The sequence below is a fragment of the Mycobacterium sp. genome (genome assembly GCF_036490025.1).
Lineage (GTDB): Bacteria > Actinomycetota > Actinomycetes > Mycobacteriales > Mycobacteriaceae > Mycobacterium.
This window is the reverse complement of sequence record NZ_DASXEP010000080.1, coordinates 57,672-110,838: the sequence shown is the minus strand read 5'-3', so window position 1 is coordinate 110,838 and position 53,167 is coordinate 57,672. Positions and strand designations below refer to the sequence as shown.

Below are 53,167 nucleotides of genomic sequence, written 5' to 3'. Positions count from 1 at the left end.
GCTCGACGGCGGGCAGCTGACGGCGCACCACCTCGCAGCTTTCCAATATCGACAGCCGCTCGGGGGTGGTCAGCGCGTCAAAGGACAAGTCAAGCGCGCGTTTCAGGTAAGCCCGAAGCCCGTCGAACACCTCGACGACCTGTCATCTCTCAGGACATCGGTGACAGTTGTGTATCAGGACATGGGTGACAGTTCGGGTGGTCTTGGTGGTGACACTTCTGCCCCAAGGTTCGATCGGTGGCTGTCAATGAACCCATCGATCCTCGTGTCCGCCTCGCCATCTCGCAGTGGCCCGATGACGCCCCGCGCGGGGCGGTCTCGACGTTTTGCGCCGAGCACGGCATCTCCCGTAAGTCGTTCTACGAGTTACGCAACCGTGTGACGAGCGAGGGCCCGGCAGCGGTGCTCGAACCCAGGACCCGACGGCCAAAGTCGAGCCCGTCGATGTACAACGATGAGATCAAAAAACAGGCCGTGGCAGTGCGTGCCGCTCTGGAGGCCTCTGGCCTGGACCACGGGCCGATCAGCGTGCACGACAAGATGCGCTCTATGGGCTTGGCGCTGGTCCCGTCCACGGCGTCGCTGGCACGCATTTTCCGTGAAGCCGGCGTGGCTCGTCTTGAGCCGAAGAAGAAACCCCGTTCGGCATGGCGGCGGTTCGTCTATCCGGCCCCGAATGCCTGCTGGCAACTCGACGCCACCGGCTATGTGCTCACCGGCGGACGCGAGTGTGTGATCTTCCAGCTGATCGACGATCACTCCCGCTACGCGGTCGCCTCCCATGTGGCCTTGAGCGAGACCGCCGAGGCAGCAATCGCCGTGTTCGACAAGGCTGTTCGCGTCCACGGCGTGCCCCAACGACTGTTGTCGGACAACGGGATTGCCCTGAACCCTTCGCGGCGTGGATATCAGGGCCGACTCGTCAACCATGTCTCACGCCTAGGGGTGCAGGCGATCACCGGCAAACCGTACAAGCCGACCACCCAGGGCAAGAACGAGCGCTTCCACCAGACCTTGTTCCGTTACCTGGACAAACAGCCGCTGGCCAGCACACTGGCCGAGCTGCAGGCCCAGATAGACGCCTTCGATGACATCTACAACAACGAACGCCCCCACCAGGGACTGCCTGGCCGCGTCACACCACAAACGGCATGGGAGGCCACCCCGAAAGCCCAGGCCCCTCACCCCAAACCCGACCCGCCGTTTTCCATCCACGCCGCTGCCAAGCGATTCCAGCCGAGACCGGCGCCCAAAGACCTCCCCGCCGGGACCCACATCAAGACACTGACCACCGCCGGCACGTTCATGCTCGCCGGAGTCCGCTACCAAGTCGACGGCCGACGCGGCTTCGAACAGGTCTTGGTCGTCATCGACGGCGACAAGATCACCGTGGCCGACCTCGACGGTGAAGTCCTCATCGAGCACACTCGCCCCGCGCCGGGAGTGAGATACGTCGGCAACGGAAGACCCCGCGGCCCGCGACAAGACCGATGAAGCGTCACCGATGTCCTGACACACCAACTGTCACCCATGTCCTGATGCAGAACTGTCACCGATGTCCTGAGACATCACACCGGGCGACCCGAACCCTTCGGAGAACCCCCAGCTGTGGATAAAAGCCGAACGGTCGATAAAGGGGGCAGAGTGCGAAGGCGCCTGCGCGTTCTCGCCCAGGTCGCGGCATTCTTGCTGAACGCGGGGGCGCCTAAAGCCAGGAGGCTGCGTGGCACCGCTCGCCAACCGGCCCGCAACGGAGCCGATTGCCCCATCGGCGGCGCTACGCTGCTGTGTCGTGCAGAAGACGCGCCTCGACACCGCCCGGATCCGGGCGGCTCGCCGGGTGATCGACCCAATCTTTCTCGATACCCCGCTATACCGTTGCGAGGCCCTGGAACCCGACCTCGGGTGCTCGGTGAGCATCAAGCTCGAAACGGCGAATCCGGTGCGCAGCTTCAAGGCCCGCGGCGCCGAGGTCGTCGCGAGCATGCTCGCCGACAATGGTTCACCCGCCGTGGTGTGCGCCAGCGGGGGCAACCTTGGCCAAGCCCTCGCTTGGTCCGGTCGCGCCAGGGGCCTCGACGTCACGGTCGTGGCATCCCGGTTTGGACCCGAGGTCAAGCTCGATCGCATGCGCGCACTGGGCGCCAGATTGGAGTTAGTGGACGGCGACCACGAGATGGCCCGTGCGCGAGCGGCAGCCATCGCGCGGCATGACCACATCCGGCTGCTCGAAGACAGCCTGGACCTCGAAACCTGTGAGGGCGCGGCGACCATCGGCCTGGAACTGGTGGACGCCGCACCGTCGTTCGACGCGGTCCTGATTGCTCTGGGCGGCGGGGCGCTGGCTACCGGTGTCGGTCATGTGCTGAAGGAGCGGGCGCCCGAAGTCGAGGTGATCTGCGTCCAGCCGGCGGGCGCACCGGCGATGACACACTCATGGCGCCAGCGGCGCGTCGTCACCACCGACTCGACCAACACCATCGCTGACGCGGTGGCCGGCCGGCGTCCTATTCCGGCCGTCCTCGACGACCTACTCCTGGTCGTTGACGATGCCGTCCTGGTCCAGGAAGCATCGATCATCGCCGGTATGCGAATGCTCCTCGACCACGCCGGTCTCGTCGTGGAGCCGTCGGCCGCGCTCGGCATCGCGGCGGTCCTCGAAGACCGCGACCGCTTCGCCGGCCGACGCGTGGTCACCATCGTATGCGGCAGCAACGTCGACATAGGCGTCTACCGTCGCTGGGTCGCTGCCACACTGCATCACGAATGATTTTGCGCCGCGGCATGTTTGGTCACACCGGCAGCCCGGAGAACATCACCCGGCTGGGATCGTATGTCTGCCGAACGGTACTCAACTTCGACAGGTTCGGACCGAAGTATCGCGCCGCCGGCTGGTTGGCCTCGAGGTAATTCACGTAGCCGCCAACCGAATACGGTTGCACGGCCCGGTGTGCCGCAGCGAGCCAGCCGAGCGCGCCCGACGGGTCGCCGGATGTCTCGACGTACCACTGCACCAACGACGACTGCCGGCGCCACGGAAACGCGGACGCCCCCGTCGGCACGTCGGCCAGGGCGCCGTCGAGCGCATGCATGATCGCCAGCATGCGACCCGCTCCGCGCGGGAACGCGTCGACCGCTGCGGCGATCCCCTGCGCCGCAGCCAGCGTGATCGTCGGGAAAACGTCTGACCCACCGACGTATCCGAGCGGTGACGGGTTGAGGTTTCCGACGGCCAGATAATTCGTCAGGTCCAAATAGTTGAAGGTGTGGTTTTCCGTCCCGGTCGGTTGGATGCCCACGGCTGACGTGATGGCCGACGCCACGCTGCCACCCGATCCGGCCGGACAGGTCGCCAGGATCCGACAGTGCGTGCCCATCGGGTCGACGGTGGCATCCGCCAGCGCCCAGCAGCTGCGGTCGGCAGTGCGCAGCCAGTTCTGCCAGCCCACCAGTACCTGCGCGAACGACTGCGGCGGGAAGTTGAGGTTCACCGCGTCGACCTCGCCGGCGGGAAAGGTGGCGAAGGTGAGCGAGGTTGTCACGCCGAAATTGCCACCACCGCCGCCGCGCAACGCCCAGAACAGGTCGGGCTGGCTGTTGGCCGACGCGGTGACGGCCTGGCCGCCCGGCAGTACCACCGTGGCCGACCTCAACGCGTCGCTCATCAGGCCGGCGTGCCGGGAGTGGGCGCCCAGTCCGCCGCCCAACGCGTGCCCGGCGGCACCCACCGACGGGCAGGTACCCGTCGGGATGCCCCGGCCCGCTGCCGCCAGCACCTGGTGCATCGCATACAGACTCGTCGCGGGCGTCACGGTGACCTGGCCGGTGGCGGCGTCGTAGTTGATGTCGCCGGGCAGCTGACGCAGGTCGAGCACCATCGTGCCGTTCGCGGTGGACGCCCCCACGTAGGAGTGCCCGCCACCGCGCGGAGCGACCTTGAGATTGTTGGCGGCAGCGAACGTCATCGCCTTCTGCACATCCGCCGGCGAGGTCACAGTGACCACCGCGGCCGGCGTCAAACCGTTGTAGTTGGTGTTGAAAACCTGCTTGGCCGAACCGAATTGCGGACCGTTCGGCTGAATGACTTGTCCACCAATGGCCTTGGACAACCCGTCCCAGCCGGAGATGACGGGTTCGGCACCGGCGCGGGCGGACCCGAGGACCGCGCCGGCGGCCAATGCTCCGGCGGCGCTGCGCAGAAACGTCTTACGCGAAATCTCGCGCGTCAACGTCGGGTTCCCGTCACGCCCTGCATTGTCAACCAGGTGAACCCAAGAACAGCCGTGACACAACACGTGTCGACCACATCGGCCGAAACGTGCGCGAACCTTTACCCGGTCGTGTTCTGGACGTGACAGCGGTAGACCAGTGTTCGATGCGGACCGCGGAACATTGAGGGGTGGGTATGGGTCGCAACTGGGTGTCGCAGCTGAACAATCAGCCATTGACGGTGCGTGCGCTGATCGGCCTCGGTTGCCTGATCACGGCCGCCACCGCGTTCTCGACGCCGGGCGAGGCAGATCCCAATGACGACAACTTCATCGACGCGCTGAGCCACGCCGGCATCGAGTACGGCGAACCGGGCAACGCGATGGCCGTCGGCCAGTCCATCTGCCCGACGATCGCCGCGCCGGGCGGCAGCTTCGCCGCCGCTGCGTCGGGCGTCTCGCACCGCGGCATGTCACCGCAAGTGGCCCGGATGTTCACCACCATAGCGATCCGCACGTACTGCCCCGAAGAGATGGCAAACCTGTTCGGCGGCAACCCTTCTGGTCAGCAGCCGATCCCTGGCATAACCGGGATTCCGGGGGTCTAGCGCGTCCCCAGCGGGTCGATCGTCCACGCGATATAGACCATCGCCGTCGCGACCGACGCCATCGTCGCGAAGTCAATTCCCTTGCTGCGCACCACCAGAAGACCGGCACGGTCCTCGGTGAGCGCCAACCGCAACACGGCGGCGATGCCAACGCCGATGCCGATCAACAGTGCGCCGCGGCGCCAGAAGTTCGCCGCCGCCAGGCTGAACGCCACAACGAAAATCAGGACCACCGTCAGCATCGGCCACTGCGGGCGGAACAGCCGGCCCACGCTCACTGCTTTTCGGCCAACTCAACGACGTTGGTCAGCAGGAAGGCGCGGGTCAGCGGACCCACGCCGCCGGGGTTCGGCGACACATGGCCGGCGACCTCCCAGACATCCGGATGCACGTCGCCGACCAGTCCTTCGTCGGTGCGGCTGACGCCGACGTCGACGACGGCCGCGCCGGGACGCACCATATCCGCGGTCAGCATGTGCGGAACCCCGACACCCGCCACGATGATGTCGGCCTGCCTGGTAAGCGCGGGAAGATCACGAGTTCCGGTGTGGCACAACGTTACCGTGGCATTTTCCGAGCGGCGGGTCAGTAACAGGCCAAGCGGGCGACCGACCGTCACACCGCGACCGATGACTACCACGTGTGCGCCGGCGATCTCGACGTCGAAGCGCCGCAGCAGATGCACGATGCCGCGCGCGGTGCAGGGCAGCGGTGCCGGCTCCATCAAGACCAGCCGGCCCAGGTTGGTCGGATGCAGCCCGTCGGCGTCCTTGCCCGGATCGACCCGCTCCAGCGCCGCGTTCTCGTCCAACTGGCCCCGTGGCAGCGGCAATTGGACGATGTAGCCCGTGCACTCGGGGTTGGCGTTGAGCTCGTCGATGGTCTCGTTGAGCTTGGCCTGGGTGATGTCGGCGGGCAGGTCGCGGCGCAGCGAGGTGATGCCGACCTTGGCGCAGTCGGCATGCTTCCCGCGGACGTAAGCCTGCGACCCCGGGTCGTCGCCGACCAGGATGGTGCCCAGACCGGGTGTGCGCCCCGATGCGGTCAGCGCCGCCACCCGTTGCTTCAGGTCGACGAAGATCTCGTCGCGCGTGACTTTGCCGTCCAACGTGATCGCACCCACGTCCCACAGTCTGACACCAATGCCGAGTGCGGGCTCGCGCGCGTGGGACCGAAGGCGACGGCGAGTGAATGGAGTCCACGACTAAGGAGCCGGGCAACTGGCTAAGCTGCCGCTATGTCTGCCCCACCGGACGTGCTGGCACCGGCCAAGCTCGGGCCCGTCACGCTGCGCAACCGCATCATCAAGTCCGCGACCTTCGAAGCCCGAACGCCGGGTGCACTGGTCAGTGACGACCTGATCGAATATCACCGGCTGCCGGCCGCCGGTGGGGTCGGTATGACCACGGTCGCCTACTGCGCGGTCTCCCAAGGCGGCCGCACCGAAGGGAACGGGATCTGGATGCGGCCGGAGGCCGTGCCGGGGTTCCGCCGGCTCACCGACGCGATCCATGCCGCGGGCGCGGCGGTCAGCGCGCAGATCGGCCACGCCGGCCCCGTCGCCAACGCCCGCTCCAACAAGGCGACGGCGCTGGCTCCGGTGCGGTTCTTCAATCCGATCGGCATGCGGTTCGCCAAGAAGGCCACCCGCCAGGACATCGATGACGTGATCGCCGCGCACGCCGACGCCGCCCGGCTGGCCGTCGAGGCCGGATTCGACGCCGTCGAAGTGCATTTGGGCCACAACTATTTGGCGAGTGCGTTTCTCAGCCCGCTGATCAACCGCCGCGACGACGAGTTCGGCGGCTCGCTGGAGAACCGCGCCAAGGTCGCTCGCGGGATGGTGCTCGCTGTCAAGCGCGCGGTCGGAAACCAGATCGCGGTGACCGCCAAGCTGAACATGTCCGACGGGGTGCGCGGTGGCATCTCGGTCGACGAGGCGATCACCACCGCCAAGTGGTTGCAGGACGACGGTGGCCTGGACGCGATCGAGCTCACCGCGGGCAGCTCGCTGGTCAACCCGATGTACCTGTTCCGCGGCGACGCCCCGCTCAAGGAATTCGCCGGCGCCTTCAAGCCGCCGCTGCGCTGGGGCATGCGGATGACGGGCAAGAAATTCCTCCGCGAGTACCCGTACCGCGAGGCCTACCTGCTGCGCGAAGCCAAGCAGTTCCGCGCCGAGCTGACCATGCCGCTGATCCTGCTCGGCGGCATCACCAATCGGGACACGATGGACTTGGCCATGGCGGAAGGCTTTCAGTTCGTCGCGATGGGTCGGGCACTGTTGGCCGAGCCCGATTTGATCAACCGAATCGCGCGCGACAGCACCGTGCATTCCGCGTGCACGCACTGCAACCGGTGCATGCCGACGGTCTACAGCCGGACCCGCTGCGTGGTGACCGGCGCCCCCGATGCGCTCGCTCGGTGACGATGCGGGCCGGCACGGCCCGCTGAGGAGGCGGGCAATCGGACGTGGGCTCGGTGACCGCCCCTCGTGTCGATCGGAGGCGATCGATCGGCAGCCGATACAGTCGGTGCAGTGAGCCAAGCAGCTAATGTTGGGGTGATGAGTCATTCAGCACCGCCCGTGCTGACAGTCCGGTACGACGGATCGCAACGTACCTTCGCAGCAGGTCACGACGTCGTGGTTGGGCGCGATTTGCGCGCCGACATGCGCATCACGCATCCGCTGATCTCGCGGGCACACCTACTGCTGCGGTTCGACCAGGGCCGCTGGCTGGCCATCGACAACGGCTCGTTGAACGGGACCTACGTCAACGGGCGGCGGGTACCGGTGATCGACATCCACGACGGTCAGGTCATCAACATCGGCAATCCCGATGGACCCCAACTGTCTTTCGAGATCGGACGCCACGCCGGGATCGCCGGCCGGCCGCCGCAGACGGCGTCGATGCCGCTCGCCAAGGCATCCGCGCCGGCCCGCCCGGCGCCACCGCCCCAGCAGCCACGCCCGGCCCCCGGGCCGCGGCCGCCAGCGCCTATCGGCCCGGGACCATCGCGCCCGTACCCCGGCGCCCCACCACCGCCGGGCTACCAAGGCAGCGGCGGACGCCGTCCGCCCAGCTACCCTGCCGGCCCGCCGCCTGCCGCGCCACCCCCGATGCGGCAGCCCGCGGCTCCGGTGGCCTCGGCGCCCCCGGTGAACTTCCAGCCGAAGACCGAAATGGCACCGCCGGCGATCAGCAAGCCGCCCGAGGTCGGCAACCTCGCCACCAAGATGATCCAGGCGATCCTGCCCGGGTCGCTGACACCGGACAAGCCGCCGGGGTCGGCCACGATCGGTCGCGCCAACGACAACGACATTGTGATCCAAGACGTGCTGGCGTCGCGCCATCACGCATTCTTGGTCGATTCGCCCCTGGGCACCGAGATCCGGGACGCCCACAGCGTCAACGGCACCTTCGTCAACGGCGTGCGGGTCGGCTCAGCGGTGCTGAGCGAGGGCGACGTGATCACGATCGGCAACATCGACCTCGTCTTCAACGACGGCAACCTGATCCGCCGCACCGAAGCCGCGACCCGCAGCGGTGGCCTGGAGGTCAACGGCGTCCACTTCAAGATCGACGGCAAGGAACTCCTGGACGGAATTTCGCTGACGGCCCGACCGGGCACGCTGACCGCGATCATCGGGGGCTCGGGCGCGGGCAAGACCACGCTGTCGCGGCTGATCGCCGGATACACCCGCCCCAGCTCCGGAACGGTCACGTTCGAGGGCCACAACATCCACTCCGAGTACGCGACGATGCGCAGCAGGATCGGCATGGTGCCGCAGGACGACGTGGTACACCGCCAGCTGACGGTGAACCAGGCGCTGGGTTACGCCGCCGAGCTGCGACTGCCGCCGGACACCAGCAAAGAGGAGCGCGCCCAAGTCGTCGCGCAGGTGCTCGAGGAACTCGACCTGACCAAGCACGCCGACACCCGCGTCGACAAGCTCTCCGGCGGCCAGCGCAAACGCGCCTCGGTCGCGCTGGAACTGCTCACCCAGCCTTCGCTGCTGCTGCTCGACGAGCCGACCTCCGGACTGGACCCCGCGCTGGACCGTCAGGTGATGTTGATGCTGCGCCAGCTCGCCGACGCCGGCCGAGTGGTGCTGGTGGTGACGCACTCGGTGTCCTACCTCGACGTGTGCGACCAGATCCTGCTGATCGCGCCCGGCGGCAAGACCGCCTTCAACGGGCCACCCAGCCAGGTGGGCGAAATGCTGGGCACCACCAACTGGGCGGACATCTTCGCCAATGTCGGCGCCGATCCCGACGAAGCGAATCGCCGCTTCCTGGAACGGAAGGGCGACAGACAGTCGCAAGCACTGGCTCGGGAAAGCCCGGCAGACTTGGGCGAGCCGGTGCATTCCGACGTCCTGCGTCAGCTCTCCACGATTGCGCGCCGCCAGATCCGTCTCGTCATCTCCGACCGCGGCTATACGGTGTTCCTCGCGGTGTTGCCGTTCCTCATGGGTGCGCTGTCGCTGACCGTCAAGGGCCCCACACCGGGGCTGGGTCCCGCCGCCCCCAATGGGCCGGCGCCAACCGAGCCCCAATACATCATGGTGCTGCTCAACATCGGAGCGGTGTTCATGGGCACCGCGCTGACCATCCGCGACCTGATCGGCGAACGCCCCATCTTCCGCCGAGAACAAGCGGTCGGCCTGTCCACCACGGCCTACCTGCTGGCCAAAGTCGCGGTGTTCTCCATTTTCGCGACGGTCCAGGCTGCCATTTCGGTCACCATCGTGCGGCTCGGCAAGGGCGCGCCGACAGCGCATCCGCCGTTCTTCGATAACTCGACGTTTTCCCTGTTCTTGACCGTCGCCGCAACCTGCGTCGCGTCGGCGATGTTCGGCATGCTGCTGTCGGCGGTGGCACAGACCAGTGAGCAGATCATGCCGCTGCTGGTGGTCTCGATCATGTCGCAACTGGTGCTCTGCGGCGGGATGGGGATCCCGGTGACCGGCCGGCTCGGTCTAAACCAGCTGTCCTTCCTGACGCCCGCCCGCTGGGGATTCGCAGCCGGAGCCTCGTCGATCGATTTCCCGAGCCTGGTGAAAGTTCCGCAGATCCCCACCTACGACAGATGGTGGCAGCACTCGAAGCACATCTATGTGTTCGACATGGCCATGCTCACGGCGTTGTCGATCGCCTACACCACCTACATCCGATGGCACATCCGGCTCCGGCGCTGACGCGTCACTGTTCGAGACCGCCGTCGAGCCGCAATCCGTGGGCCGCGGCGTAGGCGAGGGCTTGCTCGATATCGACACGCGTCCGGGTCAGCGATGCAGTCGTCCATAACGACGGGTCGACGACGGCGCCGCGCAGATCGGCCTCGTCCATCCGGGTGCCCGTGGTGCGTGCACCGTTGAGGTCGGCGCCGCGCAGCACAGTCTTACGCAGGTCCGCTTCCACCAGGCTGGTCTCGCGCAGTCGGCAGCCGCTCAGGTCGAGGCCGCGAAGGTCGTTGCCGGCCAGCACCGCCAGCGTGAAGTCCACCTCATCGAGGATCAGCGGCCGCAGCCGGCACCGCACGAACACCGAGCCCAGCATGCTGCACTGGCGAAAAGTACTGTGCCACAATGACGTCAAGTTGAACGTGCAGTTACGGAAGGCTGACCCCGAGTGCTCGGATTCAGCGAGATTGACTCCGCTGAAATCGCATTCGCTGAACACCACTCGCTCGGTGCACAACCGGCTCAGATCGTCGTCGCGGAAGTCGCGGCCGACGAATTCGCTGTCGGTCCAATGCACTATGCGGTGGACGTCAAGCTTGCCAGCGCGTATTCGCTGACCGCGATCAAGGCGTCGGTCGCCGATCTGCGGTCCCTGGCGTCGACGTTGATCACCGGGACATGCGCGGCCAGGGTCAGCGCTTTACGCACCTCGGCAGCGGGATACTTTGGCGTGCCATCGAATTCGTTCACCGCGATGAGAAATGGCAGGTTGCGATGCTCGAAGAAGTCGACCGCGGCGAAGCAGTCCTGCAACCGCCGGCAGTCCACCAGAATGACCGCACCGATCGCGCCGCGCACCAAATCGTCCCACATGAACCAGAACCGGCGCTGCCCCGGCGTTCCGAACAGGTAGAGCACCAAATCCTCGTCCAGCGTAATCCGGCCGAAATCCATAGCGACCGTAGTGGTCCGCTTGTCCGGGGTGGCGTCCACCATGTCGACGCCGGCGGACGCATCGGTGACCATCGCCTCGGTCCGCAGCGGGATGATCTCCGAGACTGCACCGACGAACGTGGTCTTGCCGGCACCGAATCCGCCGGCGATGACGATCTTCGTGGACGCGGTATCGCGCGACTTCGGCTGCGGCGGGGCCACCGCATCAAAGCGCTCGTAGGCCACGGAGCGTCCTTCCTATCAGTTCGCGGCGTTCATCCCGGGTCGAGCGTTCGGTCAACGTCCGGTTCACTCGAAGGTAGCCCGAAGTCACCAAATCGCCGACCAGCACACGCGTGACACCGAGCGGCAAATTCAGCCGAGCCGATATTTCGGCCACCGATGGGCTCTTGACACACAGCTGAACGATTCTGCCCCGCACGTCGTTGGGCGGCCAGCGGTGAAACATTGCTGACTGCAACGTCTGCACCGGCGCTTCCAACGGGATCTCGACGCTGGCTTTGGTCCGTCCGGCCGTCAGGGTGTACGGCCGGACGAGGCTCGCCTCAGACGCAGGCGGCTCAGACCCCGGTGGCTCGCGCTTGTCCATTGCGGCTCACGAGTGTGAGTAGTCGGATGGAGCACGCCGGGACGATTGCACGACGTTGCCCACCCGTTCGACGAGGACAGCCATCTCGTAACCGATCTGGCCGATGTCACACGACGTAGCGGCCAGCGTTGCCAGATGCGAGCCGTCACCGACTTGCATCAGCAGCAGGTAGCCGTTCTGCATCTCCACCACCGACTGCAGGACGTGGCCGCCGTCGAAGAGTTGGGCGGCGCCGTTGGCCAAACTGGCCAGGCCCGACGACACCGCAGCGAGTTGGTCGGCCCGCTCCTGTGGCAGGCGCTCACTGGCCGCGATCAGCAGCCCGTCGACGGACACCAGGATGGCGTGCGACACGCCGGGGACTTCGCGGGCGAAATTCGACACCAGCCAGTCCAGAGAGTTGTCGGAGCGCGCCGACGGGAAGCCAGAGGTCATTCGTGATCGGGTCCTGTATCTGTGTCGCGGGCATGCGATCGTCCTGCGCGAACGCCGCCGAAATGACTGCTGATCGAGGCGCGGATGGCGTCGGGGTCTCGCGCCGGTGCCTCGTGTGCGGGGGTGCGGCCGGACTGGAATCCGCCGTTCGATGCTAACCCGTCGTCGTCGGCGGCCCGGTGGTGCGCAGTCCCGTTCTGCTCGGCCCCGGCACCGCCCGGGACCAGCCGGGCACCGGGATCACGCACCGGCAGGCCGTGGTCGGTGTGAGCCTGCACGGGCACGCTCTCCACCTCGGCGGCGGCTGACCAGCCGCGATCCCACACCGACTGCCAATCCAGATCGGGGCTATGTGCCAGCTCGCGGGGGTCGACCAGCCACTCCGAGACCATCCGCTGGTAGATCGGATCATCCGCGGCCGACTGGTCGGCCGGCGCTGCGGCTTCGGCTGCCCATACGTCGTCGACCTCCGGCGCATCAAGGCGCGCGGGCGGCTGCGGGACGGGCGGCTCGGGGCTGGGGTGCTGGCGGTTCTCCCGGGTAAACCGCACCCGCGAACCGAAGAACGACGAAGTATTCGAAACCGGTTGCGCCGCAGGCTGTTCCGACGGCGGCTCGACGATGTCCTGTTGTGGGACGGGGGGCGGCTCGTGACGCGCCGGAGTCGGCGGGGCGCCGGTGATGCCGCTGCTCCCGGGCCTGCGGCGCGGCAACAGGCTGACCGACGACTCGGTCGAGTGGGCGCCGTTGCGCTCCGTGTCGCCGGCCGCAGCGAACTCTGGCGCGTCGTCGTAGTCCGGCGCGGCGGCCGGCTGGTCGGGCTGCGCTGCGACGGCGGCCGCTACCGCTGCCGGTTCGCGTGGCGCCCTGGGGCCCGCGTCGGCACCTGCCAGCACCGTCGACGGCAGGTAGACCTCGGCCGTCGTGCCCGACCGGGCGTCCTCGATCGACGAACCGCGCAGCCGAACCCGGACACCGTGCCGGTCGGCGAGCCGGCCGACCACGAAAAGGCCCATGTGGCGGGCGCTGTCGGGGGTGACTTCTCCCCCGGCTCGCAGGCGCATGTTGGCGATGCGCCGGTCGCCGTCGGTCATGCCGAGCCCGACATCGACGACCTGCAGCAGGACCGCCCCGTCGCTGCGGAAGCCGGCCGAGACCCGGACCGGCGACGCGGGCGGCGAGTAGCGCAACGCGTTGTCGATCAATTCCGCGAGCAGATGAACGATGTCGCCGGAGGCTGCCCCGTCAATCGCGCAGTCGGGCACCATCGATGTCTCGACGCGGCGATAGTCCTCGACCTCGGAGGCGGCGGCGTGGATGACCGACGACAGCGGCACCGTCGTGCGCTGGTCGCCCCGCGAGCTCTGCGCGCCGGCCAGCACCAGCAGGTTGGCGCCGTTGCGGCGCATCCGGGCGGCCAGGTGGTCGAGCCGGAACAAGCTGTCGAGTCGCTCGGGGTCCTCTTCGCTGCGCTCGAGCCGGTCGATGAGCGACAGCTGTTGGTCGACCAGTGAACGGTTGCGCCGCGACATGGTTTCGAACATGTCGTTGACCAGAAGCCGCAGCCGGGCCTCGTCGCCGGCCAAAAGCAATGCCTGGGTGTGCAATTCGTCGACCGCGTGCGCGACCTGGCCGATTTCCTCGGTGGTGTGCACGGGCAGCGGCTCCGGAGGGGATTCGTCACCGGCCCGGACGCGGACGATCTCGCGCTCGAGATCCTCGTGCGCGACCTTCAGCGCGCCGTCCCGCAGCACCCGCAGCGGCCGGATCAGCGAACGCGCGACCAGCAGCACGACGACGAGTGCCGCGGCGATGGCTGCCAGCACCAGAACGGTGTCCCGGATCGCGGCGTTGCGCCGGCTGTGGGCCTGGTCTTCGACCGCCTTGGTCACGTGCGCCGTGGTGTCCTTGATGATCTGCTCGGCGATGCCGTCAGTGGTCCGCACCGAGTGCAGCAGTGCCGGGCTGTTGACGAGCGCAGTGGCCGGATCCGACATCAGCCCCATCCGGGTCACCATCTGCTGCTGCAGCGTCTTGGCCTCCGGTGAGCCGACGCCGAGCACTTCCGCCATTCCGAACAACGTCGACGGCTCGGTACCGGCGAGGGTGGTCATCGACGTGCGCAGCTCGGGCTCGGGCAAGTCGGCACCGCGGATGATCAGCAGCTGTTGCATCATCATCTGGCCGCGGGCTCCGACGGCGCGGCTGAGTCCCTGCGCTGCGGCGCGGATCTGCTCGTTGTCGACGCGCACCGAACCGTCGATCGCATTCTCGGCGGTCAACAGGATGGGCGCGTAGGTGGTCACCCGCAGCCGCAAACCGAGGTTGTTCGATGCGACGCTGTCCAGCAACGTCTGGCCGCCGTCCAGCATGGCGTCCACCCCTGCGCTCACGTCGGGTGCGACGGCGGTCCCGGCCAGCCGGGCTTCGAGCTCGTGTCTGCGGGCGTCGTAGTTCTTTTTGGCGCCCTCGACATCACCGCCGGTCGAACTCGCCAGCAATGCGACGTCGAGCGCCGACATGTATTTGGTAATCGCCGGAACCATCTCGGCGCGATCGGCGGCCAACCGGAGGCGGTGCGCATCGGTAAGCGCACCCGCGATACGCAATCCCCCGAAAACCATTGCCAGTACCAATGGCAACGCGACAATTGCCACGACTTTCCACCGGACCGGCCAATTCCGCAGCGACCAGGACGCCGGCCGTCTCGCCAATCCGGACTCCGCGCTGTCGTTGTCTGCGACGCGACGTTTGGCCGATGAAATCGCCCGCGCGGTGCGAGCAAACATGGTCACCGGACCAGCGCGGTGTTAGCGTCCGCTCCGCTGAATCGCAGTGTTCGCGCGTAGTTCATCAAACTTCCTGCTAATTGCGCCCACCCCGAGCGACGGGCAGGCGAGATACGCCTGGCAATTCGACGAGTATGCCAGGCTGCGGCTGCAGAGACCACAATTCTTACTGAACAAACAGAGTTCACCGACCCCCTTCAGACACCCCAGACAATAGCCGAGCAAATTTTTCGCGCCGGGCCGGCCGGCCCCAGGTTACGGTGTGTTGTGTTCAGGTTGCTGTTTTACTCCCCGCGGATAGCACCCAATACCGGCAATGCAATCCGGACCGCGGCGGCCACTGGAGCAGAACTTCACCTCGTCGAACCGCTGGGGTTCGACCTGTCCGAGCCCAAGCTGCGGCGGGCCGGGCTGGACTACCACGACCTGGCCTCGGTCACCGTCCACCCGTCATTGGATGCCGCCTGGGCGGCGATCTCCCCGCAGCGGGTGTTCGCCTTCACCGCGCATGCCACGCGGGTGTTCACCGACGTCGGCTACCAGCCCGGCGACGTGCTGATGTTCGGCCCGGAGCCGACCGGGCTCGATGCGGCGACGCTGGCCGACCCGCACATCACCCAGCGGGTGCGCATCCCGATGCTGGGCGGGCGTCGTTCGCTCAATCTGGCCAACGCAGCCGCGGTCGCAGTGTACGAGGCGTGGCGGCAGCAGAGTTTCGCGGGCGCTGTCCGATCAGCGCCGCGGCCCACTGATCTACCAGCTGTTCCAGTGCGTGAGCTGTTCGGCCGGTAACCGTTTGGCCGGACGGAAGTCGGTGCCCTTGGTGTAGGCGATCGGGAACAGGCCGGCTTGGCTGTACTTCTCATACGGGATGCCCACTATCTCGGCCACTTTCTGCTCGCCGCCGCGAAGCAGGTGCAGGGTGGTCCAGCAGGAACCCAGCCCGCGCGAGCGCAACGCGAGGCAGTAGCTCCAGACGGCCGGGAACAGCGACGCCCAGAATGACGCCCCGCCCAGTGGCTGCTTTTCCTCGCGGCCCTCGATGCACGGGATCATCAGCACCGGCGCTTCGTGCATGTGCTCGGCGAGGTAGGTCGCGGAGTCCCGGACCGCGCCCATCCGCTCACCTCGGGTGTCTCCCTCGCCGTATTCGGCCGATGGCGAGCTCAGGTAGCCCCGGGCATTGGCCAGGTAGACCTCACCGATCGCCTTCTTCTTCTCGGCGTCCTCGACGAAAACCCATTGCCAGCCTTGCGAATTGGAGCCGGTGGGCGCCTGCAATGCCAGCTCGAGGCATTCCATCAGCACGTCGCGGGATACCGGCTTGTCGAAGTCGAGGCGCTTGCGGACCGAACGGGTGGTGGTGAGCAGTTCGTCGACAGAGAGGTTAAGGGCCATGGCTGGAGACTACCGTTGCCGCGAAAGTGCATTCCACGACACGTTTACCGAGTGAACCGTAGTTAGTTGCACTCTCGCGGCGATCACCGAAAGTCACGGGACTTGGATCCGATCTTCAGGGTGAGCTCGGCGAACCGCTCAGCAACGACCGTAATTGCGCCACTGGCATTTTGGACCTGGCCGCGGACCAGTAATGCAGGCGCTGTCTGTGCCAGCTTGCGGTGTCGCGCCCATAATCCCGGCGTGCAGAGCACATTGACCATCCCGGTCTCGTCCTCGAGGTTGATAAACGTCACCCCCTGGGCCGTCCCCGGTCGTTGTCGATGAGTGACCGCCCCGGCGATCAGCACGCGGTCGCCGTCGGGCACCGACATCAGATCGGCAGCGGGTACCACCCCCATCTCGTCGAGATCCGACCGCAGGAACTGGGTCGGATAGCTGTCCGGTGAGATACCGGTGGCCCACACGTCGGCGGCGGCCAGTTCCATCTCGCTCATCCCGGGTAACGCCGGGATATGCGACGACGAGCCCACCCCGGGTAAGCGGTCCGGCCGTTGGGTGGCGGCCGCGCCGGCCGCCCACAGCGCCTCGCGCCGGGACATTCCGAAGCAGTGCAGCGCTCCTGCGGTGGCCAGTGATTCGGTCTGCGGCACCGACAGCTGAACCCGCGTCGTCAGATCCAGCAGAGAGTCGAAGGGACCGTGTGCTTTTCGTTCCTCGACCAGCTTTTCGGCCAAGTCGTCACCGATATGACGAACGCTGCCCAGCCCCAGCCGGACTTCCGTTCCGGAGTTCTCCAGCGCGGCATCCGCCAGGCTGGCGGCCACACACGGGCCGTGCACCGTCACCCCATGCCGGCGGGTGTCGGCCACCAGCGACTGCGGCGAGTAGAAGCCCATCGGTTGCGCACGCAGCAGCGCCGCGCAGAACGCCGCCGGGTGATGCAGCTTGAACCACGACGAGTAGAAGACCAGTGACGCGAAGCTCAGCGAATGACTCTCCGGGAAGCCGAAATTGGCGAATGCCTCCAGCTTTTCGTAGACCCGGTCGATCACCTCGTCGTCGGCGCCATGCAATCGCCGCATACCGTCGAAGAACCGGCCGCGCAGCCGTTGCATGCGTTCGGTCGACCGCTTGGAGCCCATGGCACGCCGCAGCTGATCGGCCTCGGCGCCGGTGAAGCCGGCGCAATCCACCGCGAGCTGCATCAGCTGTTCCTGGAAAAGCGGAACTCCCAATGTCTTTCGAAGCGCCGACTCCATCGACGGGTGGTCGTAGACGACTGGGTCGAGGCCGTTGCGGCGTCGGATGTACGGGTGTACCGATCCGCCCTGGATGGGCCCGGGGCGGATCAAGGCGACCTCGACCACCAGGTCGTAGAACACCCTCGGCCGCAATCGCGGCAGGGTGGCCATCTGCGCGCGCGATTCCACCTGGAACACCCCGACCGAGTCGGCGCGGGACAGCATTTCGTACACCGCCGGTTCGGACAGGTCCAACGTGGCCAGGTCGACCTCGATGCCTTTGTGCTCGGCCAGCAGGTCGATGGCATAGTGCAGCGCCGAAAGCATGCCAAGGCCGAGCAGATCGAATTTCACCAAACCGATTGCCGCGCAGTCATCTTTGTCCCACTGCAGCACGCTGCGATTCTCCATGCGTGCCCATTCGACCGGACAGACGTCGGCGATCGGCCGATCGCAGATCACCATGCCGCCGGAATGGATGCCCATGTGCCGAGGCAGGTTCTGGATCTGGTCGGCCAGCTCGATCACCTGTTCGGGAATGCCCTCGATATCCGACGGGCGTCCACTCCAGTGGCTGATCTGCTTACTCCACGCATCCTGCTGCCCTTGCGAAAACCCCAGGGCACGAGCCATGTCGCGCACGGCGATTCGGGAACGGTAGGTGATCACGTTGGCGACCTGAGCGGCATAGTCGCGGCCGTACTTGTCGTAGACGTACTGGATGGCCTTTTCGCGCTGATCCGACTCGATGTCGATGTCGATGTCGGGTGGGCCGTCGCGGACCGGCGACAGGAAGCGCTCGAACAGCAGCTCGTTGGCCACCGGATCGACCGCGGTGACGCCGAGGGCGTAACAGACTGCCGAGTTGGCCGCCGATCCCCTGCCCTGACACAGGATGTTGCTCTCCCGACAGAACCGGGTGATATCGTAGACCACCAGAAAGTAGCCCGGAAACTGCAGTTGGGCAATGATTTCCAGCTCGCGCTCGATCTGGGCATACGCTTGGGGCGCCCGGGATCGCGGGCCGTAGCGGCGCAGGGCCCCCGCCATCGTCAGCTCGCGCAACCAGCTGTCTTCGGTGTGACCGGCCGGCACGTCGAACGGCGGCAATTGCGGGGCGATGAGCGCCAGACCGAATGCGCACTGCTCGCCGAGTTCGGCCGCGGCGGTCACCGCATCGGGATGCTGCGCGAACAGCCGCGCCATCTCCTCACCGGAGCGAAGATGCGAGCCGCCCAGCGGGGCCAGCCAACCGGCGGCCTCGTCCAGCGACTGCCTGGCGCGTATCGCGCCCATGGCCATCGCCAGCCGGCGCCGCGACGGCGCCGCGAAATGCGCGCCGGTGGTCGCAACGCTGCCAAGGCCGAATCGCTTTGCCAGTAAAGCCAATTCGACGTTGATTTCGTCGTCGGCCGGACAGCCGTGGTGGGTCAGCTCGACACTGACCCGCCTTCGCCCGAACCGGTCCACCAGATCGGCCAACGCCGCCGATGCCGCCTCCGGTCCACCGGTGGCCAGCGCGGAGCGGACGTGGCCTTTGCGGCAACCAGTCAAGATGTGCCAGTGCCCGCCCGCCGCCTCGGTGAGCGCGTCGAAGTCGAAGCGCAGCTTGCCTTTCTCGCCGCCGGCCAGATGCGCCGCGGCCAGCTGTCGCGACAGCCGCCGGTAGCCTTCCGGCCCGCGGGCCAACACCAACAGGTGCGGGCCCGCCGGATCGGGATCATCGGTCCGCGCGCCGGATCCTAACGACAACTCGGCGCCAAACACCGTGCGCATATCCAATTCCACGGCCGCTTCGGCGAACCGCACCGCCCCGTAGAGACCGTTGTGGTCGGTCAGCGCGATGGCCCGTAGGTCCAGCCGCGCCGCCTCCTCGACCAGCTCCTCCGGCGCGCTGGCCCCGTCGAGAAAGCTGTATGCCGAATGCGCGTGCAACTCGGCATACGCGACGGACGATCGAAACGGCCGGCCCCCGTCCGGCGGCTGGTATGCCACCCGCTTGCGCGACCACGGCGCCTCATCCGCCGGTCCCCACACCGTTGGCGTGCCGGAACGGCGCGGTTTACCGGAGAGCACCCGCTCCATCTCCGACCAGCCCGGCGGCCCGTTGCTCCAACCCACCGCCCCAGTCTATCGAATGGATGTTCGAATAGCCCGTCCGCCCGGTCAGGGCTGGATGTTCTCCAGATCCTCGAGAAGACTCGGGTGCCGCGGCTGCCAACCCAGTGCCTCTTGGGTATGAGCACTCGACGAGGGCTGATCTGCGGCGAAGATCGCGCCGAGCGGCCCGAACATCTCCTCCGGCACGGCTTGAGCCGCAAGGCCCAGCCTGCGACCGATCACAGCCGCGATGTCACGCACCGCGTCACCCTCGTCAGCCACGGCGTGCCACGCGCTCCCGGCCGGCGCTTTCTCCAAGACCAGCCGGAAGAGTACGGCCGCGTCGAGCGCGTGCACCGCCGGCCAGCGCTGCGCACCGCCGCCCGGGTAACCGGCAATCCCATTGCGGCGCGCGGCTTCGGTGAGCAGACCGGCAAATCCACCGTCGCCCTCGTTGTGCACCGTGCGCGGGAGGCGGATGGCCGCGGCCCGGACGCCGCGCGAGGCCAGTTCCAGTACCGACATGACCGAGTGGCTGCGACCCCCGACCGGCCCGTCGGTCGGCAGCGGATCGTGCTCGGTGGAGCTACGGCCCGGGACGGCCGGCGTGCCTGAGACCGTGATGAACGGACGGTCGCTGTCGCCAAGCTCCTCGCCCAGGACAGCGAGAGCAGCGCTCTCTTCGGCGACCCCCTCCGCAAGCGCGGCGGGGCTGCTGAAGTCGTTGCTGAAGGCCAGATGAATCACGCTGTCGGCCCGGGCGGCACCCGCGCGGAGCGCGGGCAGGTCGGCAAGGTTGCCACGAAGCGGCTCGGCGCCGGCGGTGGCGAGGGCCGCCGCGGACGAGTCGGAACGGGCCAGCGCGAGGACGGTGTGGCCATTGCCGAGCAGTTCAGCAACCACAGCCGAGCCGATCAGCCCGGTGCCACCAGTGATGAAGACGTGCATGTCGCTCCCTCGAAAGTGATGAAACTCTTGTCCCATCACCGTAGCAGAGTGATGAGACAAGGGTCCCGTCACCTAATATGGCCTCATGGCACGGTGGGAAGAGGGCGCGCGCGAGCGGCTCGTTCTGGCGGCTGTAGACCTGTTCACCGAGCAGGGATACGACGCCACGACGGTTGCGCAGATCGCCGGGCGCGCCGGAGTCACCAAGAGCACCTTCTTTCGGTACTTCCCCGACAAGCGCGAACTCTTGGTGGCCGGACAACAGACGCTGAGTCGGCTGCTGACCGAGGGGATCGCCGAGGCGCCCGAGGACGCCACCCCGCTCGGAGCGATCGCAGCCGGCCTCGAGCGTGCGTCGAGCGCGATGGGCCCGATGAATCGCGAGCTCGGCCCGCGACTGAAGGCTGCGGTCGCGGCCAACGTCGAGCTGCAGGAGCGCGACGCCCTCAAGACCGTGGGTCTCACGGCGGCCATGGTCGATGCCCTGCTCGCCCGTGGTGTGCCAGAACCCATCGCGCACCTCGCGGCCGAGCTGGGTGTCCTCGCGTTCAAACAGGGCTACGCCCAATGGCTGCAGGCCCACGACGACGCCACCCTGGCGCCATTCACCCTGGCAGCCCTCGAAGAGCTACGGACAGCGAGCCAGTCCCTCAGCTGATCGCCGGAAATGCGTTGCCACACAACCGACGCCAGTTGTTTACACGAATTAATCTCACCGCCACCTCCCGTCGAGGGTACCGGCGAATACTCGTACGAAGTCCTAGGGGTGAATGGCGGTGTCGATCCGTGGAGCAGCTCAATACGCTCGATGCAGGCTTCCTCATGGCGGAGGATTCGGATCGCAACGTCAGCCTGGCGATCGGCGGAATCGCCATCATCGACGGCGCGAAACCCGATTACGATCAATTCAAAGCTGTTCTGGCAGAGCGTGTTCAATCGATACCTCGATGCACGCAGATGCTGCGCACCCAGCCTTTCGATGTCGGCGCGCCGCAGTGGGTCGACGACTCGGCATTCGACATCAGCCGCCATGTGCGCCGGGCGGCAGTACCGCGGCCGGGTGATGACACCGAACTGTTTCGGGTTGTCGCCGACATGCTGGAGCGCCGGCTGGACCGCGATCGTCCGCTCTGGGAGTGCTGGATCATCGAAGGCCTGAAGGGCCATCGGTGGGCGATCCTGATGAAGGTTCATCACTGCATGGCCGACGGGACCTCGGCGATTCGCATCCTCGCCCGGCTGTGCGACGAGATCGACGGCGACGTGTTCGTACGGCCCGTCTCGAAGCGGGCAGGCCGGCATCCACACCTGGCACCGGTACCCGAGCGCACACCGCGCACCAACCCGCTGAACGACATTTGGCGAACCGCCACCGGAATCACCGACACGATGACCCGAACGATCGGCGGCGCGACCGAGATCGCGGCCGGTCTGATGCGCCCGACCGCGGGATCGTCGCTGGTCGGCCCCGTCACGTCGATGCGGCGCTATCGTGCGGTCCGCGTCCCACTCGCCGATGTCGAACAGGTCTGCCGAAAGTTCAACGTCACCATCAACGACGTTGCGCTGGCGGCGATCACCGAAGGCTACCGATCCGTTCTGCTGCACCGCGGCGAAGAACCCCGGCCGGATTCGCTGCGCACCCTGGTACCGGTGTCGGTACGCCTGCCCGACTCCGCAGACCAACCGGGCAACCGACTCTCGATCATGCTGCCCTATCTTCCGGTCGAGGAGAACGACCCGATCCAGCAGTTGCGCGCCGTGCACAGCAGGCTGACCCGAACCAAGCAAGGTGGACAGCGCCAGGCCGGCAACATGGCGGTGTCGATGACTGGCTTCGTCCCATTCATGTTGTCCTCGTGGCTGATTCGCCTGCTCACCCGTCTGCCGCAACGCGGGATCGTGACGCTGGCAACCAATGTCCCGGGCCCCCACCGACGGCTGGAGATGATGGGCCGCACAGTCAGTCGGCTGCTACCCATTGCGCCAATCGCCCTGCAGCTGCGCAGCGGCGTCGCGGTGATGAGCTACGCCGACGATCTGATGTTCGGTATCACCGCGGACTACGACGCAGGATCCGATATCGACAAACTTGCTGACGGTATCGAAACGGCCATAGCGCGTTTGGCGATGCTCAGCCAGGACTCGGTCTTGCTGTTCTCCGACAAGTCGGTGTAACGGTCTAACGCCGGTTCCGCTTTCCTGTGGTCGGTTTCCGGCGACGGCCGCCAGGACGTTGCGCGCTTGCGCTGTGCGAAGTCGACATCGACTGCGCTGCGGCTTCTGCAATAGTGCTGGTGTCGGGTGCTGGTGTGGGCGTGGGCGCGGTGCCGAACAGGACCCGTATGTCGGCGCCCAGGTAGGCGTTGCAATCGACCGTGAAGCCTGCGATGTCGGCGCTGTCGGTGAACTGCCACGCGGCCGGCGTGGCGCCCCCGTAGGGTGCCCATCCCGCGCCCGAATTGCCACCCGAGTTCGCGTAAATGGTTGAGGCGTAACCGGAGCCGTTCGGGTATGCAGAGGACACCAGGGCATTGGCCAGACCGGAAAGGTTCGCTCCGCCGTGCTGGCTCCAGTACCACTGTGGGTAGTAGCCCAGCTGTACGGTAATCCCGGCGGCGTTGAACGCGCCGACTACGGCGGTCAGGTTCGACATGTCGCCACCGTTTACCTCCCAGTCCAGCATCGCCGGCGTCCCGCCGTTGTTGCCCCGCCAGGTTTGAGCCTGCGAGGCAGGGTCGTCGGTGGTCACATAGTGGTAGCCGATGAGTGGAAGGTTGTTGTGCTGGCACCATTGCTGGACCGTCGGCCAGTAGGGGTCCTCGTAATAGTTGCCCTCGGATACCTTGTGGCACATGCCACTGAAGCCTTCTGGCACGAGTTGTTCCAGGAAGTTGATCGCGGCCTGCGTGGATGACCAGTTGTTGTTGCTGCAATCCGGGTAGAAGAGCGTCACGTTTTGCTCCAATGGCTCATGTCGGCAAGGCATTTCGTAACGCGGATCAACCCGTCGCGCTCGCGACGCACTTCCCAGTGCAGCCCGTCGTCGGTCGTTACCGCGGTCGCGACCGCTCCGGCCTGCCGAAAGACTTGCCCGGCGCGAGTCGGCCTGCCCTTTTTATCCATTGATGAAATCCCCTCTGTGTTTTCGGTCGCGTTGCGTCACCAGTCGAATCCTTTGATGGGAGAGCCTCATCAAGTTTAAGGTTCGAGGTATGACACAGGTGTAGCTGGGCGGTAGCTTGACGATTCGGAACGGACGCGGCCAAGGGCCGGAAAGGCGGGGCGGCGAATGTCGGTCATCATCGACCCGCGCCGTCTCGAGGCGGTGCTGTTCGACCTCGACGGCTCGACCGATCTTGTGGCACGGCTGCGCGACGCCGGCGTGCGCTACGCCCGGTCTGAAGCCGCAGAACTGCTCGAGGCGGCGAACCGGCTGGCGGTGCGGCCGGGCCGGTGCGCCGTGGTGACCCGCGCCGAAGACGGCGTGACGGCCGCGCGGGCCGGCGGCTTCGCGCTTGTGATCGGCATCGACCCGAGCGGTCACAATGACGCCTTGACCGGCTGCGGCGCCGACGCGGTGGTCAAAGATCCGAGCGACATCCTGGTCCGCACCGGGGACCGGCGGATGTCGGAGCTGCCCGATGGCCTGCAGGCCCTGAGCCTGGCCGGACGACACCCCGCGGTGTTCTTCGACTTCGACGGCACGCTTTCCGAGATCGTCGAGGACCCCCACTCGGCCCGACTGGCCGACGGCACGGCGGAGGCGTTGACGTCGCTGAGCACTGCATGCCCGGTGGCGGTTCTGAGCGGACGCGACCTGGCCGACGTGCGGGACAGGATCGGCCTGCCCGGCATCTGGTATGCGGGCAGCCACGGTTTCGAGCTGACCGGACCCGACGGCGCACACCACCAGAACGCGGAGGCGGCGGCAAGTATCCCGGTGCTGGCCGATGCCGCTGCCGGGCTGACCGACCAGCTCGGTCACATTCCGGGTGTGGTGGTGGAGCACAAGCGATTCGGTGTGGCCGTGCACTACCGCAACGCCGCGCGTGACCGGGTCGGCGAGGTGGCCGCGGCGGTGCGAAGCGCCGGGCAGCGAAGCGCCCTTCGCGTCACGACAGGCCGTGAAGTCATCGAGCTACGTCCGAATATCGACTGGGACAAGGGAAAAACCTTGCGTTGGGTGCTCGACTACATCCGCGACAACGAAGGATCCGGACCGCTGCTGCCGATCTATCTCGGTGACGACATCACCGACGAGGATGCCTTTGACGCGGTGGACGACGACGGCATCGCAATCCTGGTGCGTCACAACGAAGACGGGGATCGCGCCACCGCCGCCCGTTACGCGCTGGACGACCCCGACCGGGTGCGGGACTTCACCGAGCGGCTCGCGCGCCGACTCGCGCACTGATCACAGGACCGCCTGCGATTGAATCGTTTTGGCGGCCAGTTTGCCGTCCTCGCCACGGATTTCCGTTTCGACCACGATGACCCGCTTGCCGATGTGCAGCGGGTGGCTGTGCGCCTTGACGGTGCCCGAGCGCGTCGCTGCAAGAAAGTTGGTCTTGGATTCGATGGTTGTGGTTCCTGCCGCCCCCTCGGGGAGATTCAGGAACGCGCATCCCGCTCCCGCCGAATCCGCCAGTGCCATCACGATTCCGCCGTGCAGCACGTCGTTGCCCGTGCACAGATTCGGCGCCCAATCCAGGCTCAGCACCACCTCCTCGGGGCCGGCGGCGTCCGCGGTGATGCCCAGCGTCACGCACAGCGGCACCAGCGCGTGGATCATTTCCGTCGCTGCGGTGTCGGTCATCAGCTCAACCCTCCCATTGCGCGCAGCGCCTCGGCGGTGTCCGCGTCGGCGGGATAGAACGACTCGATAGCCACTTCGGCGACCGTGACATCCAGCGGCGCGCCGACGACCGCGGTCATGCTGAAGAACGCCAACTCTCTTCCGTTGTGCCGCAAGCGCAACGGGACCGCGACGTCGGTCAGCTCGGGGCGCTCGGCCTCGCCGCCCGGGTAGGCCGACAACTCGGCAAGCAACTCGACCAGCCGCGGGTCGCGCGTGGTCTGCACTTGCCGGTGCAATCGTTCGAGAATATGCGCGCGCCACTCCCCCAGATTCGCGATCCGGGATGCCATGCCGTCCGGGTGCAGTGAGACGCGCAATGCGTTCACCGGCGGCGTGAGCAATGCGGGGTCGCATCCGTCGATCAGCACCGCGACGGCGGCGTTGCCGTCCAGCATCTCCCACCATCGGTTGACCACCAGCGCCGGATACGGCTCGTGGCCGGTCAGGATCTGGCGCAACGCGGCCCGCAGCCTGGTCAACTCCGGCTCGTCAAGCGAGTGTTCGGGATAGGCGGGCGCATAACCGCCGGCCAGTAGCAGCGCGTTGCGCTCACGCAGCGGCACGTCGAGTTGTTCGCTGAGCCGCAGGATCATGCCCGGGGTCGGCTGCGAGCGTCCGGTCTCCACGAAGCTCAGGTGCCGAGCAGAGATCTCGGCCTGAATCGACAAGTCGAGCTGGCTTATTCGGCGTCGCTCCCGCCACTCACGCAGCAGCTGGCCGACTGCCGGCGCTGACCGAGCGCTGCGGGCCAGGGTTGTCATCGGCCCGATGCTAGCTGCGCCGAATCATCGCCACCATTACCTGTCGGGTAAGCATCGAATCATCACAGCCGGCGATCGAGGCTGGGCGGAGCCGCGCGGCATCCAACGGTGAAGCGGCTCCGGTTGGTCATTCACGTTGCCGAAACGACGTCAACTGTCCTTGTCGTCGTCGTCTGACTTCTCGTCGTCTTTTTTCTTCTTTTCGCCGTCCCCGTCGCCCTTGTCTTCGCCGGTCGCCAGTTCCAGCGTTGCCCAATGACTCGGCGAGACGTAAACGGTCCAGTTGCCGTCCGCGCGTCCCAACTTGACGACCCCGTCGTCGACTTCCCATTTGGTGCTGTCGTCGTAGTCGGTGGATTGCCCGTCGCTGTACGTGAGTTTGAATGCCATGCCGCAGGCTGCCACGTTCGCGGCCCCGTTAAACCTCGGTGTACTCCACCGCGCCGTCCTCCAGTACCAGCCGCGCATTGCTGCCATCCGGCCCGGCAGCCTCGGTGCGGAACACCGCTTTGCCGGGCGCGGTGCGCCAGATCAGCGTCGTCAGTGTCTCGCCGGGAAAGACCGGTTTGGTGAACCGCGCATCGATCGCCGTGATCGCATTGGCGTTGCCATTGCCGAGCTCTGCGATCAGCGCGCGACCGGAGAACCCGTAGGTACACAGGCCGTGCATGATCGGCTTGGGGAAACCGGCCAGTTCCTTGGCGAACCACGGGTCGCTGTGCAGCGGGTTGCGATCGCCGGAGAGCCGGTAGATCAGCGGCTGATCTTCGCGGGTGGGCAACGCGACCCGGGCGTCCGGCTCGCGGTCGGGGATTTCCGGCGCCACCGGCCGCTGGCCCGGCTCTCCGCCGAAGCCGCCCTCGCCACGAATCACCAGCGTGGTCAGCGTCTCGGCGACCAAAGTCCCGGTGTCAGGATCACTGCCGCGGCCGCGCAACATGATGATGGCGTTCTTGCCCTCGCCCTTGTCCTGAATGTCGGCCACCTCGGTGACAACCGACAGCGTGCCCGCGGCCGGCAGCGGCGCGTGCAGCCGGATCCCCTGAGATCCGTGCAAAAGCATGGCCCAGTTGAACGACCCGACCTTGCCGGCAGCACCGAACGCCGGACAGCAGATCACCGCGTAGGTGGGCAGTACCTGCTGATCGATGTCATGGCTGTTCTCCGTGGTGAACGACAAGTCTTCGAGCCCGGCGCCGACACCGAGCGCATAGAGCAGCGTGTCGCGGTCGGTCCACTCGAAGAACATTGGTTCGGTCGTCGCGCCGACGGCATTCGGGTCGATCGCCATTCGGGTCTCCTCTTCGGTCGGATTCATCGGCCAAGCTCGGCGGGCCCCTCTTGGTCCCCGCTATTTCATCACTCGACGATGTGGTCGGCGAAGCGCGACCACTCACCACGATTTCTTGGCCCAACCCTGGCAAACACTTCACGCCGTCGCCCCCGGCAGGGCAGGCTGTCTACATGCGCAACCGCACCCGCACTGTCCTCTGGAAGGCTGCTGCCGCACTCGCTGCCGTTATCACCGTCAGCGCCTGCTCGGGGTCACCACACATACGCAGCATCACCTTGACCTTCATCCGGCATGCCGAGTCGCAGAGCAACGCCCAGCACGTCATCAACACCGACATTCCCGGACCGGATCTCAGCGAGGCAGGCCAAGCCCACGCCGAACAACTTGCCCATCAGCTCAGCCACAACAACTTCGACGGCATCTACGCCTCCGACATGGTCCGCACCCAACAGACCGCGGAGCCGCTGGCCCACGCGCTGGGCAAGCGGGTCGAAATCCTGCCTGGTCTACGCGAAATCGACGCGGGCCACTACAACAACACGCCGACGAAACGAGCCGAGCTGACCTATCTGATCGCACCGGGAGATTGGTTGAACGGCGATCTCAAGGACGCGGTTCCCGGGTCGATCAGCGGCGAAGAGTTCAACGACCAGTTCACCGGCGCCGTCCAAAAGATCTACGACAGCGGCAACAGCAAGCCGGTCGCGTTCGCGCACGCCGAGTCGATCATGTACTGGACCCTGTTGAACGTCAAAAACCCCAAAAACAGCCTGACGAAGAGCCATCCGCTGCCCAACCTCGGCCGGGTGGTGATCACCGGCAGCCCGGCGGCAGGCTGGACATTGGTCGACTGGGACGGGATCCGGGACTTCAGCTACTGAGCTGAGCGTGCCGCTCCCAACGGTACGGTACTGGACAGTACTGCCCCCAGCGCCCTAAGGTATGCGCTGTGACCCAGACTGCCCGGCCCGGTGCGCAGTCTTCGCCCTGGTCGCCGCGGGAAACCGAGCTGCTCGACGTCACACTGCAGCTGCTGCAGGAGCATGGCTATGAGCGGTTGACCATCGATGCGGTAGCCGCCAAGGCACGCGCCAGTAAGGCGACCGTGTACCGGCGCTGGCCGTCGAAAGCCGAACTGGTGTTGGCCGCATTCATCGAGGGTTGCCGCCAGGTTGCGGTCGCTCCCTGCACCGGCACGTTGCGCGGCGATCTGCTGCGGCTGGGAGAGGTGATCCGCCAGCACGTAGGACAGCAGGCCGGCACCATCCGCGCAGTCATGGTCGAGGTGTCGCGCCATCCGGCGCTCCACGACGCGATGCAGAGCCAGTTCCTCGATCAACGCAAGGCCCTGATCCAGGAGGTCCTGCGCCAGGCGGCCGACCGCGGCGAGATCGACCACGCCGTGATCCGCGACGAGCTCTGGGACCTGCTGCCCGGCTATCTGATCTTTCGATCCATCATGCCCAACCGGCCGCCCACTGAACACACCGTGCAAGCCCTTGTCGACGACGTCATCATCCCGAGCCTTACCCGAAAGGTGAACGGATGAGCCGCATTTCCCGCTTGGTCAGGCGGCGCTGGATGATTCTGGTCGCCCTCGCGGTGGTCGCTCTTGCCGGATTCGCCGTCTACCGACTGCACGGCGTCTTCGGCTCGCACAAGGACTCGTCACACGCCAGCGGAGTCTCCGACGAGATCGTTCCGTTCAACCCCAAATCCGTTGTCTACGAAGTTTTCGGCGCCCCGGGCGCAACGGCAACCATCAACTACCAAGATGTCCATGCCGCCCCACAACGGGTCGACAACGCACCGCTGCCGTGGTCCTACACCATCACCACCACTGACCCGGCGGTCATCGCCAACCTGGTGGCGCAGGGCAACGGCAGCACCTTGGGCTGCCGCATCATCGTCAACGGCGTCGTCAAAGACGAAAGGACCGTCAACGAATTGAATGCCTACACCTTCTGCCTGGACAAGTCCGGATGAGTAATCACAGCGACCATCGGCCCAGAAGCGCCCACGCCATCCGCCGGCTGGCCGTGCCGATCCTGTTGTTCTGGATCGCCTTGGCCGCCATACCGAATATCCTTGTGCCGCAACTAGAAGAAGTCGGGCGACAACACAACGTCGGCCTCAGCTCCGCCGATGCGCCGTCGTATCAGGCGTTCAAACACATCGGCAAGGTCTTCCACGAGTTCGACAGTGACAGTTCAGCGATGATCGTCCTGGAAGGCGATCAGCCGCTCGGGGCCGATGCGCATAAATTTTATGACACGTTGATCCACAAACTGGAACAGGACAAACAGCACGTCCAGCACATTCAGGACTTCTGGGGCGACACGCTGACGGCGGCGGGATCGCAGAGCAGCGACGGCAAGGCGGCTTACGTTCAGCTTTTCTTGGCCGGAAATCAGGGCGAGGCGAAGGCCAACGAGTCCGTCGACGCCGTGCGCGCCACGATGGATCACATCCAGCCGCCGAAAGGCGTCAAGGCCTACCTGACCGGAGCGGCCCCACTTATCGCCGATCAGTTCACCGAGGGCAGCAAGGGCTCCAACAAAGTCACCGCGCTGACCGTCGCGGTGATCGCGGTGATGCTGTTTTTCGTCTACCGATCGTTCGTGACCACGCTCCTGGTTCTTGCGACCGTCCTCATCGAGATGGCAGCGGCGCGGGGATTCGTTGCGTTCCTGGGGAATGCGGGGATTCTGGGGCTCTCGACGTACGCGACCAATCTGCTCACGTTGTTGGTGATCGCCGCGGGTACGGACTATGCGATATTTTTTGTCGGCCGCTATCAGGAAGCGCGCACCGCCGGCGAAGAGCGGGAAACCGCCTTCTACACGATGTATCGCGGCACCGCTCACGTTGTCCTGGGCTCAGGCCTCACGGTCGCCAGCGCAGTGGCGTGCCTCAGTTTCACTCGGCTGCCGTACTTTCAGAGCTTGGGCATACCCGCGGCGATCGGCATCCTCATCGCGCTGCTGGCCTCGCTCACGTTGGGCCCGGCCGTGCTGACCATCGCCAGTCACTTCGGTCTGTTCGACCCCAAGCGGGTGATGCAGACGCGCGGCTGGCGTCGCATCGGCACCGCGATCGTCCGGTGGCCGGCGCCCATTCTGGTGGTGGCGACCGCCGTTGCCCTCATCGGTCTACTCGCCCTGCCCGGCTACAAGACCAGTTACGACACCCGCCCCTACCTGCCGGCCACTGCCGCGGCCAACGTCGGATATACCGCTGCGGAGCGGCACTTTTCCCGGGCCCGGCTGGAGCCCGAGTTGTTGATGATTGAGGCCGACCACGACTTGCGTAATCCGGCCGACATGCTCGTGTTGGACAAGGTGGCCAAAGGCGTTGTCCACATACCCGGTATCGCTCAGGTGCAGTCCATCACCCGGCCGCTGGGAGCCCCGCTGGACCACAGTTCGATCGCGTTTCAGATCAGCCAGCAAAGCGTAGGGCAGGTGCAGAACCTCAAGTACCAATCGGACCGCGCGCACGACTTGCTGCGACAGTCACAAGAACTCGACAAGACCATCGGCATCTTGCAACAGCAATATACCCTGCAACAGCAACTTGCCGGCGCTACTCATGAGGAGACCCAGAAGTTCCACGAAACCCTGGCGATCATTTCGGAGGTACGGGACAAGCTCGCGAATTTCGATGACTTCTTCCGGCCGCTGCACAGCTATTTCTACTGGGAGAAGCATTGCTTTGACATCCCGGCATGCTTCGCGCTGCGGAATACTTTTGAGGCGATTGACAGCATCGACCAACTCAGTGAGAAATTCGAAGACCTGGTCGTCAGCCTGGATAAGCTCGACACGATTCAGCCACAACTGGTCGGGCTGATTCCACCGCAGATTGCCAGCCAGGAAGTCAATCGCGAGCTGACGCTGAAGAACTTCGCCACCAATCTCGGGATCAACAAGCAGTCCGAGACCGCCAACGACAACCCGGCCGCACTCGGGCAGGCCTTCGACAAAGCCAAGAACGACGACCTGTTCTACCTACCGCCCGAAGTCTTCACCAACCCCGACTTCAAACGCGGCCTGAAGTTGTTTGTCTCGCCCGACGGCAAAGCGGCCCGCATGATCATCACGCACGAGGGCGACCCGGCCGAGCCGGCCGCCATCTCCCACGTCGAACCGATCAGGCTCGCCGCGCACGAAGCCGTGAAGAACACGCCACTGGCGGGTGCCAGCTTCTATCTCGGCGGCACGGCGTCGACCTACAAAGACATCGGGGACATGGCGAACTACGACATCATGATCGTCGCGATCGCCTCGCTGAGCCTGATCTTGTTGATCATGATGATCATCACCCGAAGCCTGGTCGCCGCCATCGTGATCGTCGGTACCGTGGCGCTGTCACTGGGCGCGTCGTTCGGTTTGTCCGTGTTGGTGTGGCAGTACATACTGGGCATCGAATTATATTGGGTTGTACTGGCTTTGGCGGTCATTCTGCTGCTGGCGGTCGGATCCGACTACAACCTGCTGCTGATCTCCCGATTCAAAGAGGAGATCCACGCGGGGCTCAAGACCGGCATCATCCGCGCGATGGCCGGCTCCGGTTCGGTGGTGACCGCCGCGGGTCTGGTCTTCGCCGTCACCATGTGCGGGTTCGTGTTCAGCGGTTTGCAGACCCTCGGCCAGATCGGCACCACCATCGGTCTCGGCCTGCTCTTCGACACGTTGATCGTCCGTTCTTTCATGACGCCATCGATCGCCACCCTGCTCGGCCGCTGGTTCTGGTGGCCGCTACGGGTGCGCCCGCGGCCCGCCAGCCAGATGCTTCAGCCCTACGGAGCACGGCCCGCAGTTCGTCAGCTGCTGCTATGGGACGACCCGGAAGAAAAAGAGTCCTCGGTGGCGTCGGGCTGATTCCCGCCACGATTACGTCACACGGCGTTGACGTGCCGCCCGGCCGGGCGCACGATGTGTCTCATGCGTTATGTCGTTACCGGCGGTACCGGGTTTATTGGGCGCCGCGTGGTGTCCCGTCTGCTGGACACCCGACCGGACGCCGAGGTGTGGGTCATGGTTCGCCGCTCATCGCTGAGTCGCTTCGAACAGCTGGCCGGCCACTGGGGTGAGCGGGCAAAACCGCTGGTGGGCGAGCTCACCGAGCCGAACCTCGGGTTGGCCGACGAGGCCGTCGCCGAGCTGGGCCCGGATGTCGATCATGTGGTGCACTGCGCGGCGATCTACGACATCACCGCCGCCGAATCCGAGCAACGTGCCGCCAACGTCGAAGGCACCCGTGCCGTCATCGAGCTGGCACGCCGACTCGATGCCACGCTGCACCACGTCTCGTCGATCGCGGTGGCCGGCGACTTCCACGGTGAATACACCGAAGCCGATTTCGACATCGGTCAACAGCTGCCGACGCCGTATCACCAGACGAAGTTCGAAGCCGAGATGCTGGTGCGCTCGACGCCGGGGCTGCGGTACCGGATCTATCGGCCGGCCGTCGTGGTCGGCGATTCGCGCACCGGCGAGATGGACAAGATCGACGGGCCGTATTACTTTTTCGGCGTGCTGGCCAAGCTGGCCGTGCTGCCCCGGCTGACGCCGATCATGTTGCCCGACACCGCTCGCACCAACATCGTTCCGGTCGACTACGTCGCCGACGCCATGGTCGCGCTGATACACGCCGACGGCTCGCCTTCTTGGGACGGCCGAACCTTCCATCTGACCTCGCCGAAAACCATTGGGCTGCGTGGCATTTATCGGGGGGTTGCGGCCGCTGCCGGTTTGCCGCCGCTGCGCGGGTCACTGCCCCGCTCGGTGGCGGCACCCTTGCTCAAAGTGCGTGGCCGGCCGAAGGTCTGGCGCAACATGGTCGCCACCCAACTGGGCATTCCCGGCGAAGTCCTCGACGTCGTCGACTTGGCTCCGACATTCAACTCCGAGCAGACGCAGAACGCATTGCGCGGCACGGGGATTGCGGTGCCGGAGTTCGGCAGCTACGGACCCGCGCTGTGGCGGTACTGGGCCGAGCATCTCGATCCCGACCGGGCCCGACGCGACGACCCGCAGGGCGCGCTGGTCGGCAGGCAGGTGATCATCACCGGAGCCTCCAGCGGCATCGGCCGGGCATCGGCCATCGCGGTCGCCGAACGAGGTGCGACGGTCTTCGCACTGGCCCGAAACGCTGACGCGCTCGACGATCTGGTCGCGGAGATTCGCGCCAACGGCGGCCAGGCCCACGCGTTCACCTGCGATGTCACCGACTCCGCGTCGGTGGAGCACACCGTCAAGGACATCCTGGGCCGCTTCGATCACGTCGACTACCTGGTGAACAACGCGGGCCGTTCGATCCGCCGGTCCGTGGTAAACCAGACCGACCGGCTGCATGACTACGAGCGGGTGATGGCGGTCAATTACTTCGGCGCGGTGCGGATGGTGTTGGCGTTGCTGCCACACTGGCGTGAGCGCCGATTCGGTCACGTCGTCAATGTCTCCAGCGCCGGCGTCCAGGCGCGCAGCCCCAAGTACAGTTCGTATCTGCCCACCAAGGCCGCGCTCGATGCTTTCTCCGAAGTGGTTGCCACCGAAACGCTTTCCGACCACATCACGTTCACCAATGTGCACATGCCATTGGTGGCTACCCCGATGATCAAACCGTCCCGCCGGCTCAACCCGGTTCCGCCGATCACCGCCGAACACGCGGCCGCGATGGTGGTACGCGGACTGATCGACAAGCCGTTGCGGATCGACACCCCGTTGGGCACGCTCTCCGAGGCCGGTCACTACTTCACCCCCAAGCTGTCACGTCGGATTCTGCATCAGGTGTACCTCGGCTATCCGGATTCGGCCGCGGCGCGCGGCGGTACACCGGCGGAAACCGGTGTGGAACAGCGATCTTCACGCCGTCCAAAACAACCTGCCCGTGCCGCGGTGGCCCGTCTCCGGGTGCCCGGCCCGGTCAAGCGAGCGGTTCGCCTGATACCCGGCGTGCACTGGTAGTCCCTGCCGGTATCGTTGCCGCGGTGTCCGCCGCACCAGTTTTCGCCGATGTCGACACCGGCGTCGACGACGCCATTGCACTGATCTACCTGCTGGCCAGTCCGGACGCCGAATTGGTCGGCATCGCCTCGACCGGCGGAAACGTTGGGGTGGAACAAGTCTGCGAGAACAATCTCGGTCTGCTTGACCTTTGTCGCGTCGATGGCGTACCGGTGTCCAGAGGGGCCGACCATCCGCTGAACTCGCGCACCCTGCTGGCGGGGACGGTCCACGGTCCGCGCGGTCTGGGATATGCCGAGCTGCCGCCGACCAATCGTCTCCGCTGCGGCGATGACGCCGCATCGGAGTGGGTCCGGGCCGCCCATCAGCATCCGGGAGAGCTGATCGGACTGGCCACCGGACCACTGACCAACCTGGCGCTGGCGCTGCGCAAGGAGCCTGCGCTGCCGAGACTGTTGCGCCGGTTGGTGATCATGGGTGGGGCGTACGACTATCGCGGCAACACAAATCCAGTGGCGGAGTGGAACATCGCGGTGGACCCGGAGGCCGCCGCCGAGGTCTTCGCCGCCTGGTCACCCGCGGAAGGCGCTGAGCCGCAAAGCCTTCCGATCCTCTGCGGCCTGGACGTGACCCGAAAGATCACCATCACCCCGGACATCCTGATCAGGCTGGCAACCGCTGCGGGCGCGACGACCACCGCGTTGAGCGTCGCGGACCGGCCGGGCACCCGGTCGTCGGCGTCCAATGCGCTGATTCGGGTGATCGAGGACGCGACACGCTTCTACCTGGAGTCCTACCACCGCCTCGGGCACGGGTATCAAGCGCACTTGCACGATCCACTGGCCGCTGCCGTCGCACTGGACCCGCAGCTCGTCGCCACCCGGCACGCCACCGTGGACGTCGAGCTGGCGGGCACGCTGACCCGCGGCATGACGGTCACCGATTGGTCGGGACGCTTGGGCCGAAAGCCCAATGCGCTGATCGGCGTTGACGTCGACCCGACGGTGTTCTTCGACCGGTTCGTCGATCGGGTAGGGGTACTCGCCGCGTCGCTGGGCTAAAACCTGCCCTGCCGCTGCCCGTCGAGCCGCTATCGTTAGGCCCCGGGAGGTGCAGTGCTCACGATCCTGCGGCGGACCATCAGCCTGTGGTGGCAGACCTGGCCCTGGTTGGTTGCCATCTATCTGATCGGCTGGTTCCTGCGGTACTGGGCGGTGCATCTGGCCATCCAGCTCGGCCTGAGCCACGGCGATTTCTGGGGAAGCCTGATCCTTCCGCTCGCGCCGTTGGCGCGGCTGTTGACTTACCTGGCCATGTTTTTGGTCATTCGCTCCGCCGTGCCGGGGCTGCAACGGGTTGAGACTGACGGGCAGCAGGCCAAGGGTGTTTTCGATGTCGTGATGACGGCACTTTTGCCGTTCTTGGTGATCTACGCCGCCTGGAAGTTGATCGTCCAGGATTACTACACCTACATCACCAGCATGAGCCATGCGTTGGTCAGCGACTGGAAGATGGATGCTGCCAAAGCGATTTTCAACGCTCACGTCGGTCCCAATCTTTGGGGCGCAATCCTGATCGCGTTCGTATTGCGCCAACTCATGGCCCGATTTCGAGAGCGGTTGCCGCGCTGGAGCCTGATCATCGCCGCTTATCTGGAAGTGGTGTGGCTGTATTTCGCAGTCAAGGCCTCGACCGTCGTTCTGTTCGGATCCCCCAAGTGGATTCGAGAGCGCCGGATCGTGGTGTGGCTGGGCAATGTTCGCGACATGGTGTTCTCCCATGTGGCCTGGCTGGCGCACTGGTGGAATGCAGCGGGAAGCGTCCTCGGCGCGACGGCGTCGGTGTTGGCGCTGGCGCTTGCCTGGCTGGCGATCGGTTCAGTCGTCTACGGAACGCCGTTTACGCCGACCTGGGCGGGCGCGCGGCGAGTGTTGTTGGGCGAGCGGGCCGGATCTGCGGTCGGTAGTGTGATCGAGCGCGGCCGAAACGCAGCTCAACCCCGCTGGCAGCGAGTTCCGGCCGAAATCCGCAGACGCGCAGTCGAGTTCACCCGATCGCAGCTGGGCCGGTTCGGGCCGATTGCGGATGCATGGCGACTGATTTTGCACGGCGGTGCGCTTCCGATTGCTTTTTTTGTACTGGCGTTCACCGGCTCAGTGTTGTTGGCGCCCAACGGTGCATATTTCGATCAGAGGGTGAGCGACGGCTATCTGTGGCGGGGGGTGGCGCTATTGATCGGCCCGCACGAATGGCCGTGGTGGCAAACCTACGAAGAACTCATCCGCGCGCTGGTCGGAGCCGTCGTCGAGCCATTGCGTATCTCGCTGGTGGCGGCGGCGTACTGGTTCTGTGTCGACCAGGTTCGCGCCGAGCAAGTCAGCCACGAATTATCCGGTGTCGAAACGGATCACCAGTAAATCGGTCGCCTTCGACAACTGCTTTGAGTTGTCCCACGAGGTCGGCAAGAACTGGACATCGACTGAAGTGATATGGACATCCTTGGGAACAATGAACGCTTGCAGTAGGGGCTCTCGGTATTTGGGGGAACAGATCGTGGTGACGTTGCGCTGTAATTGCCATTCGGTTATCCCCAGCGAGTAGGACTGCTTGGTCCACTGCTGGTTGCCCGCGTTCGCACTCGAACTACACACGCTGAAGCCGTCCGGAAGGCTCGCCGGCTTTCCGTCCTGGGTCCTCTGAAAGAGGTAGGTGGCCAGCCGGGTGTTTGGTGAGAGGTCGTAGATGTTCTCCGGTAAGTAGGAATCGTCTCCTCGCAGCTCATGGGGATCGGGCGGTTTCACCAGGGTGAGTTGCCAGCGGATGCCGCCGAGGACGATGGACTGACCATAGGGCACGGTGTGCTTGGGTTTCTGGTAGCCAATGTGTTCGCGCCAGGCGGGCAGGATGATGGTGATCCCGATCAGCTCTGTCATCAGGAGACTGATCAGTAGGGCTCGGCCGTTGCGGCGGATCCAGTCCTTCATTTCTTGTTCAGCTCACTGAGATTCAGCGAGGCTACCGGCGCTACACCCGTCAACGGTATGGTGATGGCCACTCGGGAATCCAGCGGTTGGAAGTCCATGGTTGCCGTGCTGCTATCGGTGAGTTTGTTGGAGACCAGCAGGGTGGCGCTGTGCGGGATTTGCGGCAACTCGAAGGACAGTGCTCCGCTCATCGGCAGGTCGGGTTGCGCAATGCCGTGGAATCCGGACAAGTTCGTATCGAAGGTTCTGCCGTCGGCTCGAAGGTCGAAGCGTGGTGCTTGCGGCATGAGCAAGGGTTCGTAGCTGATCATCATCACGAGCCACACACCTTGTGAGGGGAACCGGTTGAGTCCATGGGTCCCATTCGCGGTTACCTCGCGAGCCAGATAGGCGCGGTGGACGGTGACGGCGAGGTTGCGGCCGGCGACGCGTTGTCCGACCGTGCCGGGTACGTCAATGGGGGCCCATGACTGCAGTTTCGTCGGCAGCCACGACCACATCAGTCCTGCGGTCGCCAGCAGGACAACAGCCAGCACCAAGCGGGCTGCCGGCAATAGCGTTCTCCATGCGGTCACGGCAACTCCGAGGTAGGGATTCGCAATTCGGCGTAGTGGTCTGCATCGCCGGCCCAGCGGTGGGCGATGATGAAAGTCGAGACATAGGTGGACATTTTGTAGATACGGATGGTGACGTCGGGGTGGCGCCTCAGTTCGGCCGTGGACACCGCCCAGACCACCGAGTAATCGTTGGTGAATCCAGAATCGATGGATGGGACGTCGATGCCCTCGTGACCGCGGAATGCTGCTGCGTATCGACCGGCGTTACCGGTGATGGCGAACAGCTCATTGTTCCTGGGTTTCTGGGGCGCGCAGTCGCCAGGCCCCCCACCCAATGCGCCGCTGAGCGGGAAGGGTACGGACTCGTTGGCGGTGTTTTGAATCGTCGCGTTCAACACCAGAAATCGGCATTCCGGCGACAGTCGTGGCAATCCGTCCCGGTGATCGGTGAGCGATACCGAATGCGATGTAACGCGCAATGCCCCGGCGTTGTACGTCTGGCCCAACGAGATGGCCGTGACGTGGTGTGCGGTCTGCAAGCCGCCGAACGCAGCCGTGGCGACGAGGATGACAGCAAGGGCGGTCCAGCACAGCTGTTTCAGGGAGAGCCGCTGCCAGACCGTCCGCTGTTCGTCTTCGATGTCAGGCAAGACGCGTCTTCCCCTTGGCCGCTGGTGGATTGAGCCTGATCGTACCGTTGTGCAGGGGGCTGGTGGCGCGGATTTTACTCGTAGATTCCCTCCAGATACCACCTCCGCTGGCGGTAGCACAGTAGCAGCGCGGTACCGGGATCGGTTGCCCGCTCGCCGTCCAGGAGTACCTGCACACGTGCGGTACGGCCGCCCGCGTGATCCGGATCCCACCATCGTTCGTCGACGGGCCATGGTCCGGCCCACCAGCGCAGCCGGTCGTCGCGGTCGCGGGCGGTCAGCCGTGCCGGGTCGGCGGAGAACAGCCCGCGGCTGGTAACCCGAACCGAATTACCTTGACCATCAAGCAATTCCACCGGATCATCGAGCAGCACCGTTGGTGATGGCTCCGGCAATTGACCAGGCCATGGCCGGCACGCGTCGGCGCGCGGTACCAACTCGTCACCCAGCGGTGTCAACGTGATGCGCTCGGCCGGCCCGCGACCACCGGACAACACCGGCACTTGCACCGCCTCCGGACCGAGCAGGCCCTGCACCCGCACCAGCGCTCGACGGGCCCGCATCCTGTCTTCTTCGCCGAGACCACCCCATAGCGGTAACTGCAGCGCCCCCGCCGATACCACCTCCACCGCATGCAGCCGTAACAGCACCACCGCCGCGGTAGGTCGATCCACGAAAATCCGGGTGTTCAACCAGCCGTCCAGCTGCCAGCGCACCCGGTCGGCCGTGGCCTCCTCAGTCAACGGCTCGGCGCATCGCCAAACCCGGCTCAGCTCTTCGCCGTTGGCGGTGACGGCATGGACAGCCAGCCGGGTGCAACCCACACCGGCGGCCATCAACGTCTGATGCAACGCGCCGGCCAACGAGCGCCCGGCGAATGCCGCAGCATCGACCCGGTCGATCGGTGGATCGCAGCGCAGCACGGCATCGAGTTCGGCCGCCGGCTCGCGACCGGACGGTCCGCGTTCGGGCTCACCGCGGGCGAACCGGTGCGCGCTCACCGCGTCGGCCCCGAACCGGGAAGCCACGTCGGTGCGCGACAGCGCGGCGAACTGCCCGATGGTGCGGATTCCCATCCGCCACAACAGATCCGCCAGATCTGTCCGCCCCGGACCGGACAGACTGGGCTCGGTGGAGAGTTGGCGGATCGACAACGCCGACAGAAACCGCGCGTCTTCTCCCGGCGCCACGACACGGCCGGCGCGGGCGGCGAAGACCGCGGTGGACAGTTGATCGGCTATCCCGACCTGACACTCGGCACCGGCCGCGGACACTGCATCGGTCAGCCGCTCGGCGACCTGCTGCTCGGACCCGAAAAAGCGGGCCGCCCCGCGGGCCGGCATCACCACCAGGCCAGGACGCAGCACCTCGGCACGGGGCACCAGATCGTCCACCGCCACGACGATCCCCTCGAAGAAGCGAGCGTCACGGTCGGAATCGGCGGCCACCACGTGCAGTTGCGGACAGCGGGCCGACGCCTCGCGTCGTCGCAGCCCTCGCCGCACACCTACCGAACGGGCCGCCGACGAGCAGGCGATCACCCGGTTGGCCAGCGTGACGGCGACCGGAGCGGTCGCGGGCAGTCCCGCGGCAGCCGCTGCAGCTACTGCGGGCCAGTCCATGCACCACATCGCCAATACCCGTGCGGTCACCGACTTACCCCGCCCGAGCCCGTCTGATCGCCCGCCCAGCCGCGCACACTTCGAGCCGGACCTTGCTGATTCGTCCGAAACCCGGCTTGTCCGACGTCGTTTCGTAACCGCAGACTCGAGCTTTCAGCCGTATCGACGCGCCCTGCCAGTCGCCATCGGTGACCAGCAGCGTGCAGCCCTTCTGCTGAGCACGGGCCACCACGGCCCGGGCCCGGATCAACGGCACCGACCGCCCTCCCAGCGCCAGCACGATAAGATCCATCCCGTCCATGAGCACCGCGGCCACCTCCACCGGGTCGGTCCCCGGGTCCGGGATCACCGCAAGCCGGCTCAGATCGGCTCCCATTTCCGCCGCGGCCAGCAGGCCGACATCCGGTTGGCCGACGATGGCAACGTTCCCGCCGGTGGCCGTCACCGCGGCCACCATGCTCAGCGGCAGCGAACGGGCACCCGAGAGCACCGCAACCGTCCCCCGTGGCAACGCGTCGGGCAACACGGTGGTCAGCAAATGCGGAACCGGAAGCCTGGCCTCCGAATCCGGAAGCAGGTCGTCCACGTGGGCGTGGCCGCGCCGAGGGGAGCCGATCTTCCCGGATACCGCCGCCATCTGCCGTCGCAGCTGTTTCAGCTGTTCAGCACGGTCAATAGGCGGCTGTTGGGAAGCAAGCATCGCCGTCATCAGCTACTCCTGCGGTACGGGTGTTACTCCTGATGTTCGAATGTTTGTTCGAACACAATCAGTCAATACCCACCCACCGACAAGGTCAAGCGGAAGCGTTCCGCAGAGGCCAGCAGCTAACTCAGGCCAATATGCGCACCGGCACGTTGTTCCAGCCGATGCGTTGGTCAACGCGTCCTCCCACCAGGCGTATCAGGAAGACCGGCCGCGGCGCGGATCTGCTCGCGCACCGCCTTCGGGTCGACATCGGGAAACATGTAGTGGCTCAACCCCACTCGCGCGATCGCACCAGCAAGTCCGCGAGCGCTCGTCGCGGCGGCGATCCCGCCTTCACGTGCACACAGCCGTAATACCACCGCCAACCTATCGGTGATCATGGGCAACGCCTGCGCCATCTGTTCCAGCGCGAATCCGGGATCCAGGTCGAGTTGGCGCCCGGGCGGCTGATCTTCCACAAAAGTCGCCACCACATCGAGCGCAGCCTCCAATCGTGCGACGCCGGCGACGTCGCTCATCGCCCGTTCCATCGCCGCGTCGAATCGCCGCCGCTCCTGTGTTCCCAGCGCATCGATCAAGTCCTCTTTTGACGCGAAGTAGCGATAGATGGTCGGCCGTGACACTCCGGCGAGCGAGGCCACGTCAGACAGCGACAATTTGCGGGCGCCCGTCCTGAGAACGAGTCGTCGGGCCGCGTCCAGGATACGATTGGAAAGATCACCGTGATCGGAGGCGGATCGCCGCGGTTCAACAATCGACAAGGTACCAAACCCTCTGCTTCAGAACGGGATTCACGCGACTACCGGGTCAAGGCGCCCGAGTTCGCGCAGCCAAGGGATCAGCAAGCGTAATCCGTCGTCGAACGACATCGGCTCATAGCCGAGGCGCCGGGTGGTCAGATTGTCCCCCGTCCTGGGCTTACGCACGTCTTTGGCCGCGGCCTCCGCGATGGCCATCAAGGTGGGCCCGAACGCGGCCGTCAAAGCTTGCGGGTCGGATCGGTAGTCGAGATCTTCCACACGATGGTCGACTCCGGCGATCGCGCAGGCCCGATTGATGCCGGCCGCGGTGCTCAGGGTGTCGCTCGGCTGCCCCACCAAAAGGTAGCGTTCGCCGGGCATCCCACGGTCCAACGCCGCGATCGAACCCCTGGCGACATCTCCGCCCGCTACCCATGTCACTGGAAATGTCAGATAGCGCTTGATCTTTCCGCGCATACCGGCCAACAACACCCGGTTGAAGCTGGTGCGGTGCAATGCCCTGTCCACGACCAGTCCGGGGCCGAAAATTGCCCCTGGGTGACAGGTCAGCACGTCTTCGCCCTCAGCAGCACGTCGATGAGCTTCCAGGAACGCGGCCAGCTTGGTCACCGTGTAGGGATCGTCCGGCGGGTTCTCCAGAACGGGTGCTTCTTCGAAGCCGAGGTCCGTGCTCAGATTGATAAAGGTGGCCGTGCTCAGGGCGACGACCCGCCGCATTCCGCGCCTGTTCGCCGCGTCGAGCACGTTGGCAGTGCCGACCACGTTGACGGCCTTGAAGTCTTCGAGGTCTTGACTGGCGCCGCCGAGGAGCGCCGCACAGTGGATAGCCGCCTCGGCGCCCTTGGCCGCGCGCAGCACGTCGTCGGCATCAGTGATGTCGCCCTTGATCAACTCGACACCGATCCCGCCCAGTGCCGCCGCCTCATCCGGGTTGCGGACCAGTGCGCGGACGTGGTCGCCGCGCTCGATCAGCTGTTCACAGACGTTCCCGCCGGTTTGGCCGGTGGCACCGGTGACGAAAATCGTAGTGGCCATGCCCGAACCCTTCGTTACATGCACGACAGATTATGTGGCATTTGTAATGAATGACCAGCTGTTACTCTATCCTTATCGTATGGCGCTCGATCCGGCAAGCATTCTTTTGACAGACCGCGTCGCGGTCGTCACCGGCGCCGGAGCGGGTATCGGCCGCGGCATCGCAGCGGGTTTGAAGGCTTTTGGCGCGAAGGTGTCCATCTGGGAACAAAACCCCACTTCGTGCGCTTCAGCTGCCGATGAAATCGGCGCACTGGGCATCCCCACCGACGTCCGCGACAGTGCCGCGGTCGATGCCGCACTCACCCAGACCACAGCAGAGCTCGGGCCTGTCACGATCCTGGTCAACAACGCCGGAGGGGTCTTCTGGTCCGGGATCCTCGACACCAGCGAGAACGGCTGGGACGCGCTATACAAATCCAACCTGCGGCATGTCTACCTCTGCACCCAGCGGGTAGCCCGAGTCCTCGTCGAGCATGAGCTGGCAGGCAGCATCATCAGTGTCACATCGATCGAAGGTGTGCGCGCCGCACCGGGTTTCGCGACGTACGCGGCAGCCAAGGCCGGAGTGATCAACTACACCAAGACCGCGGCTCTCGAACTCGCCCCGCATGCCATCCGCGTGAACGCTCTGGCCCCCGACATCACGGTGACCGAAGGGATCATGCAGATGGCTCCGGCCGGGTCTGAAGAACGATTCGGTCACGTTGTCCCGATGGGCCGTGCCGGCCACGTCGACGAGATGGCCGGAGCCGCAGTATTTCTGGCGTCCGACCTGTCCAGCTATATCACCGGGCAGACGATTCACGTCGACGGCGGAACCCACGCCGGCAGCGGTTGGTATCACCATCCGGAGACCGGTGCTTACGCCCTGGGACCGACCTGACCGAAGGATCCGAAGATCATGCCTCGTATCGAACCCGTCCCGATGGACCAGCTGAGCAAGCATTCCCGAGACATCGTTGAAGCAGGAGTCGCCGCAGGCCTTTACGCCACACCGGTGCCATTACAGATCTTCGCTTATCGCAGCGCCCAACTCGCCCAGGTGGACATGGCCAGGACCCATATGGGTGCCGAGACCCTGCTCGGCAGAAGGATATTGGAGCTGTTGCGTATCCGCAGCGCCCAATTGGGCGAATGCGAGCCCTGCAGCCAATCGCGCAAGCACGACTCGATCACCGACGACGACGTGGTATGCCTGCTGACACCGGGCCACGAGTCCCTGTCGGCGCAGGAGCGAATTGCCGTGGAATTCCTCGACCTGTTGTCAAGCGACCATCACTTGATCGACGACGAGTTCTACCGCCGATTGGGCGAGCACTTCACCGCAGCGCAGATCATCGAACTCGGATTCGCTTGCGCCTCAACGATGGGACTGCATCGTTTTCTGCACACCCTCGATGTGTACGGCGATTCATCTCCGGTTATCGACTACTCCCCCGACCACGTCGATTCTGCTCATCCGCAACGGCAGCACTGATCACTTCGGATGTAAGCCCCAGGCCCCCCAGGCAGAAGCGTCGTACGCGGTCCCGGAGCTCCTTGGGATCGCGGGCCGCCGTCGCCCAGTGCCGTTCGACATTGGCCCACACCACGCCGTGGATGGACAGCGCCGCCCCGTCGGGATCGATCTCTTGGAACACGCCCAGATCCTTTCCGCGCGCGAGCTGTTCGACAAGCGGGCGAAGGATCTCGCGGTATGCGGGCGCGACGACCTCGGGCGCCACGAACATCTGGGTCTGCGCCTCCAGAGACATCTGGCGCAGGTCGGAGCGAATCTGCGTATTGAAGGCGATGTCCAGCCGCCCGTCGATCCATGCCGCCACCGCACCGACCGGATCGCGGCCATCGGACATCCGCTGCTCTAGCCGTGCGACCTCGGCGTGTGCCATCTCGAGGAACACCGCCGCGATCAACTGGTCTTTGGAGTCGAAGTGGCGGTAGAAGGCCCGGGTACTCGAGTTCGTCCTGCTGAGTAGCTGCGCGACCGACACCGCCTGAACGCCTTCAGCGCGAATGACTTCGGTGGCGGCAGTGACGAACGCCGCACGCGTCTGTGGATCCGGCGCGACTTTTTGGCGCCCGCCGGTCCGGACCGTATCGCCCCGTTCAGGCAGACGCATCGTAGGTGGCGATGTAGTCGGCGAACGCCTCGTGTACTCGTTCGGGGGTCAACCCGTAGTCAGTCAAGTCATAGCTGTGGGTACCGCGATGACCGGGCTTGTGGTCGTCTGCCCACTGCTGCACCGTCGCCCGGGCCGAATCGGAGAATGTGAGGCCGAGCTTTTCGTAGCTGTCGGCCACGGTGTTGACCGAGTCGGATTGCAAGTCGGCGAATGACACGTCGACGAACCGGTCGTCACCGAACTTCCTGCGGAATTCCATGGCACGCCGCATGCCTTCGGCCCACCATGCCAGCTGTTCGGCGCCGAGTTCTTCGGGATCCCGACGATCGCTGCTCCAACTGCGGACGTAGGCGATGAGGCTGCACACCGATCCCAGTACCTTCGCCGGATCACGGTGACTCCACAGGAATTTCGCGTTCGGATAGGCCTCGACGAACGCATCGAGTGCGAACATGTGCACCGGCGTGCGCAGGTGCCACAGATTCGGCTTGCAGTGCCATTGCAGCAATTTGAGCACGTCTTTGTGAAAGGCGTACGTCTCGCGCATGTCCGTCTGCAGCAGCCACTCCACGTAACCGGGTACCCGGACCACCCCGTCGAAGTGGAAGGTGCGAAAGCTCATGCCCATCAGGTCCTGGCATTCGGTCGAGGCCTCGGGTTCGGAACTGACCATCGTCTGGAAGTCGGGGAACATCTGCGAGATCATCGCAATGCCCTCGGCGGCTTGTGCGATCCGCGGGTCGTGGTGCTGCGTGGCGGACTCCGGCGGTGGGGTGGGCGCCTGGGATTCCCACACCCGCAATGACCTGAATTGTGAATCGGCAGCGACCAATTGGCTCAGCGCGGTGGTACCGGTGCGGGGCAGACCCAGCACGACGACCGGGCCATCGACAACCTCGTCGGCGATCTCGGGATGGTTCTTGTAGGTGTCCACGATCTTGAGTCGCTGAATCAGCGCGTTGCTGATGGTGGCATGCTGCATCACCCGGCCCAGATCGTTGAGTTTGGCCTCGGTGTTCAACGCGGCAACGGTCTGCTCGAGACCCTCGCGGTAATACGGCGAGCCGAAATCGTCGAGTCCGGTCGCGGCGCGGGCGCCGTCCTCGAGTTCGTCAGCAGAGAAACTCATCGGTAGAACCTTTCGTGTACGGCGCGTCGCCGGCCTTCGATGACCCTGGCGCGTTCATCGGGGGCGGTCATCCTGCTGCCCGGGGGCAACGACGAGATGACGTCGTCGCATTTGACCACGCGGGTACCGGGCACCGGGGCGGTTTCCGTTCGCACGCAACGCAATAGCATTGCACCGTTGCTGTGTCCCATGGTGTCCAACCAGTTCGCCACCCCGGGGTCGTTCGCAGCGATGACGGCCCGGAAGATCCCGTCGGGGTCCAGGACCGCCTGATGGCCGTTGAGGCTGGATTGATGGCGACCGTAGTGGATGGTCTCCAGCCACGGATTGCCCAACGAGATGCTCCAGTACACGCCGACCGGGGGTTCCACCTCTAGAATCAGCGCCTCATCCGGCTCGAGCTCGAATCTGCCGATCACAGGACGGTTTTCGGCCGCAGCGCCCATCTCACTCATGTCCATCGGCGGAATGAAACCGTTTGCCGGCGGCATCGCACCGAAATCGAGAAAGAATTTCAGATTGTCGTAGACGAAGTCCCCCAACGCATGCAGCTGCCGAGACACGGAGACATCGAGCTCGATCGGCCGGGCCTCGGGGATCACCTCGTCGCCGACCCGCTCGATCTTCAGCGTCGCCAAAACCTCGGTGTCCCAGTCGTAGAGGAAGTTCCGCACGGTCAGCGTCGGATGATCGCCGGCAAGTCGCAGCCAGTTGCCGTTGTGCTCGTCGCCGGACAGGATCACCGCGAAGCTTCCGTCCGCCGCGACGTCGAGATCGTCGACGAGGCAGTTCGAGGTCGCCGCGATGCCGTCCATGATCTGCAGTCCGACGTAGCGCGCCGTCCCCCGGTTGCCGAAGAGTCGATAGGTCTCCCCCGCGCGCAGGCTCGCATTCATGTACACGCAATCCGGACACTCCAGGCCCCAGGTCACGATGTCGTCCATGCTGGCGCGGTTGACCGCGAGGACGGGGTCGGGGTCGACGCGAAGCGCCACGTCCGCGCCGACCGCCAGCAGCACCATCAGGTGGCGCATGCCCGACGCGTAGTCGAGGCGGTTCTTGTTGACCGGTGCGGTCCTGACCAGTTGCTCGGCGGCACTGAGCCGCTCCTGCAAGTGATTCCATGCCTCCGAGAGGTCGGCCGCCTGGTCGTCTCCGCCGTCGAGCGCCGCCTCCGCGATCGTGTGGGGCAGCCATGCCATCGGGTTTTTCCAGGCTTGTGAGCCCGTCGTTTCGGCTTCATCGGCCACGTTGTCACTCCAGCCAGGTGCAACTACCAAGCAATTGAAAATACTGTTTTCAATTGCGTAGTTGGTATCACGAGGCCGACGTGGCGGTCAATAGACATCGAAGAACGGGCTGACCAGGTCGCCCACCCGACGGCGGCGATCTCGAACAGTCCCGCCAATGGGATCAGCGCGGTATCGGCCGCGAGGACGCTACCGAGTCACTCCCACTCGATGGTGCCGGGTGGCTTGCTGGTGACATCGACAACCACGCGGTTGACCGCGGCGACCTCGTTGGTGATCCGGGTGGAAATCCGCTCCAGCACGTCGTAAGGCACCCGAGTCCAATCGGCGGTCATGGCGTCCTCGCTGGACACCGGTCGCAGCACAATCGGATGCCCGTATGTCCGACCGTCGCCCTGCACGCCCACCGACCGGATATCGGCGAGCAGCACCACCGGGCACTGCCAGATCTGCTGGTCCAGACCCGCCGCGGTCAACTCCTCGCGCGCGATCGAGTCGGCACGACGCAGCGTCTCCAGCCGCGCCGCGGTAACTTCACCGACGATACGGATCGCCAAGCCTGGCCCCGGAAAAGGCTGGCGCGCAACGATTTCCTCCGGCAGGCCCAGTTCGCGCCCGACCGCGCGCACCTCGTCTTTGAACAGCAACCGCAACGGTTCGACGAGAACGAACTTCAGATCGTCGGGCAGACCGCCGACATTGTGGTGACTCTTGATGTTCGCAGCACCGGTACCTCCACCGGATTCCACCACATCGGGATACAACGTCCCCTGCACCAGGAACTCAATATCCTTGTCTGCCAAAGTATCTCGCACAGCCCCTTCGAACGCGCGAATGAACTGCCGGCCAATGATCTTGCGCTTGCCCTCGGGATTGGTCACCCCGGACAGCGCGTCGAGGAAGGTCGCCTCCGCGTCGACTGTCACCAGGTTGGCACCGGTAGCGGCGACGAAGTCGCGCTGCACCTGCGCGCGCTCGCCGGCACGCAGCAGTCCGTGGTCGACGAACACACACGTCAGGCGGTCCCCGATGGCACGTTGCACCAGCGCGGCGGCCACCGCCGAATCCACCCCGCCGGACAGCCCGCAGATCGCGTAACCATCCTCGACCCGGTTGCGGACGTGTGCGATCAACGCCTCGGCGATGCCGGCCGGCGTCCAGTCCGGGGCGATGCCGGCGAACTCGTGCAGGAACCGGGTGAGCACCTGCTGGCCGTGCGGAGTGTGCAAGACCTCAGGGTGGTATTGCACGCCGGCCAATCGCCGCGACCGGTTCTCGAAACCGGCCACCGGGGAACCCGCGCTGGTGGCCACCACCTCGAACCCGTCCGGCGCCGAGGTGACGGCGTCACCGTGACTCATCCACACCGGCTGCGTATCAGGAAGGTCCGAATGCAGTTCACCGCCAACGACTTTCAGCTCAGTTCTGCCGTACTCGCTGGTGCCGGTGCGCGCGACGGTGCCGCCGAGGGCCTGAGCCATCGCCTGAAACCCGTAGCAGATACCCAACACCGGCACGCCCAGGTCGAACAACGCCGGATCCAGTTGCGGCGCGCCCTCGGCGTACACGCTGGCCGGGCCGCCGGAAAGCACCACCGCCTGCGGATCGCGGGCCTTGATCTCGTCGACCGAAGCCGTATGCGGAATCACCTCGGAGAACACCCGGGCCTCGCGCACCCTGCGGGCGATCAACTGGGCGTATTGCGCGCCGAAGTCGACAACCAGCACCGGACGGGACGCTGCGGACTCCACCGGCACAGTCTAGAGGCGTGCGACGGTCGGTTCATCGGCCCACGCTTCGTGACACCCGCCTACAGCGAAAACACGCCGCGCAGTGTGTCGACGTCGTCGGTTTCGCCGTCGTAGGCAATGCGCCGCAGCGCCGCCTCGCGCTTGGCTTCGGTGGAGCCTAACCGCGCGGTGATGAGATCTGCAGCGCCGACCGTGATGATCACGTCCGGTTTGCTGTGTGCGGCGGCGAAACGGCCCTGCTGTACCGCGAACTCGAAACGGCGGGTGTCGATTTCGGCGCGGTAGGTCCCAGCCAAAGCCGCGGCTTTGGTCGAATCGAACGGGATCACGAATCCGGCGAGAAACCCGGTCAACGGCGACACCGGGTCGCCATCGAGCAAGTCCAGTCGGTCCAAACCAAGCCAGGCAATGCTTTGGAGGACGGATGGCACCCGCTGCCAGCCGACGTCGCTGAGGCGGTAGACGGTGCGCGCAATCGGGGGCGGCAACTCGGCGCGGTCGATGAGCCCGGCGTCCTGTAGCTCTCTGAGGCGCTCCGCCAGCAGGTTGGTCGCGATACCTGGCAGCTCGGCGCGCAGGTCGCTGTAGCGGCGCGGACCTCCCAGCAGCTCCCGCAGGATCAGCAAGGTCCACCGCTCACCCAGGATGTCGAGTCCTGTGGCGATCGGACAGTTCTGGTTATAGCTCTTTCGAGCGGACATCTGGTCAGCCTACCAATGGCAGACGTGTTTTTCAACTAGTTACTTGAAATACTTGTCTGTCAAGCTTAGAGTTCTGTCCATGCGATCTCATCCTGTCTTCCGCGATCACCCAGTCGTCGCGCTTGCCGTCATCTGCCTGAGCGTCTTCGCGATCAGCGTGGACGCCACCATCGTCAACGTCGCACTGCCCACGCTGTCAGCCGACCTCGGCGCCGACACCGCGCAACTGCAGTGGATCGTCGACGCTTACACCCTCGTCATGTCGGGCCTGCTGCTGTCGGTCGGCAGCCTCAGCGACCGCTACGGCAGGCGTGGCTGGCTGTCTTTCGGACTAGCACTGTTCGCGATCACCTCCGCTGTTGCGGCACAGGTGCATTCGGCAGATGCGCTGATCGCTGCGCGTGCCGCCATGGGCGTGGGCGCGGCCGTGATCTTCCCAACCACGCTGGGCCTGATCACCAACATCTTCACCGACCCGATACCGCGCGCCAAGGCGATCGGCCTGTGGGCGGCCATGGTCGGCGTCGGAGTGGCCGTCGGTCCGATCAGCGGTGGTTGGCTGCTCGAACACTTCTCCTGGGGCTCGATCTTTCTGGTGAACGTTCCCACCGCGATGGTGGCCATCGTCGGCGGCGTGCTGTTCGTTCCGACCTCGCGCGACCCGGCCACACCACCCGTCGACCTGCCCGGGTTGGTGTTGTCCGCGGGCGGAGTGACGGCGCTCGTCTACACCGTCATCGAAGCACCCAGTTGGGGCTGGAGCAGCACCCGTGCCGCGCTTGGCTTCACCCTGGCCGCAACCGTTCTCGCCGTATTCGCGCTGTGGGAGCGGCGTAGCGCACATCCGATGCTGGACGTGACGGTGTTCTTCAACCGTCGATTCTCCGGCGGCAGCCTGGCCGTGACCGCGGGCTTTCTGACATTGTTCGGGTTCATCTTCGTCATCACCCAGTACTTCCAATTCATCAAGAACTACAGCGCATTCGAAGCCGGAGTGCGCCTGTTGCCGGTGGCCATCTCGATCGTAGTGGCCAGCATCCTGGGGCCACAACTGGTCGAACGGGTCGGTAGCACCGCCGTCGTCGCCGGCGGGCTCACCGTGTTCGCAGCCGGCCTGGCGTGGGCGTCCACGGTCGATGCGGCAACGCCCTACAGCCAGATCGCAACGCAGATGCTGCTTCTCGGCGGCGGCCTCGGTCTCACGACCGCGCCGGCTACCGAGGCGATCATGGGATCCCTGTCACCCGACAAGGCAGGGGTCGGCTCGGCCGTCAACGACACCACCCGCGAACTTGGCGGCACGTTGGGCGTCGCCATCGTGGGCAGTGTCTTCGCGTCGGTGTATTCCGGTCGGCTCGGCTCGGCATCAGCGCTAGCCGGATTGCCGGTCGATGTCCGGTCGGCAATGCAGCACTCAATGGCGGTGGCGCACCGAGTCATCGAACAATCCGCGGTGGGACGTATGCCAGCCATCCGAGATGCCGTCAACCACGCGTTCCTCGACGGCCTACAGGTCGGATCGCTGGTCTGCGCGGCTATCGCGCTGTCCGCCGCCCTCATCGTCACCGTGCTGCTGCCGGCGCGGGCACGCCAATCGACAGTCGCCGCAGAAGAAGTCGAACTGCCCGAGGGTGGAGAGGTCGCAGCATGAGCTATACAGATGCATGGAGCAATGGCCATGGCCAGGTCAAGTTCTTTACTCGGTCGGACGGGTCCCGCCTGCGGTATTACACCGCGGGCGTTGGGCCGGCGCTCGTCCTCATCCACACCGTGCGGACCCAGCTCGACTACTTCCAGCGAGTCATTCCGCAACTATGGGACTCCTACACCGTCTATGCCCTGGATCTTCCGGGCATGGGATGGTCCGACATCGTGCCGGGAGCCCGGTATGACGAACCAGAACTGCATGCCGCGGTTCTGGAGTTCGTCACCGGACTAGACCTGCGCGCAGTCACCCTCGCCGGTGAATCACTCGGCGGCGCAGTAGCTCTGGGTGCCTCGATCGACCTCAAAGATCGCGTGAGCAAAGTCGTCGCGTTCAACAGCTACGACTACCCGGGAGGGCTCGAACGCGGCAACCTGTTCGCCAGATTCATCGTCAGCGCGATTCGGACGCCGGGGCTGGGCCCGGTTTTCGGCCTGATGGAAAACCGGCTCACCCTGTGCGGCGTGATGCGGGGCGGGGTAGTCGACAAGACCAAGCTCGACACGGAATTCCTCGCCGAGCTCCGGAAGAGCGGACGCCGCAAAGGATATCCGCGAGTCGCCCGTGCGATCTACCGCAGCCTCAAGGGGTTCCAGCAAGCGCGGGAACGCTACCCGCAAGTGTCGGCGCCCGTGACGCTGGTCTACAGCGAGCGGGACTGGTCGCGTCCCAGCGAACGGGACCAGGTGGCCGGCCTGCTAGCCGATGTCCAGCGCATCACGTTGCCGAACACCGGCCACTTCTCGGCTCTGGAAAACCCGCACGACATGACCCGCATACTCCTGCAGGCACGGTGATAAGCAATGAGGCAACTCGCCTGACCGGAAAGAGAGCAGACGTGACCAACGCCCAAATTCCTGCCCAGTATTCGACTGGCCTATCGCACAACAACATTGAGCAAGCGCTCCTCGCCGCCGGAAAGGACCTGGACCATCTCTTGCCGGCGGACCTCGCGATGATGGAGGACTTCCACACCATGGGTCGCACCGCCACGAGCCAACTGGTGGATCTGGTCGGCATTTCAAGTGACAATCAGGTGCTCGACGCGGGCAGTGGGATCGGCGGGACTGCTCGCTTCGTCGCCGATCAGTGTCGCTGCCACGTTACAACCGTCGATCTGACCGAGGAGTATTGCGAAACGGCGCGTTGGCTTAACCGACTTGTCGGGTTGGACGAGCGGATTTCGGTCCATCAAGCAGACGTCGCCGAACTGCCCTTCGCCGATGGAACTTTCGACGTTGTCTTCAGCCAGCACGTTCAGATGAATATCCCCGACAAGGCCCACCTCTATCGTGAAGCACGCCGGGTGCTGACCAGCGGGGGGCGGCTTGCCCTGTGGGACATCACAACTGGCGATCTCGGCGAACTCGACTACCCACTGCCATGGGCCGACCAACCCCGAGTCAGCCACCTGGCCACGCCGGGCGGGTTGCGCGGAGCCGCCGAGTCCGCGGGGTTCGCGATCGACCACTGGAACGACCTCAGCGACCAGGCGGGCACCTTGATGCAGACGCTTTTGACACTGCCGCCCAGCCCCCTCGGGCTGCAAGCCTTCGTCCCCGACTTTGCGCAGAAAGCTAGCAACCTGACTGCAGCGCTCTCCGACGGACGACTCCGCGTCATCCAAGGTGTGGCCCGCGCGACCGTCTAGAACCGTTGCTTGACAGAAGCGTAGTCATTTGACTACAGTACCCTGCATGCAGGTGTAGTCGACCGACTACACATCGGCGAGAGGCCTACCGCAATGACGATTCCGTCGACATCCACCCTGACCGTGACGCAGTTGGGCAGCCGCATCGGCGCGCGTGTCGACGGCGTACGACTGGCCGGCGACCTGAACAC

Annotated in this window: 49 protein-coding genes and 1 pseudogene (1 of these 50 running past the window's edge); 22 read left to right on the top strand and 28 right to left on the bottom strand. The window is 65.5% G+C overall.

Going from position 1 to position 53,167, the window contains the following annotated elements:
* Nucleotides 1-237: 237 nt before the first annotated feature.
* Nucleotides 238-1,494: an integrase core domain-containing protein gene (locus tag VGG53_RS09535; protein ID WP_422656391.1), complete on the top strand. Its 1,257-nt coding sequence runs from the start codon at nucleotides 238-240 to the stop codon at nucleotides 1,492-1,494.
* 298 nt (nucleotides 1,495-1,792) lie between these two features.
* Nucleotides 1,793-2,770, top strand: a complete 978-nt coding sequence (locus VGG53_RS09530; protein ID WP_331517791.1) for a threonine ammonia-lyase — start codon at nucleotides 1,793-1,795, stop codon at nucleotides 2,768-2,770.
* A gap of 22 nt (nucleotides 2,771-2,792) precedes the next feature.
* Here the strand turns inward: VGG53_RS09530 and VGG53_RS09525 are convergent, their stop codons facing one another.
* The gene (locus VGG53_RS09525) at nucleotides 2,793-4,229 is read right to left on the bottom strand and encodes an FAD-binding oxidoreductase (protein WP_331517790.1); all 1,437 of its coding nucleotides are present in this window, start codon (nucleotides 4,227-4,229) and stop codon (nucleotides 2,793-2,795) included.
* A gap of 176 nt (nucleotides 4,230-4,405) precedes the next feature.
* Here VGG53_RS09525 and VGG53_RS09520 point away from each other — a divergent pair.
* A pseudogene (locus VGG53_RS09520) lies at nucleotides 4,406-4,801 on the top strand (DUF732 domain-containing protein); the annotation flags it as partial.
* An 11-nt stretch (nucleotides 4,802-4,812) separates the two neighbouring features.
* Here the strand turns inward: VGG53_RS09520 and VGG53_RS09515 are convergent.
* Both VGG53_RS09515 and VGG53_RS09510 read right to left on the bottom strand, forming a co-directional pair.
* The gene (locus VGG53_RS09515; protein ID WP_331517807.1) at nucleotides 4,813-5,058 is read right to left on the bottom strand and encodes a DUF3017 domain-containing protein; all 246 of its coding nucleotides are present in this window, start codon (nucleotides 5,056-5,058) and stop codon (nucleotides 4,813-4,815) included.
* Between the two features lie 32 nt (nucleotides 5,059-5,090).
* Nucleotides 5,091-5,939 (bottom strand): bifunctional methylenetetrahydrofolate dehydrogenase/methenyltetrahydrofolate cyclohydrolase, encoded by an 849-nt coding sequence (locus tag VGG53_RS09510; RefSeq protein WP_331517789.1) that lies wholly within the window; start codon nucleotides 5,937-5,939, stop codon nucleotides 5,091-5,093.
* Nucleotides 5,940-6,053: 114 nt separating this feature from the next.
* On the opposite strand from VGG53_RS09510, the gene VGG53_RS09505 reads away from it, so the two are divergent.
* Together VGG53_RS09505 and VGG53_RS09500 are read left to right on the top strand one after the other, a co-directional pair.
* The gene (locus VGG53_RS09505) at nucleotides 6,054-7,244 is read left to right on the top strand and encodes an NADH:flavin oxidoreductase (protein ID WP_331517788.1); all 1,191 of its coding nucleotides are present in this window, start codon (nucleotides 6,054-6,056) and stop codon (nucleotides 7,242-7,244) included.
* A gap of 138 nt (nucleotides 7,245-7,382) precedes the next feature.
* Nucleotides 7,383-10,019, top strand: a complete 2,637-nt coding sequence (locus VGG53_RS09500) for an FHA domain-containing protein (RefSeq protein ID WP_331517787.1) — start codon at nucleotides 7,383-7,385, stop codon at nucleotides 10,017-10,019.
* 4 nt (nucleotides 10,020-10,023) lie between these two features.
* On the opposite strand, the gene VGG53_RS09495 is transcribed toward VGG53_RS09500, so the two are convergent.
* Genes VGG53_RS09495 through VGG53_RS09475 form a run of 5 tightly spaced genes read right to left on the bottom strand, consistent with a single transcriptional unit; the run spans nucleotide 10,024 to nucleotide 14,777 of the window.
* Nucleotides 10,024-10,584, bottom strand: a complete 561-nt coding sequence (locus VGG53_RS09495; RefSeq protein WP_331517806.1) for a pentapeptide repeat-containing protein — start codon at nucleotides 10,582-10,584, stop codon at nucleotides 10,024-10,026.
* Nucleotides 10,581-11,159: an ATP/GTP-binding protein gene (locus VGG53_RS09490; protein WP_331517805.1), complete on the bottom strand. Its 579-nt coding sequence runs from the start codon at nucleotides 11,157-11,159 to the stop codon at nucleotides 10,581-10,583. Before VGG53_RS09490 ends, VGG53_RS09495 begins: the two co-directional genes overlap by 4 nt.
* 4 nt (nucleotides 11,160-11,163) lie before the next feature.
* On the bottom strand, nucleotides 11,164-11,547 hold the full coding sequence (locus tag VGG53_RS09485) for a DUF742 domain-containing protein (protein ID WP_331517786.1): 384 nt from the start codon (nucleotides 11,545-11,547) through the stop codon (nucleotides 11,164-11,166).
* Between the two features lie 6 nt (nucleotides 11,548-11,553).
* Nucleotides 11,554-11,982 (bottom strand): roadblock/LC7 domain-containing protein, encoded by a 429-nt coding sequence (locus tag VGG53_RS09480; protein WP_331517785.1) that lies wholly within the window; start codon nucleotides 11,980-11,982, stop codon nucleotides 11,554-11,556.
* Nucleotides 11,979-14,777 carry a sensor histidine kinase gene (locus tag VGG53_RS09475; RefSeq protein ID WP_331517784.1) on the bottom strand — a complete coding sequence of 933 codons (2,799 nt, stop codon included), beginning with the start codon at nucleotides 14,775-14,777 and terminating at the stop codon, nucleotides 11,979-11,981. Before VGG53_RS09475 ends, VGG53_RS09480 begins: the two co-directional genes overlap by 4 nt.
* Nucleotides 14,778-15,038: 261 nt before the next feature.
* On the opposite strand from VGG53_RS09475, the gene VGG53_RS09470 reads away from it, so the two are divergent.
* Nucleotides 15,039-15,563 carry a tRNA (cytidine(34)-2'-O)-methyltransferase gene (locus tag VGG53_RS09470; protein ID WP_331517783.1) on the top strand — a complete coding sequence of 175 codons (525 nt, stop codon included), beginning with the start codon at nucleotides 15,039-15,041 and terminating at the stop codon, nucleotides 15,561-15,563.
* Here VGG53_RS09470 and VGG53_RS09465 read toward each other — a convergent pair.
* From VGG53_RS09465 to VGG53_RS09455, 3 genes are all read right to left on the bottom strand, one after another.
* Nucleotides 15,525-16,169 (bottom strand): nitroreductase family protein, encoded by a 645-nt coding sequence (locus VGG53_RS09465; protein ID WP_331517782.1) that lies wholly within the window; start codon nucleotides 16,167-16,169, stop codon nucleotides 15,525-15,527. The genes VGG53_RS09470 and VGG53_RS09465 overlap by 39 nt on opposite strands.
* Nucleotides 16,170-16,252: 83 nt before the next feature.
* Complete coding sequence (locus VGG53_RS09460; protein WP_331517781.1) at nucleotides 16,253-19,534, bottom strand: error-prone DNA polymerase; 3,282 nt, start codon at nucleotides 19,532-19,534, stop codon at nucleotides 16,253-16,255.
* A 45-nt stretch (nucleotides 19,535-19,579) separates the two neighbouring features.
* Nucleotides 19,580-20,461: an SDR family oxidoreductase gene (locus tag VGG53_RS09455; RefSeq protein WP_331517780.1), complete on the bottom strand. Its 882-nt coding sequence runs from the start codon at nucleotides 20,459-20,461 to the stop codon at nucleotides 19,580-19,582.
* Nucleotides 20,462-20,546: 85 nt separating this feature from the next.
* On the opposite strand from VGG53_RS09455, the gene VGG53_RS09450 reads away from it, so the two are divergent.
* Nucleotides 20,547-21,119 (top strand): TetR/AcrR family transcriptional regulator, encoded by a 573-nt coding sequence (locus VGG53_RS09450; protein ID WP_331517779.1) that lies wholly within the window; start codon nucleotides 20,547-20,549, stop codon nucleotides 21,117-21,119.
* 128 nt (nucleotides 21,120-21,247) lie between these two features.
* Nucleotides 21,248-22,639, top strand: a complete 1,392-nt coding sequence (locus VGG53_RS09445; RefSeq protein WP_331517778.1) for a wax ester/triacylglycerol synthase family O-acyltransferase — start codon at nucleotides 21,248-21,250, stop codon at nucleotides 22,637-22,639.
* 4 nt (nucleotides 22,640-22,643) lie between these two features.
* On the opposite strand, the gene VGG53_RS09440 is transcribed toward VGG53_RS09445, so the two are convergent.
* Nucleotides 22,644-23,417 (bottom strand): GH25 family lysozyme, encoded by a 774-nt coding sequence (locus VGG53_RS09440; RefSeq protein WP_331517777.1) that lies wholly within the window; start codon nucleotides 23,415-23,417, stop codon nucleotides 22,644-22,646.
* A 336-nt stretch (nucleotides 23,418-23,753) separates the two neighbouring features.
* Here VGG53_RS09440 and otsB point away from each other — a divergent pair, with 336 nt between their 5' ends.
* Complete coding sequence (gene otsB, locus VGG53_RS09435; protein WP_331517776.1) at nucleotides 23,754-24,878, top strand: trehalose-phosphatase; 1,125 nt, start codon at nucleotides 23,754-23,756, stop codon at nucleotides 24,876-24,878.
* Here otsB and VGG53_RS09430 read toward each other — a convergent pair whose 3' ends face one another.
* The 4 genes from VGG53_RS09430 to VGG53_RS09415 all read right to left on the bottom strand — a co-directional run bounded on the left by VGG53_RS09430 (nucleotide 24,879) and on the right by VGG53_RS09415 (nucleotide 27,374).
* Entirely contained in the window at nucleotides 24,879-25,280 is a 402-nt protein-coding gene (locus VGG53_RS09430) for a PaaI family thioesterase (RefSeq protein ID WP_331517775.1), read from the bottom strand.
* The gene (locus VGG53_RS09425; protein WP_331517774.1) at nucleotides 25,280-26,083 is read right to left on the bottom strand and encodes a helix-turn-helix transcriptional regulator; all 804 of its coding nucleotides are present in this window, start codon (nucleotides 26,081-26,083) and stop codon (nucleotides 25,280-25,282) included. The genes VGG53_RS09430 and VGG53_RS09425 overlap by 1 nt, the downstream gene beginning before the upstream one ends.
* Nucleotides 26,084-26,233: 150 nt before the next feature.
* Nucleotides 26,234-26,473 carry a hypothetical protein gene (locus tag VGG53_RS09420; protein WP_331517773.1) on the bottom strand — a complete coding sequence of 80 codons (240 nt, stop codon included), beginning with the start codon at nucleotides 26,471-26,473 and terminating at the stop codon, nucleotides 26,234-26,236.
* Nucleotides 26,474-26,501: 28 nt separating this feature from the next.
* The gene (locus VGG53_RS09415; RefSeq protein ID WP_331517804.1) at nucleotides 26,502-27,374 is read right to left on the bottom strand and encodes a MaoC/PaaZ C-terminal domain-containing protein; all 873 of its coding nucleotides are present in this window, start codon (nucleotides 27,372-27,374) and stop codon (nucleotides 26,502-26,504) included.
* A gap of 173 nt (nucleotides 27,375-27,547) precedes the next feature.
* Here VGG53_RS09415 and VGG53_RS09410 point away from each other — a divergent pair, with 173 nt between their 5' ends.
* The 7 genes from VGG53_RS09410 to VGG53_RS09380 all read left to right on the top strand — a co-directional run bounded on the left by VGG53_RS09410 (nucleotide 27,548) and on the right by VGG53_RS09380 (nucleotide 36,765).
* A complete protein-coding gene (locus tag VGG53_RS09410; RefSeq protein WP_331517772.1) occupies nucleotides 27,548-28,258 on the top strand; it encodes a histidine phosphatase family protein in 711 nt (236 codons plus the stop codon).
* A gap of 68 nt (nucleotides 28,259-28,326) precedes the next feature.
* A complete protein-coding gene (locus VGG53_RS09405) occupies nucleotides 28,327-28,926 on the top strand; it encodes a TetR/AcrR family transcriptional regulator (protein ID WP_331517771.1) in 600 nt (199 codons plus the stop codon).
* Complete coding sequence (locus tag VGG53_RS09400; protein WP_331517770.1) at nucleotides 28,923-29,363, top strand: MmpS family transport accessory protein; 441 nt, start codon at nucleotides 28,923-28,925, stop codon at nucleotides 29,361-29,363. The genes VGG53_RS09405 and VGG53_RS09400 overlap by 4 nt, the downstream gene beginning before the upstream one ends.
* Nucleotides 29,360-32,260 carry an MMPL family transporter gene (locus tag VGG53_RS09395; RefSeq protein ID WP_331517768.1) on the top strand — a complete coding sequence of 967 codons (2,901 nt, stop codon included), beginning with the start codon at nucleotides 29,360-29,362 and terminating at the stop codon, nucleotides 32,258-32,260. Before VGG53_RS09400 ends, VGG53_RS09395 begins: the two co-directional genes overlap by 4 nt.
* 63 nt (nucleotides 32,261-32,323) lie before the next feature.
* Complete coding sequence (locus tag VGG53_RS09390; protein WP_331517767.1) at nucleotides 32,324-34,348, top strand: SDR family oxidoreductase; 2,025 nt, start codon at nucleotides 32,324-32,326, stop codon at nucleotides 34,346-34,348.
* Between the two features lie 23 nt (nucleotides 34,349-34,371).
* Nucleotides 34,372-35,409, top strand: coding sequence for a nucleoside hydrolase (locus VGG53_RS09385; protein WP_331517766.1), 1,038 nt, complete (start codon nucleotides 34,372-34,374; stop codon nucleotides 35,407-35,409).
* A gap of 54 nt (nucleotides 35,410-35,463) precedes the next feature.
* Nucleotides 35,464-36,765, top strand: coding sequence for a hypothetical protein (locus VGG53_RS09380; RefSeq protein WP_331517765.1), 1,302 nt, complete (start codon nucleotides 35,464-35,466; stop codon nucleotides 36,763-36,765).
* On the opposite strand, the gene VGG53_RS09375 is transcribed toward VGG53_RS09380, so the two are convergent.
* The 7 genes from VGG53_RS09375 to VGG53_RS09345 form a co-directional block, all read right to left on the bottom strand.
* Entirely contained in the window at nucleotides 36,736-37,332 is a 597-nt protein-coding gene (locus VGG53_RS09375; RefSeq protein ID WP_331517764.1) for a hypothetical protein, read from the bottom strand. The two genes, VGG53_RS09380 and VGG53_RS09375, sit on opposite strands and share 30 nt — an antisense overlap.
* Nucleotides 37,329-37,907 (bottom strand): hypothetical protein, encoded by a 579-nt coding sequence (locus VGG53_RS09370; protein ID WP_331517763.1) that lies wholly within the window; start codon nucleotides 37,905-37,907, stop codon nucleotides 37,329-37,331. The genes VGG53_RS09375 and VGG53_RS09370 overlap by 4 nt, the downstream gene beginning before the upstream one ends.
* Entirely contained in the window at nucleotides 37,904-38,539 is a 636-nt protein-coding gene (locus VGG53_RS09365) for a hypothetical protein (protein ID WP_331517762.1), read from the bottom strand. Before VGG53_RS09365 ends, VGG53_RS09370 begins: the two co-directional genes overlap by 4 nt.
* A 74-nt stretch (nucleotides 38,540-38,613) precedes the next feature.
* The gene (locus VGG53_RS09360; protein ID WP_331517803.1) at nucleotides 38,614-40,170 is read right to left on the bottom strand and encodes a DNA polymerase Y family protein; all 1,557 of its coding nucleotides are present in this window, start codon (nucleotides 40,168-40,170) and stop codon (nucleotides 38,614-38,616) included.
* Between the two features lie 25 nt (nucleotides 40,171-40,195).
* Nucleotides 40,196-40,870 (bottom strand): hypothetical protein, encoded by a 675-nt coding sequence (locus tag VGG53_RS09355; protein ID WP_331517761.1) that lies wholly within the window; start codon nucleotides 40,868-40,870, stop codon nucleotides 40,196-40,198.
* A gap of 167 nt (nucleotides 40,871-41,037) precedes the next feature.
* Nucleotides 41,038-41,628 (bottom strand): helix-turn-helix domain-containing protein, encoded by a 591-nt coding sequence (locus VGG53_RS09350; RefSeq protein ID WP_331517760.1) that lies wholly within the window; start codon nucleotides 41,626-41,628, stop codon nucleotides 41,038-41,040.
* Nucleotides 41,629-41,658: 30 nt separating this feature from the next.
* Nucleotides 41,659-42,663: an NAD-dependent epimerase/dehydratase family protein gene (locus VGG53_RS09345; protein WP_331517759.1), complete on the bottom strand. Its 1,005-nt coding sequence runs from the start codon at nucleotides 42,661-42,663 to the stop codon at nucleotides 41,659-41,661.
* Between the two features lie 79 nt (nucleotides 42,664-42,742).
* On the opposite strand from VGG53_RS09345, the gene VGG53_RS09340 reads away from it, so the two are divergent.
* Both VGG53_RS09340 and VGG53_RS09335 read left to right on the top strand, forming a co-directional pair.
* The gene (locus VGG53_RS09340) at nucleotides 42,743-43,549 is read left to right on the top strand and encodes an SDR family NAD(P)-dependent oxidoreductase (protein ID WP_331517758.1); all 807 of its coding nucleotides are present in this window, start codon (nucleotides 42,743-42,745) and stop codon (nucleotides 43,547-43,549) included.
* A gap of 18 nt (nucleotides 43,550-43,567) precedes the next feature.
* On the top strand, nucleotides 43,568-44,143 hold the full coding sequence (locus VGG53_RS09335) for a carboxymuconolactone decarboxylase family protein (RefSeq protein ID WP_331517757.1): 576 nt from the start codon (nucleotides 43,568-43,570) through the stop codon (nucleotides 44,141-44,143).
* Here the strand turns inward: VGG53_RS09335 and VGG53_RS09330 are convergent.
* The 5 genes from VGG53_RS09330 to VGG53_RS09310 form a co-directional block, all read right to left on the bottom strand.
* On the bottom strand, nucleotides 44,088-44,786 hold the full coding sequence (locus tag VGG53_RS09330) for a TetR/AcrR family transcriptional regulator (protein ID WP_331517756.1): 699 nt from the start codon (nucleotides 44,784-44,786) through the stop codon (nucleotides 44,088-44,090). The two genes, VGG53_RS09335 and VGG53_RS09330, sit on opposite strands and share 56 nt — an antisense overlap.
* Nucleotides 44,773-45,918 carry a sulfotransferase gene (locus tag VGG53_RS09325; RefSeq protein ID WP_331517755.1) on the bottom strand — a complete coding sequence of 382 codons (1,146 nt, stop codon included), beginning with the start codon at nucleotides 45,916-45,918 and terminating at the stop codon, nucleotides 44,773-44,775. The genes VGG53_RS09330 and VGG53_RS09325 overlap by 14 nt, the downstream gene beginning before the upstream one ends.
* A complete protein-coding gene (locus tag VGG53_RS09320; RefSeq protein WP_331517802.1) occupies nucleotides 45,915-47,120 on the bottom strand; it encodes a DUF1214 domain-containing protein in 1,206 nt (401 codons plus the stop codon). Before VGG53_RS09320 ends, VGG53_RS09325 begins: the two co-directional genes overlap by 4 nt.
* 245 nt (nucleotides 47,121-47,365) lie before the next feature.
* Nucleotides 47,366-48,919, bottom strand: a complete 1,554-nt coding sequence (gene guaA / locus VGG53_RS09315; protein ID WP_331517754.1) for a glutamine-hydrolyzing GMP synthase — start codon at nucleotides 48,917-48,919, stop codon at nucleotides 47,366-47,368.
* 59 nt (nucleotides 48,920-48,978) lie between these two features.
* Nucleotides 48,979-49,620, bottom strand: a complete 642-nt coding sequence (locus VGG53_RS09310; protein WP_331517753.1) for a helix-turn-helix domain-containing protein — start codon at nucleotides 49,618-49,620, stop codon at nucleotides 48,979-48,981.
* Between the two features lie 79 nt (nucleotides 49,621-49,699).
* Here VGG53_RS09310 and VGG53_RS09305 point away from each other — a divergent pair, with 79 nt between their 5' ends.
* From VGG53_RS09305 to VGG53_RS09290, 4 genes are all read left to right on the top strand, one after another.
* Entirely contained in the window at nucleotides 49,700-51,271 is a 1,572-nt protein-coding gene (locus VGG53_RS09305; RefSeq protein WP_331517752.1) for a DHA2 family efflux MFS transporter permease subunit, read from the top strand.
* On the top strand, nucleotides 51,268-52,122 hold the full coding sequence (locus VGG53_RS09300; protein WP_331517751.1) for an alpha/beta hydrolase: 855 nt from the start codon (nucleotides 51,268-51,270) through the stop codon (nucleotides 52,120-52,122). The genes VGG53_RS09305 and VGG53_RS09300 overlap by 4 nt, the downstream gene beginning before the upstream one ends.
* 41 nt (nucleotides 52,123-52,163) lie before the next feature.
* Nucleotides 52,164-52,976 carry a class I SAM-dependent methyltransferase gene (locus VGG53_RS09295; RefSeq protein WP_331517750.1) on the top strand — a complete coding sequence of 271 codons (813 nt, stop codon included), beginning with the start codon at nucleotides 52,164-52,166 and terminating at the stop codon, nucleotides 52,974-52,976.
* Nucleotides 52,977-53,069: 93 nt separating this feature from the next.
* On the top strand, nucleotides 53,070-53,167 hold the 5' portion of the coding sequence (locus tag VGG53_RS09290) for a TauD/TfdA family dioxygenase (RefSeq protein ID WP_331517749.1). Its footprint extends 811 nt past the window's final position; only the first 98 of its 909 coding nucleotides appear in the window; its start codon is at nucleotides 53,070-53,072; its stop codon lies off the right edge, out of view.

What these genes read in the sequence shown, in the direction of transcription:
- VGG53_RS09375 (WP_331517764.1), bottom strand. Translation starts at nt 37,332, where the DNA reads ATGAAGGACTGGATCCGCCGCAACGGCCGAGCCCTACTGATCAGTCTC.
- VGG53_RS09330 (WP_331517756.1), bottom strand. Translation starts at nt 44,786, where the DNA reads ATGCGTCTGCCTGAACGGGGCGATACGGTCCGGACCGGCGGGCGCCAA.
- VGG53_RS09325 (WP_331517755.1), bottom strand. Translation starts at nt 45,918, where the DNA reads ATGAGTTTCTCTGCTGACGAACTCGAGGACGGCGCCCGCGCCGCGACC.
- VGG53_RS09505 (WP_331517788.1), top strand. Translation starts at nt 6,054, where the DNA reads ATGTCTGCCCCACCGGACGTGCTGGCACCGGCCAAGCTCGGGCCCGTC.
- VGG53_RS09345 (WP_331517759.1), bottom strand. Translation starts at nt 42,663, where the DNA reads ATGGCCACTACGATTTTCGTCACCGGTGCCACCGGCCAAACCGGCGGG.
- VGG53_RS09305 (WP_331517752.1), top strand. Translation starts at nt 49,700, where the DNA reads ATGCGATCTCATCCTGTCTTCCGCGATCACCCAGTCGTCGCGCTTGCC.
- VGG53_RS09310 (WP_331517753.1), bottom strand. Translation starts at nt 49,620, where the DNA reads ATGTCCGCTCGAAAGAGCTATAACCAGAACTGTCCGATCGCCACAGGA.
- VGG53_RS09420 (WP_331517773.1), bottom strand. Translation starts at nt 26,473, where the DNA reads ATGGCATTCAAACTCACGTACAGCGACGGGCAATCCACCGACTACGAC.
- VGG53_RS09500 (WP_331517787.1), top strand. Translation starts at nt 7,383, where the DNA reads ATGAGTCATTCAGCACCGCCCGTGCTGACAGTCCGGTACGACGGATCG.
- VGG53_RS09430 (WP_331517775.1), bottom strand. Translation starts at nt 25,280, where the DNA reads ATGACCGACACCGCAGCGACGGAAATGATCCACGCGCTGGTGCCGCTG.
- otsB (WP_331517776.1), top strand. Translation starts at nt 23,754, where the DNA reads ATGTCGGTCATCATCGACCCGCGCCGTCTCGAGGCGGTGCTGTTCGAC.
- VGG53_RS09395 (WP_331517768.1), top strand. Translation starts at nt 29,360, where the DNA reads ATGAGTAATCACAGCGACCATCGGCCCAGAAGCGCCCACGCCATCCGC.
- VGG53_RS09390 (WP_331517767.1), top strand. Translation starts at nt 32,324, where the DNA reads ATGCGTTATGTCGTTACCGGCGGTACCGGGTTTATTGGGCGCCGCGTG.
- VGG53_RS09455 (WP_331517780.1), bottom strand. Translation starts at nt 20,461, where the DNA reads ATGCACGTCTTCATCACTGGTGGCACCGGGCTGATCGGCTCGGCTGTG.
- VGG53_RS09300 (WP_331517751.1), top strand. Translation starts at nt 51,268, where the DNA reads ATGAGCTATACAGATGCATGGAGCAATGGCCATGGCCAGGTCAAGTTC.
- VGG53_RS09340 (WP_331517758.1), top strand. Translation starts at nt 42,743, where the DNA reads ATGGCGCTCGATCCGGCAAGCATTCTTTTGACAGACCGCGTCGCGGTC.
- VGG53_RS09335 (WP_331517757.1), top strand. Translation starts at nt 43,568, where the DNA reads ATGCCTCGTATCGAACCCGTCCCGATGGACCAGCTGAGCAAGCATTCC.
- VGG53_RS09415 (WP_331517804.1), bottom strand. Translation starts at nt 27,374, where the DNA reads ATGGCGATCGACCCGAATGCCGTCGGCGCGACGACCGAACCAATGTTC.
- VGG53_RS09410 (WP_331517772.1), top strand. Translation starts at nt 27,548, where the DNA reads ATGCGCAACCGCACCCGCACTGTCCTCTGGAAGGCTGCTGCCGCACTC.
- VGG53_RS09360 (WP_331517803.1), bottom strand. Translation starts at nt 40,170, where the DNA reads ATGTGGTGCATGGACTGGCCCGCAGTAGCTGCAGCGGCTGCCGCGGGA.
- VGG53_RS09400 (WP_331517770.1), top strand. Translation starts at nt 28,923, where the DNA reads ATGAGCCGCATTTCCCGCTTGGTCAGGCGGCGCTGGATGATTCTGGTC.
- VGG53_RS09320 (WP_331517802.1), bottom strand. Translation starts at nt 47,120, where the DNA reads ATGGCATGGCTGCCCCACACGATCGCGGAGGCGGCGCTCGACGGCGGA.
- VGG53_RS09465 (WP_331517782.1), bottom strand. Translation starts at nt 16,169, where the DNA reads ATGGCCCTTAACCTCTCTGTCGACGAACTGCTCACCACCACCCGTTCG.
- VGG53_RS09355 (WP_331517761.1), bottom strand. Translation starts at nt 40,870, where the DNA reads ATGACGGCGATGCTTGCTTCCCAACAGCCGCCTATTGACCGTGCTGAA.
- VGG53_RS09515 (WP_331517807.1), bottom strand. Translation starts at nt 5,058, where the DNA reads ATGCTGACGGTGGTCCTGATTTTCGTTGTGGCGTTCAGCCTGGCGGCG.
- VGG53_RS09480 (WP_331517785.1), bottom strand. Translation starts at nt 11,982, where the DNA reads ATGACCTCTGGCTTCCCGTCGGCGCGCTCCGACAACTCTCTGGACTGG.
- VGG53_RS09485 (WP_331517786.1), bottom strand. Translation starts at nt 11,547, where the DNA reads ATGGACAAGCGCGAGCCACCGGGGTCTGAGCCGCCTGCGTCTGAGGCG.
- VGG53_RS09450 (WP_331517779.1), top strand. Translation starts at nt 20,547, where the DNA reads ATGGCACGGTGGGAAGAGGGCGCGCGCGAGCGGCTCGTTCTGGCGGCT.
- VGG53_RS09425 (WP_331517774.1), bottom strand. Translation starts at nt 26,083, where the DNA reads ATGACAACCCTGGCCCGCAGCGCTCGGTCAGCGCCGGCAGTCGGCCAG.